We start from the raw sequence: 56,149 nt of genomic DNA on the forward strand, positions 1-56,149 counted from the left end.
CAACCGGTACGATTGAGCCGGCAACCGGTACGATTGAGCCGGCAACCGGTACGATTGAGCCGGCAACCTATACGACTGAGCCGGCAACCGGTACGATTGAGCCGGCAACCTATACGACTGAGCCGGCAATCTATACGACTGAGCCGGCAACCGGTACGATTGAGCCGGCAACCGGTACGACTGAGTAACCCACCCCACACCACATTATAGCAGTATGCACTTAGATTAAGACATTAGATCGAGAGGGCACGGAGGGAAGGGAGCATCCCGTTTTTGCAAAGACGGGCATTGGGGATTGGGGATTGGGCAGTGGGCGATGGGGCATTGGGCAAAAGCTGTCAGTCTTCCCCATGCGCCATGCGCCATGCCCCATGCGCCATGCGCCATGCGCCATGCGCCATGCGCCATGCGCCATGCGCCATGCCACTAAGCTCTACAACTGAGCCGGAGACGCTTCCAATTCACCAGTATATTGATTTGGTTTCACTGAGACTGCGCTCAAAATCACCGGTGCAGAAGTTCAGTGAAATCGATCTGTCAAACATCCGTGAAGGGAAAGTTAAACATGACGAGTTATATTCCCAGACCTGATTCAGAATTTAACAGCTGGCAAACTAATTTTGCCAGTTACCTGAGCGGCAATCTGGAAGATTTGGGATTGACTGAGGAGCAGATAGCTCCCATCCCGGAGGCGCAAAATAAATGGCTTTCCGCTTATAATAATCATATTGCCGCACAAGCGGCTGCGGAAAGTGCCTGCCAGAATAAAGAGGACACCCGCAAAGCGTATCAGGAAGCCCTGCGACGGCTGGTGAAGCAGTTGCAGGCTAGCCCTGAGGTGACGGATGCGCAGCGGATGGCGTTGGGGATTACGGTGCGGGAGGCGAGCAAGAGGGCGGTTGGGGTGCCGGTGGCTCGCCCTTTGGCGCGGGTGGATGCTAGCGATCGGCTGCAGCACACTATTCATTTTGTGGGTGAGGATACGCCAACGCGCAGAGCTAAGCCGGCGGGGGTGATGGGTTGCGAACTGTGGGTAAAAATCGGGGGAGCACCGCCGGCAGATCCCAGTGAACTGACCTTTTTGGGGCTAGATACGGCGACTCCTTATGTGGCGAAGTATGCGGGGGAACATTCCGGCAAGATAGCGCATTATATGCTGCGCTGGGTGAGCACCCGGGGAGATAGAGGACCTTGGAGCCAGACGGTGAGCGCCATGATTCCGGCATAAGGGAAGAAAAACTGCTAGGGTGCGTTCCTCGTTCCCAGCTCAAGCTGGGAACGCCTATTTGGAGGCTCTGCCTCCTTGCAACCACATGCAAATTAAAAGGCTAGCGCTGGAACCACGCCGTCAGCGCCACTGCCAGCCCATCTGCAGCGTCATCGGGTTTGGGAATGTGCTCCAAATTCAACTCCCGCGCCACGGCTTGCTGCACCTCGTACTTATCTGCATTGCCGTAGCCGGTGAGCGCTTGCTTGATTTGCGGGGGGCTGAATTCCACGAGGGGCAATTTGTGTTGCGCCAGCACCAGCACCATCACGCCGCGCGCCTGCGCCACCAAAATGGTATTCCCCATTTGGTGGAAAAACAGTTTCTCGGCTGCAACCAGGTCAGGCTGTATCTGGTCAATTAAGGTGTGTAAATCTTCGTAGATGGTGCAAAGTCGCTGCCCAATTTCCTGCTTTGCCGGTGTTTGAATGACGCCAAAATCTATGGCGGAAACGGAGTGAGCCCCTGCGCTATCAGTCTGGCAGGAAATCACCCCAAATCCTAGAGTGGCTAACCCCGGGTCTAATCCTAGAATTCGTTTCTCCATTGTTTTTCGGTGCCAGCCTTTTGGGACAGGCGAGACGCCTGTCCTGCGCCGGATTTGAGAGGGGGGTGGGCTAGCGCTTGCCGGCAGCTGCGGGCTTGGTATCTTCGGGTTCGGCGAGTCCAAACACCCGGCAGAAGACTTTCTCAACTTTGTAACCGGAATCGATGGATTCGAGGGGGTCTTTGCGCAGCCGGTGCCGCAGACACATGAGGATGACGCGGCGGATATCATCTACTGTCACTTCCGTGCGACCTTCCAGAGCCGTTAGGGCTTTGGCGGCGCGGTTTGTCACCAAATCGCCCCGCAACCCATCGACATCGAGTTCGGAACAGACTTGGGAAATTTGCACGCGCAGGTCGTAGTCAATTTGAACGGATTTCAGCAAATTTTGGGCGCTGACAAGCTTCTGTTGCAGTTCGTCTTGCTGGTGCTGGTGCTTGTTGAGATACTCCAGGGGATTTTGGTCAAAACCGGAGCGCTCTTCGACAATTTGCACGCGAAGCGCCGGCTCTTTCACCGTGCGGATTTCGCAGCACAAGCCGAAGCGGTCGAGCAACTGCGGTCGCAGCTCGCCTTCTTCGGGGTTTCCCGATCCGACTAGCACAAATCGAGCCGGGTGTCTGACAGAAATCCCCTCCCGCTCTACTGTATTCCAGCCCGATGCGGCGGAGTCGAGAAGCACGTCTACCAGGTGGTCGTCGAGCAGGTTCACTTCATCAATGTAGAGAATGCCCCGGTTGGCTTTGGCGAGGAGTCCCGGTTCAAACGCTTTGACGCCTTCAGAAAGGGCTTTTTCTATGTCAATGGTGCCGCAAACGCGGTCTTCGGTGGCACCCAAGGGCAGGTCTACCATTGGGACTTTTTTCTGGACAGCCGGCACCTCTTCGAGTCCCGCCAGCCTTTCGCGCACGTCATCGCTCATTAAGTCTGGGTCGCTCGGGTGGCTGTTGAAGGGGTCATCCGCCACGACCTCGATTTCGGGCAGCAGGTCTGCTAGCGCCCGGATAGTGGTAGATTTGCCGGTGCCGCGATCCCCCATGATCATCACCCCGCCTATTTTGGGGTCAATCACATTCAGCAGCAGCGCCAGTTTCATCTCTTCCTGCCCAACAATGGCAGTGAAGGGAAAAACGGCGCGACGGGCGGTTAAATTCAGGGCAGGGGGGGCTGTGGCGGTGAGAGTCACGAGAATTCCTAGGGCTTAAGCATCCTTGATTACCGCTTTTTATTGTGCCACACTAGGCGCTCACTTTTGTCCCTCCCTCGGGAAGATTCCCGGATGCGCTTATCTGCAAAAAAAAGTGGTAAAATCCACAGGGAGATATTTTATAGCCCGTGCCGGTCTGTCGCGCAGTTCTCGCAGACCGGCGATCTGAGAAATGCCGGCACTCGCGCCAGCGGTCTGAACAGCGAAGCGGCCTGAAGGCCAGAATTAAGAAACTGGAGAAAATCCCATCCGGTTAATTTATAGCATAAATATTAGTCCGCGCAGGCGGACTTCGCCTGTATAGCGGCAGAATTTATTCTGCCGTATAACAAGCATACAGCCGGATAGAATCCAACTGACGCCGCAATGGCCACGGGGTTTGACTGCCGGGGGTCCGGGGGAGCGGACAGCACTGTCCCGATTTTCGCTGTCCCCGTCACCGGCAGGGGCGATGGCATCTGGATGGCCAGCCGGCAAGGGACGGGTGCGGTTTCGGTGGCCAGACCTAAGACTAGCCCGACAGGGAATTGTACCGATTGTAGCCGGCAATACAGCAAAGTTGGCGATTGTTTGGTTTAATCGCCACAAAGTGCTTGTGAAAGTGCAGGTGGCGCAAGCAGTATGGCCAGGAGAATCGGTGGCCTTGCTGGCGATACCTGACTCGCCGCAGGCGATGAAGCGCTGCGATCTGGAAAAGTTTAGTGCTGGGATTTTGTGGGAGAAGTGCCGGCTACTATATATATGGCTGCGCAAGGCTGAGATAGCCTCCACCTCCGGCGCGCCGCCCGTGGAGACGGTGCGGTTGCGGGAGCGCGTGCCTGAACATCAAAGTCCGAGCTGCGAGAGGAATGTTTTGCATGCGCCAGCATAGAATTTTTTCTATGCTGAACTTGGAATAGCACTGGTGCCACAATAAACTAGCTCAGTCAAGGCCAGAAAAACAGCTCCAGCTGAAGTCAATTCCCCACAGCGTCAAAAACAGCGGTCATGTCGAGCCGGCGGTTTCTTCAGTCCCCCTCTATCCAAGACCGGCATCGGAGGACAGCCAGAATCGGAGACAAGGAATGGCGCTCACTCAGGAAATCTTCTCTCGCGCGCAAGACTTGCGCCCCAATAGATAGGGCTGAATATGTTCCTGATTGGGGAAAGAATTTGTTTCGGGGCTTTTGGGTTTTTGTAGCTTGCGATCCCCCTCCCTCTTGATTTATCCTAATAAATGGAGTTACAATTTACTTCAGCCAGCCTTTCCTAGGCAAGGCAAAATTGGCAAATTGCCAAGACAGTCAGCTTACAAAAATTTTATGATAGAATTTATGTGACGAGAGCGTGGCACCGGCATGCAGTCGGATTTGGACTCCCACAAGACCGAATCATTAGGGGTGCAGTGTGTTGGCACCTGAACCGAGCTGCAGGAAGGCACTCTTGAGCTTTACCGCAGCAAGGGAACGCTGTTCAACCGGAAATTATATCAGCTCAAATCCAGAAAGAGGTAAAAAAATGGCTGCCCGTAAAATCCTCGTAGTAGAAGACGAATTTCTGGTAGCAAAATACTTGCAATTTAGATTGCCAAAGTTGGGCTATCATGTGGCCGGTGTGGTTTCCTCCGGTGAGGCAGCGCTTGAAAAAGCCGCAGAAGCCCTGCCGGATTTAGTTTTGATGGATATTAACCTAAAAGGAAGAATGGACGGAGTGGAAGCGGCGGGGCAAATCCGCACTTGTTTTGATATTCCCGTTGTTTATCTAACGGCTTGCGCCGATGAGCAGACCTTGAACCGAGCTGGGGGTTCAGAACCTTTCGGCTATCTCCTCAAACCTTTTCAGGACAAACAATTACAAACAACCATCGAAATTGCCCTGCGCCGGCATCAGGCAGAAGCCAGACTCAGGAGCGGGTTGGAAACGGCAGAAAAACTCAGAAAAGAAGCCGAAGAAATCAGCGAAAAAAAAACGCGCCATCTCTCCATCGCCTCCCACGAGTTGCGCAACCCCCTGACGACGATTTTACTTTCTGCCGAAACGCTGGCATTTAACCTGGACCGGTGGGACGATCAGAAAAAACGGCGATATCTTCATTTCATTCAAGGCGCTGCCGAAAATATGAGCCAGGTTATCGAGGATGTTCTCGTGATAGGGCGTGCGGAAGCAGGTAAACTGGAGTTAAAACCGGCACTGCTGGAGCTAGAAAATTTCTGCCGCAATTTGGTGGAAGAGTTGCTGCTGGGGAGCAGCAAACAGCACCGGATCATTTTTACCCGCACCGGCACCCATGGCGCTGCGGTGATGGACAAACAGCTGCTGCGGCAAATCCTAATGAATTTGCTGTGCAACGCCATCAAATATTCCCCCACCGGCAGCACCATTAATTTTACCCTAAATTATCAGCCTAGCCGTGCTGTGTTTCGGATTCAAGATGCCGGGATCGGCATCCCCCCGGAAGAAATGCACCGGCTGTTTGAACCGTTCTACCGCTGCAGCAATGTGAACAGCATTTGTGGGAACGGGCTCGGTTTAGCCATCGTCAAAAAAGCCGTGGAGTTACACCGGGGTGAAATCGCTGTAGAGTCGGAAATAGGAGCCGGCACCACCTTTACTGTGACGATCCCCCTGAATGGGGGGTAGGGGAATAAGCCGTTATTTTTACCGCAGATGCGCGCAGATATAGAGGTTCTCAGTTGGATGAACTGCTGAAACCCGGTTTCTTAAAGAAACCGGGTTTCTCAGTACCATAAGAGAAACGCTATAAACGCAGACAGCACCAGCATTCATCTGCGGGCATTCTTGAACTTCTGCGGGATAAATTCCTTGGGGAGACTTGGGGGAAAATTACTTAATAAGAGTTCCGCTCCCACCGGCAGATGCTCTGAACCCGCTGCCGGCAGAACCTTCGCCGAGAGCGATCCCCAGTGCGGAGAATGCCAAATATAGTCAATCCTAACCAGGGGAACGCTTAATTTCCAGCTAAACTTTTTCAGGATGAAATTCAGATCCCAGCCGTCAGGCCAAGTAAAGCCAAAGCCCAATCCTGCTGTGCGGAAAGCATCTCGCATGACAGCACTCAACTCATGGTAATCTTGAGACTGATCTGTCATATTAAAGTCGCCGGCGGCAATCACCGGCAGCGTTTCTTTCTGGACTCTCGCCACTAAATCTTTAATCTCTGCCGAACGATCTGCGTACTCGTAAGCGGGAACTGTAAGAAAAGGTAAAATTTTATGGGGGCGAATCCAAGGCGAGATGGTTGAAATATTGTAAACAGCAACGCCTTGCCGGTTAATTTGGATGACAGCTCGTTGCTGAACTTCTTGATGACCGGCCAGGTGTATAATTTCGGAATACAGGATAGGGGATTTGCTGAGAATGGCGGCTGGCGGCTGGCCAAATTGGTACGGGTAGGATGCTTTGAGCCAGACAAAAGCTCTTTGGGTGTGTTTGAGAACAATTTCTTGCAAAAAAATGAGATCGGGTTGCTCCTGCTGAATCAGGTTCGCCAAAGTTTCCGAGCTGGTTTTATACCAGCCGCAGTTTAGAGACAAAACCTTGATGCTGGGGGCACCACTTGCAGCAGCCGGCTGGGGGGAAAAATAGGTGAGGTGCAGCCAACCCAGGAGCCAGAGGCAAGCCACAGATGAAACTATGGCAAACCAGCGTTTCCTGATGATAAATAATGCTAGAATGGGCAGGAGTAAAATCGGAAATAAAATCCAAGGAACAAACGTGCCGGCAAAGGCAACCGGCCACAGCCTGTCCCAAAATAGCAGTCTCAGAATCAGATAGCTGGCAATCAGTCCTGAGTAGGTGCAGGCGAGCAGTTGCGCAGTTAGCTGCAAAAGCCGGTAAAGCTTAATTCGAGCTATTAGTCTGTCCAGGATTGAGCTCATCTTCATTTCTCTAAAATTCCTCGCGCTTTAATAACGATCCCACTTGCGGGAGCATCTGCAGTTCTGCCCCCACCGGCAGATGCTCTGAACCGATTGCCGGTAAAACCTTGGCTGATTTAGCCCCCCAGTGCGGAGAGTACCAAACATAGTCAAGCCTCACCAGGGGAAAGTTTAATTCACCGTTTAACTTTTGATTAAATAAATTCAGATTCCATCCGGAAGGCCAAGTAAAGCCAAAACCCCATCCTGCTGTTCGGAAAGCATCTCGCACAACGGTTTTCAAATGATGGTAGTCTTGAGACTGTTCTGTAAAATTAAAGTCGCCGGCGGCAATAACCGGAAGCGTTTCTTTTTGGAGTCGCCGCACTAAATCTTTAATTTGTGTCGGGCGTTCGGGAAAATCGTAAACTGGGATGGTGAGGGAAGGCAAAATTTGCTGCTTGCGAATCCACGGGGGTGTCGTTGAAATGTGATAAAGAACGACATCTTGCTGGTTGATTTCGATAAGAGCTCGTTCCTGTGGTTCCTCCCAAGCGCCCAGATGTAAACCTTGGAAAGAGCGAATGGGATATTTGCTCAGTATGACGTGGTACTCGCGACCCCCGTGGTATGGGTATAATTCTGCCAACTTAGAGAAGACAGCTTGGGTGTCATTTCCCCCAATTTCTTGCAAACAAATGAGGTCTGGGTTTTCCGACTGAATTAGATTAATCAAAGCTTCTGGTGATTTGGTATGCCAGCCGAAGTTTGCAGAAAAAACCTTAACGCTGAGCGGGGAGTTACTGATATTAGCCGGCTGGGGAGAAAAGTAGGTGACGTGCAGCCAACCCAGCAGCCAAATGCAAGCCACCGATGAAACAATTGCGAACCAGCGTTTCTTTATGAACAAGAATGCTAGAATGGGCAGGAGGAAAATTGGCAAGAAAATCCAAGGGACAAAATCACCGGCAAAAGCAACCGGCCACAGCCTGTCCCAAAATATCAGTCTGAGAATCAGATAGCCGGCAATCAGTGCTGAGTAGGCGTAGGCGAGCAGTTGAGCAATTAGCTGCAAAAATCGGGAAAGCTTAATCATAGCGCGGTTTGCAATAGCTTCCTATTAGTGGTGTGGGGACAAAAGACGGGATAGCGCTCAAATAAGATTAACGTGAAATAGTGGCTTCCCTGAAGAGTCCAGGCATGAGACTTATCCCTTACCCACTGCCCTGCTCTTTTAATTTATACATATTTCAGGCTGTAAACAGTGATTTCAATCTGAATGATAAATGAATATACTCACCGAGGTGGTGTGATACATATCACAAGTAGGGTGCGTGATAGATGCTAAGCTGTTTTGCTTTTAATTTGCTTTCCCTTGAAAGGGGGCGGAGCCTCCATAAGCGCGTTCCCAGGCAGAGCCTGGGAACGAGATCGTAGGGGTGGAAGGGATAAATTAAATGCGCCATAGCTGATCGGGCACCCGACTCCTTCAAACTTCAAAAGGTTTGGACGCCAGCAAAGCCTCTGCAGCCTCAGCCGGCACCGGCTTGGCGAAGAAATAGCCCTGAGCGCACTCGCAGCCGAGCTCTCGCAGCACAGCCACCTGCTGGGAAGTTTCCACGCCTTCTGCAATCACATCCATCCCCAAATTGTGAGCCAGCGTCACAATTGCCCGCACAATCTCCACATATTCGCTCCCCTTGCCCAGCCGGCTGACAAAGGAGCGGTCAACCTTCAACGTATTGGTGGGAAAGCGGTGCAAATAGCTCAAAGAAGAATAGCCGGTGCCGAAATCATCAATCCCCAGCTGAACATTCAGCGCTTTAAGTTGCGACAGCATAGCCAGCGCCGAGTCAATATTATCCATCACCACACTTTCCGTAATTTCCAACTTCAAACAGCGGGCATCCAAACCCGTCTGTTGCAGGGTGTGTTCAACTTCTGCAATCAAACCCGCGTGGGAAAACTGTTTCCCAGAAAGATTGACGCTGATGATTAAAGCCGCAGGAGAATCACCCCCCACACTGTCCCCTGCTGCCGAGTTAGAAACGCGATTTATCGCGCCGGTAGAAGACGGTTCAGAGCTGGATATCTCCTGCGCTCCCTCGATTCCCTCAGAGCGAGCTGTCCCAGAAAATTGCTCCTGCCACTGGCGCAGCTGCCGGCAGGCTTCGCGCATCACGAAGGCTCCTAGCGGCACAATCAATGCCGTTTCTTCCGCCACCGGGATAAACTCCCCCGGGAAAACCATACCCCGCTGGGGGTGCTTCCAGCGCACCAAAGCCTCAAAACCGGCAATTTTCCCACTTGACAGACAGACGAAAGGCTGGTAGAAAACCACAAACTCTTCGCGCTCAATTGCCCGCCGCAGCTCAGTCTCCAGCTGCAAGCGCTTCGCCCGATCGTCCTGCATCCCCGCCTCAAACAGCTGATAGCGCCCGCGCCCCCCAGCCCGAGATCGATACATGGCCGTCTGGGCGTTGCGCAGCAGGTCTGGGGCGTCAGCGCTCTTCCCCAGAGCAATGCCGGTGCTGGCGGTGATAAACACTTCCAGTCCGCTGTGGTGGAACGGTCGCTCCAGCTCCGCGTGCAGGCGCTCGACAGTGCCGGTCGCCGCGCTAGCATCATTAATATCCTTGAGGAAGATAGCGAAGGCATCCCCCTCAACCCGCGCCACTGTACCGGCACCCTGCAGGGCGTCGTGCAGGCGCTTTGCTATCGCCACCAGCAGCTCGTCGCCGCCTCTGTCTCCCAGAGAGCCGCTCACCGCGCCGAAACTGTCCAAATCCAGAAACAGCACCGCACAGGAACCATCCTTGCCCCTGCTGGCGCGAACCTGTTGCGCGGCGAGGAGCTGGGCGAACTTGGCGCGGTTGGGCAAGCCGGTCAGGGAGTCGTGAAAAGTGTGATAGCGGAATTTTGCCCAGCGCACACCGGCACCCCCCGCCAGAAATGCCAAAACCGGCGGCACCACCGGCACCCACCCGCCAAGAAAAAACAAACTCATGCTGGTGCCCAACAGCACCGCCACACCGGCACCCGCGCCGATCCCCAGCTGCAGGGGGTGGCGCAGCAGCAGGGCCAGCGCGCCGCCGGTGAGGGCCCAGCCCCCAATCCAGAGGGCTTCCAGCCATTCGGGCCAGAACCAAAACAGGGGGCGCGCGCCGGTGACGGCATCGAGAATTTGGCTCACCATCTCCGCGTGAATCAAAACCCCGGGCATTTTGGGCATTTCGCGAACGCCGGCGCTGTAGGGAGTCAGGTAGAGGTCTTTGAGACTGGGGGCGGTGGTGCCCACCAGTACAATCTTGTCTCTCACCCAGTCCGGGTTGAGATCGCCGCTCAAAACCTGCCTGAGGGTGACAGTTCGCGCCACATTGCAGCCACAGCGGTAATTCAGCAGGATCTGGTATCCCCGGGCGTCAGCGCCGGCATACCCGCCAGAATTGGCCTCTAAGGGCCAAAACCGGGCTTTCCCCCACAAAATCAGCTCCGGATTGCTGTCGCTGTTCTTCGGCAATATCCCCCGGCTGTTGAGATAGGTTTCGGCGAGCCGCATAGAAAATGAGTGCAGGACGTTTGTCTGACCGTCTTCTGTTTCAAAGGAAGCAAACATCAAATTGCGGCGAATCACCTCATCTGGGTCAAGCAGCACGTCGTTAAACCCGACTCGCTGTGCCGGCACAGCGGCGGGGGGGGGCACGCTGCCTTTGGCTCCCTCGCCGATATGGGTAATGGCAATGATATTGGAGTTTTTCAGCCTTTGAGCCAGTTCCGCACTCCCGGGCTCTTGGGGGAGGTCGCGATACAGGTCCAGACCGAGAGCGCGGGGGTTGAGCCCGGCTAATTTTGCCAGGAGATCGGCGAGAACCTTATCTGTGAGGGGCCATTTTTTTTGGGCCCGCATGTCTTCTTCCGTGATTTCCACCACGAGCAGGCGGGGGTCGGGGCCATCTGGCGGGCGCACTAGCACCATCGAGTCATAAGCGGCGAGTTCCAGAGGCTGCAGGAAGCCCAGCTGCCGCACCAGAAGCAGCAAGGCGGTGACGGTGAGGGTGGCGAGGGTGAGGTGGCGGCCAAACACGCGCAGGCCGGTGGCAGTTGACAGGGCAGAACGAATGCTCACAAGATCTGACACAGAAGCTGGATCGGCAGGCAGCATAACAGTATATTTGCGCCGGCTTTTCCCCGCGACCGGCACCCGCGCTCTGCTGTGATTTCTCAAAGCCAGTCTAAAATTTGCTTGTTGGGTACTACATTTTTACCAGATTCATGACCAGCCCTAACCCTATCCCTGTTGTTGTTAACGGTGCCGCCGGCAAAATGGGCCGCGAGGTGGTCAAGGCGGTGGCGCAAGCCCCGGACATGACCCTGATTGGAGCTATCGACCGCGACCCCCAGTACCAAGGCCAAGATGCGGGCGAGCTGGCCGGTTGCGGGGTGCTGGAAATTCCGATTGCCAGTGAGCTGGAGTCGGTGCTGGCATTTGCCGGCCAGCAAAAAGAGCTGGGGGTGATGGTGGATTTCACCCACCCCAAATCGGTTTACGATAATGTCCGCTCTGCCATTGCCTATGGCATCCGCCCCGTCGTCGGCACCACCGGCATGAGCCCGAAACAGATCCAAGATTTGGCTGAGTTCGCCGACAGAGCCAGCACCGGCTGCCTTATTGTTCCCAATTTTTCCATCGGAATGGTCCTCCTGCAGCAGGCTGCTGTTGCGGCGTCCAAATATTTTGACTGTGTGGAGATTATTGAGCTGCACCACAACCAAAAAGCCGACGCTCCCAGCGGCACTGCCATTCAAACCGCCCAGATGCTTGCCGAAATGGGCAAAACCTACAATCCCCCACAGGTTGAGGAAACCGAAAAACTTGCCGGTGCCCGAGGCGCTTGTGCCGACGAGGGCATTCGCATTCACAGCATCCGCCTCCCCGGTTTGATTGCCCACCAAGAGGTGATCTTCGGCGCATTAGGTCAAGTCTACACCCTGCGCCACGACACCACCGACCGGTCTTGCTACATGCCCGGCGTCTTGCTGGCCATTCGCCAAGTCCGGCCCCTGAAATCTCTGGTTTACGGTTTGGAAAAGATCCTTTAAGCCCGAGCAGCAGTCCGGTTGAATACTTTTCTCTAGGGCGTTGCCGTCCCCCAGCCGGCCCCCATTTGCAAGCTTTTTCGCGAGCGCTTCTGTTGCCGCCAGCCCTTAACACCCACACCATACTATGAAAAGTAATTAACCGGACATTTAGGCGCTCTAGCCTCGGTTCTTAATCACCATAACGTCCATTATGTTTTGAGCGGTCTGCTTTGGAATCTCCAGTTTTTGAGCGAGATCGCTCAAATAATTCTTTTCTGGTGGGGTGAGGACGCCATCTGCCAAAATAATATCAGTGGCTACAGCAAACGCTGTTTCCCGCATTTCAGGTGAGAGAACTTCTGTGACAGAGTTAAATAGCTCCTCGGCACTTTGCTCTTCGAGCAATTCTGAGACATCCTCAAAAATTGCTGCCATGTCATCATCGGAATAATCCTGAAAGAGGTTCATGCCATTGAGGGTGATAAAAGCCTCCAGCGCCTCCTCCTCGGATATTTCCTCATCCGCGTTCATGGCAAATACGATGACGCTGCTAAATGCTGTGCACTCGTCCATCTCCCACTCTAATTCCAAAAGTTCGTCTTCGTCGTGGTAACTCATAAAACCTCCAATACAATTGGATATCCAGCCCGTTATTGTAGCTTTAATCGCGCCCGCGAGAGTGGGTAAAGATTAAAAAAACTTATATTATTGGGCGGTAAGCGCCTTGTACCCATGCTGATCCCCTTAACTCGCAAAACATTTGAAAGACTGATTCCCGCCGTTGCCACCGGCGCTCAATACGCCTACTGCTGGGGCAAGTTCTCAGATTTTTTAAAGCGGTTGCTGATTTCTGTCGTCAGCGTGCTGCTTATTTTTCTGCTGGGACTGGCGTTAGGCGACCGGGGCGGGGGGCAGTTGGAGCTGATCGCCGGCATCGCCACCGGCCTGTACTGGCTTTGGGGGCCGGTGGCTGCGGCCAGTTTCCGCAACGCTGAGTGCCGGCGCTATCTCTATTGCGGACTGTGGCAAGGGCGGGTCTTGGATGTGTATATCACAGATGAAGTGGTCGGTCAAGAGGAAACCGTCAACGCCAAAGGACAGCTGGTGATCGTCGAGAACCGAGAGCGGCGGCTGAATCTGGCCGTCGGCGACCGCACCGGCTTTTCTACCGAGCTGCAAGTCCCCCTGCGCAAAGAACACTCCAGCATCGCTCCCGGTCAGCTGGCTCAAATGCTGGTGATGTCCAATCAGCCCAACTTGAGCCGGATTGCCAAAGTCTCAGATATTTATATTCCCAGTCAAAAGGTCTGGGTGAGTGACTATCCCTACCTGCGGCGGGATGAATTTTCTGAGGTCAGCCAAGAGTTGCGCTCCCGCAAAAAATCTGCTTCCAAGGGCTAACAGTGGGGCATGGGGCATGGGGCATGGGGCATTGGACAATCAATCCAAAATCCTTGCATCCAAAATCCTTGCATCCAAAATTTCCCCTGCCCAGTACCCAATTACAAATTGCTCCTCCCCTCTTGGCCGTAGGCTTGCCACGCCAGGTCCACCAGTCCATTGACAATGGCCACGGCCACCACCGCACTGCCCTTGCGCCCGTCAATGCGAATGTGAGGGACGAGGGAGTCATTCAACCGAGCTTTGGCGACATCCACATCCACAAAGCCGGCGGGCGTGCCAATTACCAGAGCCGGCCTGATCTCCTCCGCTTCTATCAGCTCCACGATGGCGGTGAGCGCCGTCGGGGCTTGACCCACCACAAAGATTGCCTCCGGATAGCGTCTGGCTAGGGTTTCAATCCCCCAAGCGGCGCGAGTTTTTTCTTTTTGGGGGCGCGTCAGGGCTTCCATGCTGCAGTACACCGGATTGGCAAAAGTGTTTTGGATCTGGGGGGCAATGCCAACCTGCACCATCGGCACATCTACGACAATGGTGGTGCGCGCCGCCAGCGCCGCCGCCCCAGCTTGCAGGGCTTGCTCGGAAAAGTGAATCAGGGATTTGTACTCAAAGTCAGCTGTTGCGCAAATCACCCGCCGCAATATCTCGTATTCTGCCGGTGAGAAAGAGTGGTCGCCGATTTCTCGGTCAACAACTGCCAGACTTTGGGCGTCGGTTACATGCCATTCCATCATAAATCTTCTCGGCGCTCTTCCCCTTCTTTCCCGCTGGACAGAAGGAGCGCCGCCCTCCATACGTTTAACGTTAAAAACTTTAAATCTTTGTAAGAAGCTTTAATAAACATTGTTAGGGGTTAGAGGTTGGGGAGGGAATAGTAATTAGGGGATGGGGGATAGGGGTAATGTCTAATATCTAAAACCCTAAAACCTAAAACCTAAACCCTAGCACCTATAGCGTTTCTCAGTTGAATGAACGTGTTTGCCCAGAAACCCGGTTTCTTAAAGAAACCGGGTTTCTCAGTACCTCACTAATATGAGAAACGCTATAACACCTAACACCTAACACCTGGAAAAACCGGCTTCAGGTTTCAGAAGCTGAGGATTGGTTGAGCACCGGCGTCAGGTAAGCCACTAAAGCCCCGAGAACAAACCCGATGATATTGCGGAATAGGGGCAGCCACTCGGCGGTGCGGCTGATCACCGGCCCAATGCCGAAGGCGACAAACAGGATGCCCCACAGGGGGGAGAAAATCAGCGCCCACTGCCACGCAAAGATTTTGCCATCGCGGGGTTGAGCGGCAAATCCAAACACGAGCCCGCCAATCACAGAAGTAATCAGCGTCAAAATCCATTGCTCTCTGGGCAACCCGGGCACAACCCGGCAGCCGCCCTGGCGCAAACAAGTCTTGATCGACTCTAGGGACTGCACGATCGCTTGGTCTTCGCCCTCTTCCCGCACAAAGAACTGATTGCCGAAGCGAGTTTGCAACTCCACCCAGAAGGTGCGGGGCAGCAGCGGGTACAGGTCATCCCCGACATTGAAGTTTAGCAGATTGCCGCCGCGCGGATCGGCCACCAGCAGCACGCTCCTGTTATCCAGACCCCAAAATTTCTTCACCGCCCGTCCGGGGGTGCGGTCATACTGGGTCAGCACTCGCAGTTTGAAGCCGGTTTCCGCTTCAAATTGCTGCAGGTCCCTGTCCAGCGCCGCTTCCTGCACGGCGGTCAGGGACTTGGCCAAGTCAATCACTGCGGTCTGGGTCTCGGGAAGCAAGTCCGGATTCTCGTAGGCTCGGGCCACCGGCGCTATCGCCCAAGCGGACACAGCCAGGAACACTGCGGCTAAGGATACCAGAAGTCTTTGAGCAAATAGCTGTTTCATGGCAAGTTCTATAGTCTCTCGTGCGGGCCCTAACGGTTTGTCTTATAGGTTAATGAAAAATATAACATTTCTTTACAAAATTTTAAGTTGCGCGACAGCAGTTACTTCTGAGTGGGGCCGGCATGGCCAGGGCCCAGGACCCTCCGGCCCGATTCCTTCGTTCCAAGGGCCGGCCCCCAAGCCACCGCAATACCATAGAATTGGCACAGCTGCGCTAAATTAATCATTTTTTAATGTAGTGCCGGCACAGGGCCCGCAAAAGAGCGGGACTTGGGCACTGAAAGAAACTGGGTTTCTGGTGTGATTAGATTAAGAGGGCAGGCGAGACGCCTGCCCTACGCCTTTTATCCCTAGGCCACTGATGTCCGTGCCCAATATGATGGGATCTGGTTGAGAAACCCGGTTTCTGCGTAAGCTCTAAAGACATTCAAAACCTATTTAAGCGGACATGATGACTGTTCCCAGTTTCCGCTCCCTGCGGTTTCGCGCCTACCGAACCGTCCTGGCGATCGTCCTGCTGGTGCTCGTACCCGTGGGCTTGTACACTAAGGCTTACCGGGGTCAGCTGGACTGGTGGGTCAACGATTATGCCGGTGCGATCCTCTACGAAGCCTTCTGGATAGTGCTGGTGGCCTTTATCTGGCCACAGGTGCCGCCGGCCAAAGTGGCCACCGGCGTGTTCGCCGTCACCGCACTGCTGGAATGCCTCCAGCTGTGGCAGCCCCCATTCTTGCAAGCGATTCGGGCCACCTTTGTAGGGCGCACCCTCCTGGGCACGACTTTTGCGTGGTGGGACTTTCCCCACTATGTTTTGGGATGCGCCCTGACTTGGCTAGCGCTGCGCTACCTCAAATCCAAGCTGGTGAGAGTCAGGGAAGAAATCGTGTAGAGTGCCGGTGCATAGAGGCTTTGCGTAAGTCCTGACTTGAAAAGGTTTGTAGTAGGGCTTTAGCCCAACCGGCTCCTTTGCAGTGGAGCAAGTTTTCACTGGTGCCGGTGTGCCCAGCAAGAGAAGCGAAAGGTTTGTAGTAGGGCTTTAGCCCAACCGGCTCCTTTGCAGTGGGGCCAGTTTTCATTCGTGCCGGTGTGCCCAGCAAGAGAAGCGAAAGGTTTGTAGTAGGGCTTTAGCCCAACCGGCTCCTTTGCAGTGGAGCCAGTTTTCACTGGTGCCGGTGTGCCCAGCTCCCAAGCGACTGCCTCCTTTCTACAATAAACATATTAAAAAGGTAACAGCCTAGCATCTGAGAACGGAAAAACATGAATTTTGCCACATTTGCCGCCGGCTGCTTTTGGGGAGTAGAAGACAGGTTTCGCCAAGTCAAAGGGGTGATTGCAACAGCAGCCGGCTACACCGGCGGGCACTTTCCCAATCCCTGCTATCTCGATGTTTGCGCCAGAATTACCGGGCACGCCGAGGCGGTGCGGGTGGAGTACGACCCCAATCTAGTAACCTATGAACAGCTGCTGGAAGTGTTTTGGGATTGCCACGATCCCACCCAACTCAACCGGCAGGGACCCGACCGGGGAGAGCAGTACCGCTCTGCTATATTCTACCACAGTCCTGAGCAGGAAAAAGCCGCCCGGGCATCCAAATTAAAGCTCCAAATGTCAGGGAAATATGATAGGGATATTGTTACCGAGATAAAGCCGGCGGGCGAGTTCTGGGTTGCGGCTGAGGAGCACCAGCAGTATTTCGAGAAGAAACGGCGCAGAGAGGAGGGTAAATCTGATATAATATGCCGGTGACTGACTGGAATTTTGTTCTGTATGGGGATTATAGCATGGGCTAGATTAACCCAAGGAAAGCACCTTAGGAGACAGAGCCTCCAAAGCGGCGTTCCCAGGCGGTAGGGGCGGGTTCCCGTGCTATTAGTGTCAACTTAAGCTGTGTCCCGTAGTCTCTGGGCGGTTGAAACCGCAGCTATACAGACAAAACCCGCAAGGCAAGGGTTTTAAGATTCTAGCTCTTCTCTTAAGTCCGCGTAGGCGGACTTTGTTTGTGTAGCCGCGATTTCCAATCGCCAGTAATCTCCCGGCGGTTGAAACCGCAGCTATACAGACAAAACCCGCCTGCGCGGGTTTTAAGATTCTAGCTCTTCTCTTAAGTCCGCGTAGGCGGACTTCGTTTGTGTAGCCGCGATTTCCAATCGCCAGGAGCTTAAATTGACGCCAATGCCCCCCGTGGCCGCCCCCGGTTTCTGCCTCCTTCACGAAGGGGAATAAACCGGGTGTGAGAAACCGGGTTTCTTTTAGAAACCCGGTTTCTGCCTCCTCACGAAAGATACCGATTTCTCACATACTGTTGTAACACGGGATTCAGGCTAAAAAAGGTTGCACCTTCCCGCTCTTGTGTGCCGGCTAAGAACCGCCTGACGAGGGATTGCATGGCATTCATTACCTCGGCAGGGGAAAAGGGGCTCGTCTGGCAAAGTTGCGGTAAGGCAACCGGGTGGGGTTCATTCGCCAGCTGAATCATTAACTTTTGCTCTTGTTCGGTGAGGCGCTGAAAGTGCCGGTCTAACTGTTCTTGCAAAGATTCATCTAATATGATAGTATCGTATTGCAAGAACTCAGCAACTCTGCCCCCACACAACTCTTGAATCATCGTTGCAGTGAGTTTTAACCACAGGGGATTGCCTTGATAGGTATCAATAAGCGTTTGCCAACTTGCTTCATTGGAGAGGTTTTGCTGGCTCAAGATTTCTTTGCCGGCAACACCTAAACCCTCCAATACGAATGAGCGGACAAGGTTATTTTCCTTTTCCTGTTTGGCAATGTCTCTGGGTTTCTCCCAGCTGAGCAACATGACACAGCTGTTGTGGGAGACTTCTCCGATAAGTTGGAAAAAGTGGTAATAGTCTTCGCAGCCGGATTTATACTGTCCTGCGAGTTGCCGGCTGCTGAAAAGCATCTGCACGTCATCGAGGAGAATCAGGCAGCGATACTTGCGCAGGTGGTTGAGGAGTTGGGAGAGTGGGGTTTCGCTGGTGCGGGGGGTGTCTTTGTCGGAGAAGATTTTCCGCAGGTTGGTGAGGGTTGCGTCTGGGGGTGGGGAGAAGCGGAGGCTGCGATAGATGATATAGTCGAAGTGGGTTTTGATTTGCTCGGTGAGGCGGATGGCGAGGGCGGTTTTGCCAATGCCGCTGATTCCCAGAAGTGCGATGAGGCGACAGCGATCTTCTGTTATCCACTGTTGGAGGGTGGTGAGTTCGGAGGTTCGTCCGTAAAAGGTGAAGGGTTCGGGTGCGTCGCCTAAGTCGAGATGGAGTTGGGTTGGGGTTTCCTGGGGTTGCTGTGTGCCGGTGGGTTTGGCGGGAGGTTCTTGGCAGATGTGAAGGTTGTTAATTGTTAGATTATCGCTGCCGATAGTTTGGGGTGAAAAATTGTAAACTTTACCTTTCTCGAATATATATCTAAAATTGGCTTTAGTAATGTTTTTACCCAGTCCCTGAGAGAGAATTTTCCAAAGTTCATGTCCAACATTTCTTACATGACTGGTACTGGAGTAAACTTCGTCAGCGATTTGCGAGTAGGTGCGCTCTTGTAAGGTTCCCCGGAGGATAGCTTCTTGCAGATAGTCCAGATGCTTTCCCGTCTTAGCGAAAACGAGGTCGTCGGCGAGTTGTAAGACTTCGGCGATGTCCACAGGCAAGGGAGGCGATGGAGTTGACGCCATCCAGTATAGCCGGTTTTTCGTACATTTGTGACATTTCGGATCTGGCCATCCGGGCAAAAGTCAGGATTTTTCGTACACAGGCTATGTCTTATAGTAGTTGATCGACGTGCCGGTAGGATATTTCTATGAAGCGATTCCGGTTGCTCAGCCGGTTGCTCTCGGCTGGGATGCTCTCTGCGATGTTAGGGACACTGGCCGCACAAGTGGCACAGGCCCAGCGCCCTATTCCCTTGTCCGAGCTGAAGTGTTTGCAAGCAAAAATCACACCAGGTTACAACTGGTCTTATAGGGCTGAAAGTGAGGATATTTCCGTAGGCAGAGAGTTTTACACCAGCATCGCATGGATTAGACAGGGTAGCACTCTGACTTGCCGGCTGCCAGGAGGGCGTGCTTCTTTCCGATTAGAGTTGGGCATTCCTGACGCCTCAAAGAGCTCACCATTACGAATAGATGTTTATCTAGACGGAAATAAAGTCGCTTCTCGCACTGTCGATCAGGGTAAGGCGCATACGATTCTACTAGATATTACCAATGGGAAAAGTCTGGCAGTAGAAGTATCTTGTGCCAGCGACACAAGTTGCTATGGAGACAGCACATGTTACTTTATAAAAGCCCAAGTTGAGCCGGCAGCAACTTCGCCAAGTTCGCCAGGGAGTAGATAAAATGAGTCTCAGTCGCCGTCAATTCAATCGCCTCATCATCTGGGGTGGGGCTTCTTTTACGGCTTCGGCCACATCCGGCATCTTTTTCCCCAAACCGGCTGAAGCCTATTCCCTAGAATTTCCCCTCAGCGCCTTGTCAGCCGATCGGGTTTTCACCGGCATTCAGCGATACTGCGGAGCCGAGCCGATTCCCGGCGTTTTATCGTCCATCTTGCAAGGGAGTAAAAATCTTAACAGTAAAATCCCGCCAGATGTCGCTAACAGCATTCGCACTGCCGACCAAGTATTTGTCAGCCGGGATTTTACCAGAAACAGAACCGAATTAGCCGTAACTGGCAGCGAGTCTGATTCTGCTGCCGCTACCAGCCGGCTGTGGGGGAGGCAGAGACAAGATAACTTCGGCCCCAATGTGGGTTTTGGCTTCGTGCAGAAGTTTGAAGACCAATACAGCGATGCCAAAATTTCTGGCCCAACCATGTGCGGTATTTATAATTCCCAGAAAGTGTTAGCCGATCAAAAACTAACGCCCCCAGAAATTGCCGCTTCTTTATTACCAACCCGCTCAACGTTTGATGATTGGGGTTCTTGGTCGGGAGATCCCGATGGCTCTGTAGGGAAAAACCCCGGTGTGGGTTTTACTCAGTATAGCACAGCAGGGGGAACTGTGACATCCCGCTACGATTTAGTCGAACCAGGGCCAAAAGGCTTTGGGCAAGTGCAGTTGATTGTAGAAGCGGACAACCAACCCCGGCGGACAATATTAGTAACGGTGAGGTTTTAGGGATACGGCAGGTTGAAACCTTTAGGAATACGGCAGGTTGAAACCTTTAGGAATACGGCAGGTTGAAACCTTTAGGAATACGGCAGGTTGAAACCTGCCGCTATACAGACAAAGCCCGCCTGCGCGGGCTAAAGAATGTCCGCGCCTTTTGTAGGGGCGGTGCGGCACGACCGCCCCGGCGAGGGGGGGAAGGACGCTATCGCGTCCCGCTTCGCTATCGTTCCTGACTCACTTGTAAGTAGCAACTTGAGTTATATAGCAAGTCTAAATGATTTGTGTCCCGTAGTCTCTGGGCGGTTGAAACCGCAGCTATACAGACAAAACCCGCCTGCGCGGGTTTTAAGATTGTAGTTCTTCTCTTAAGTCCGCGTAGGCGGACTTCGTTTGTCGCAGTGAGTTTCAAGAGACTGTTGGCGTGCTTGATGTGGGGTAAGACCCCACCCCTAAGTTTCCTCGTTCCCAGCTCAAGCCCGGAGGAGGAAAAACCGGGCACATTGTGAGAGTCTCGCTCCACTCTTAGCCCGCGTAGGCGGGCTTCGTCTGTATAGCCGCGATTTCAATCGCCAGGAACCTGGCCAACTAGTCTGAGGTCTAACCCCTCACGAATTCGCCAACAGTCCCGTAGTCTCTGGGCGGTTGAAACCGCAGCTATACAGACAAAACCCGCCTGCGCGGGTTTTAAGATTGTAGTTCTTCTCTTAAGTCCGCGTAGGCGGACTTCGTTTGTCGCAGTGAGTTTCAATCGCCGGGAGCTTAAGTTGACACTTAAGTCCGCGTAGGCGGACTTCGTTTGTCGCAGTGAGTTTCAATCGCCGGGAGCTTAAGTTGACACTAATGGCACGGGGGTCCGCCCCTACGAAACCGGGGTTCTGAAATTTACACGAATGATTTAGACGCGCTATATACACCCTACCGTTGCAGTTGGCGAATCATATCTAAGGCTTTTTGAGCGTCGGAGGTCATCCCTTGGGCGTTAAATAAACGAGCCGCTTGCTCCAAATCTGCAATTGCCCCTTGCCGGTCGCCCATTCTGGTTAAAGTAATGCCTCGGTTAGCATAGGCTTTCGCATAATTGGGACTGAGTTGAATGGCTTGAGTGTAATCCGCTAAGGCAGCCCGGTCATTGCCGGTGCGGAAAAGCGCCAATCCTCTGTTAAAATAAGTGTTAGCCCGACCCGGATTAATCTGGAGGGCTTGATTGAAATCATCAATCGCTTGTTTCTGATCGCCCAACTCGGAAAGCGCTACCCCTCGGTTATTGTAAGCGGCGGCAAAGCTGCGATCCAGACGGATAACTTGAGTGTAATCAGAGACTGCGCCCGGTTTATCGCCCATTGCCGAGAGAACGAGCCCTCGATTGTAATAAGCATCGACATAAGCTGCATTCAGCTCGATCACTTTGCTGTAATCAGCCATACTTTTTGGCAAAACTTTCTGCTCGAAATAGGCAAGACCGCGATAGAAGTAAGCTTCGGCGTAATCTGGCTGAGTTTGCAGCGCCTGAGTCAAATCCGCAATCGCCCCAGACAAATCTCCTGTATCAAACCGGCTCAACCCCCGAACATAATAAGTTTTAGCATCCCTGGGGCTATTCACCCCTGCCGGCGCATTACTCGGGGGCGAAGTATTGACCAAAATCGCAGAGCGGTTTAACCCCGCTTCGGACAGCTTTGCCAGAAAAGTATTCACAGGAATAGCAGCATTAAATCCCGTTTTCGTAAGCGCTATTCCTGTGGGGTTTTCCTGAGGATCTTCTCCCTGTTCATAATCGAGATCGCCCTGTCCGTGAATGCCAACCACGCGCCCTTCGCCATCAAATACTGGCCCCCCACTCATTCCACCTTTTGTTATAGCATAATAGCGTAAAGTATAGCCTCTGGGATGGTTCGGGAGACGACTGGTAACAGCGCCCCGTGAAAACTCATGGTTACGGTTAGTTCCGGACTTTCCAAGAAAGCTATTCGCTGGATAGCCTGAAACAAAGATGTCCGCACCGATTACAGCTTGCTCTGAATCCCCAAAAGTTACAACGGGATAAGATTCGGGGCTGTCAAATGTTACCACGGCTAAATCCGGCTGATTTGTTTCTTTTTGCAATAGCACAGCACGAGTTACGGGATAGTCTTTGCCGGTGTGAGTGCGGATCGTATAGGTGGCTTGAGAATTGTCAACAACATGATTGCAAGTGAGGGCTGTATAAGTGTTGCCCTGTTTAGCAATGATAAACCCAGATCCGCTGCTGACGCGATTTGAATTTGAATATTTTCCATTGATTTGAACCGTGACTGTAATGGCTATTTGGCCAATCTCTTGGGGAGATTTTGCTAAAAGCGGTGCCGGCGCAAAGGTGACTATGCCTGCTACCGTTACTGTTCCAGCCAGGAGGCTAGTGAGGGAACAAAACTGCGAATAAACCCGACTCATAAATGATGGCTTGCGAAGGATAATAGCTGTCTGCATTCAATAGTATAAGCCGGGGTGGAATGCCGGGATAGTAGATAGTGTCAGGTTGGGGAAACTTCGGATTTTTCGTACATTTCTGACATTTCGTACAGTTCGGGATAAGTCGCCTCACCTCCCTTGGCAAAGCAATTCCAGCCGCTCTGGCATTTGCGGAGTAACGCTCGGCGAGCCGGTGTGATTTATCCTATTGTGGGGACAACCGAGAAGGCGCTGTGCTGCTGGCATAAAAGGAGAGGCGACGCTTTCCCGGCTTCCCGTGCTATAATGGTTAAGCAACTAAAAAAAGCTTCATTCAATTACAAGAGGTTTGAGAATCTGTGCCCCAACGTATCGAAGTACGAATCGAAATCTTCCGAGAGGGAAACTTATATGTAGGAGTTTGCCCGGATTTAGACGTTTCCAGCTTTGGGGAAACCGTCGAGGAAGCCAAGCAGTCTGTGCGAGAAGCCTTGCAAGCTTTCTTTGAAGAATGTGAGGCAATGGGCACGCTGCAAGAAGTTCTGGAAGAAGCCGGCTTTATTCAACAAGATGGGAACTGGCTACCCCGCCAACCTGTGTCCTCGGATTTGCTAGCCATTCGGTGAGGAAAAATGGCACCTGCTCGTAAGATTACACCGATTCCCTATCAAATCCTGGTGAGGGTTTTTGAGTTGGAGGGCTTCACAGTTAAGCGTCAAAGAGGCGATCACCTAATCCTGACTAAGCCAGGGATCAATCGACCGGCTGTAATTAAAACCAGTCCGGGTGAAGTGCCGGTGGCTCACATTATGACAAATTTAAGGACGGCTGGAATCAGCCGCGAACGCTATTTTGAACTTCTAGATTTGGTTTAATCCCCTCTATCTTTAGGTGAAGGCGAGCGCCTTTCTTTTCCGCAAAGAGCCATCCCCAGGACTCCTTCATCTTTCCCACGGGGCGCTCACCCCACCTATGCAAGTGTCTCATGCCTTATGCCCCATGCCCTTACTGTCTCCCCCACAGCGCCAGCCCACCTCCGCGCCCTCTAGCAGCAATTATATCATCCCCGATGATAAAATAGGAGAAAAAGGCTTGTTTGCTGACACTTTCCTCATAAAACTCCCGCTCTTTTGCTTCCCCACCCCGCATCGAGCCTTGGTACACGACTCTCCCAAACAATTGCACCGAGATTCGCGTAAAGTCGAAGGCTAGGATGTTTTTCCCTGCCAGGAATTTAGCTGGCCCTGACAGCGCCAATCTTACAGCCCCAAACCGCACAATATTTTCAACATTACCCGCCTGAATTGAGCTATCGGGCGAAGGTGCCGGCGCAGCTGAGTATGAAAGTTGAATGCTCACCAATCCGGGAATGTAGCGCCCCGCACCCATCACTACACCGGCTCGCTGGCGCGTTTTTTTGGTGCCGGTGATAAAGCACAGCCGCCAGTCCCCAATTAACGGATCAAAGGAATAGTGGGTTTTGCTCTTTTTGGCGGTTTTCTCCGCCAGGAGAAGCGCATCAACCACCGCAGGAGGCGATGGCTTAGAACCGGACTGAGTTGTGATGGACTGAGCCGCTTGTTGCAGGACAGACAAGTTTTCCATGATTGGGATATGTTATGGCGTGTTTGTATAATTGTACTGCAGTGCCGGCGGTTAGGATCTATCCTTACAAACCCGCGAAGGCGGGTTTCGTCTGTATAGCCGCGATTTCTAATCGCCAGGATCTCTTGGCAAAAGCGGGATGCTACCGTGCCGGCGGTTAGTAAAGTAGTGTTTTCTGAACCGCCAAGACGCGCCTGTTCGCCAAGGAAGAATAAGAAGAGAATCCTGGTAATTTGGGATTTGGGATTGTGGATTGATGATTTTTCCCAATGCCCCATGCTCCATGCGCAATGCCCCATGCTCAATGCCCCAAGCCCAATGCCCAATGCCCCATTCCCAAGGAGCCGGTTATAATGAGGGTAAATTAGCGGAGGACCCTCCATGAGCGCCAATCTTGTAAATGCTGTTAAAAAGAATGACCTGGAACAAGCTAAGAAGTTAATTGCCAGCGGTGCGGATGTCAACCAAACAGACAGGAGTGGAAATAGCCTCTTGATTGCGAGTGCGGCGGAAGGTCACGCGGAAATGGTAAAGCTGCTGCTTGATTCGGGTGCCGATATTCGCGCTGTGGATGAGGACATGAAAGCCACCGCACTGCACGCCGCTGCCTATCTGCGCCATCCGCAAGCGATGAAAGTCCTGATAGAATATGGAATTGATATTAACGCCCAGGGGCCTTACAATGGATATACTGCCTTACACGATGCGGTGTGGCAAAATAATATTGAAGGAGTCAGGCTTTTGGTCAAAGCCGGCGCTCAGACAGACCTCAAAGGCAAAAACGGAGAAACGCCGCTAGACATCGCCAGAAAAAATGGCTTGAAGGAGATTGTTGCCATTCTCTCTGGGGTTGAAAGTTAAGAGACTGGCTATAAAGTAATTGTTAAGGCTGCCTTTGGGCCAGAAACCGGGTTTCTTCCAGAAACCCGGTTTCTAAAAAGCCCAATGCCCCACACCGAGTTTCTACTCCTCAACTTGATGGAGGCGTCGCAAATTGAGAATATCGCTCATATTTCTAATTTGACAGAACGTGCGCTCTAGCTGTTCGCGATCTCGGATATCAATGCACAGGTCAATTAGCGCCGGCTGTCCCGGATAAGTTCGGACTTGGGCGCTGCGAACATTAATATTGTCGTCTTTCAAGCGAGACAGGATGTCGTTGAGCACGCCCACGCGGTCAATCGCTTCAATTTGAACGTCAATCGGGTAAGTTTGCGGGCGTCTGCTATCATCAGTCGGATTCCAGCTCACCGGCACCAAGCGATCTCCGGGAACATGCTCCAGATTGGCGCACCCCTGCCGGTGAATGGAAATGCCGCGACTCCCGCGCGTGACTGCGCCGATAATCGGTTCGCCGGGGAGAGGTTTGCAGCAACCGGCAGTGTGATAGAGCATCCCTTCCACACCGGCGATCGGAGATTTGCCGGCAGGCACTTCCCGCACAGTTCGCGACGGCGGTGCCGGTGGGGGGGGAGTTTCCACTACCGGCAAGGGCGGCTGTTTTTCCTTAATCGTGTCGCGCAGCCGGTTTACCACCTGATTGAGAGTCACTTCCCCGTAACCCAAAGCTGCCAGCAACTCTTCCACGCTGTGATAGTTAGACCGCAATGCAACCGCCTGCATCGGTTCCGATTTCAGCAGCGCTTCAAACCCATTTTTGCCCAGTTCCTTTTCCAGCATATCCCGACCGCGCGCGATATTTTCGTCGCGGTGCGATCTCCTGTACCACTGGCGAATCCGGTTGCGAGCGCCGGTGGTTTCCACAAAATTCAGCCAGTCCAAACTGGGGTGGCTGTTTTTCTGAGTGAGAATTTCCACCATATCCCCATTTTTCAGGGTTGTGTCCAGCGGCACCATGCGCCCGTTCAGCTTTGCGCCGGCGCAGTGGTTGCCCACCTCTGTGTGAATCCGGTAGGCAAAATCAACGGGAGTCGCTCCCCTCGCCAGAGAGATCACATCTCCCCCGGGCGTGAACACGTAAACATCATCTTCAAATAAATTATCTTTAACACTCTCCAGATATTCCTGAGCGTCCTTAAGGTCACTTTGCCATTCCAGCAGCTGGCGCAGCCAAGTGAATTTCTCCTCCTCCCCTTTCATCTGGCTGGATGAGCCGCTTTCCTTGTACTTCCAGTGAGCCGCAATCCCGTACTCAGCGACATGGTGCATTTCCAGCGTCCGGATCTGCACTTCCACAGGACGCCCGCTGATGCCCACCACAACAGTGTGCAGTGACTGATAGCGGTTGGGTTTTGGCAAGCCAATATAGTCCTTAAACCGGCCCGGAATCGGGCGGAAGGCGTCGTGAACTACAGCCAGAGCCCGGTAGCACTCATCCTTCGTCCGCACAATAATGCGAATAGCGGCAAGATCGTAGATTTCGTGAAACTCCTTCGCCTGCCGCTGCATTTTTTGGTATATACTCCACAGGTGCTTGGGCCGGCCACTGATGTCCTGGCACTGGATGCCCGATTCCGCCAGCCCCTCCCGCAGCATTTCTGCGACTTTAGCCAGTCGGGCTTCCCTGTCCGCTCGCTTTTCTGCCACCAGCGCCTGCGTTTCTCGGTAGGCTTCTGGTTCCAGGTACTTGAACGACAGATCCTCGAGCTCCCACTTAAAGCGACCGATGCCCAGGCGATTGGCCAGTGGGGCGAAGATGTCGCGCGTTTCCTGAGCGATCCGCCGGCGCTTTTCATCCGCCAGGGAGTCCAGGGTGCGCATATTGTGCAGCCGGTCGGCTAGCTTGACGACTATCACCCGGATATCTTTGGCCATTGCCAGGAACATGCGGCGGAAGTTCTCCGCTTGGCGCTCTGTCTTGCTGGAGAACTTAAACTTGGAAAGCTTTGTGACTCCTTCCACCAGGTGCCGCACCTCGGTGCCAAACCGCTGCTCTATTTCCTCTGGGGTGACGTCTGTGTCTTCCACCACATCGTGCAGGAAGCCGGCGGCGATCATGGCGCTCCCGCCTCCGAGGTCCCGCAACATGCCGGCAACGGCGATCGGGTGGCAGATGTAGGGCTCTCCGGATTTCCGGCACTGCCCCTCATGCAGCCGGTAGGCAAACTCAAACGCCCGACAGATTAAAGCCCTGTCTGCCGGCGCTACTTCTGGCCCAGCCGTGCCCGGGGGCTGTCGCTCAGCGAGCAAACACGCCTGCAGCCAGTCGGGCAGTTCTACGTCATATACGGGGATCGCAGCAGCTACGTTCATATCTGTCTCTCTTAAAAATTAAGAATAGGTTGACGAGTGAGCGGTTGAGTTAGCCAATTTTAAAGCTTTTTTGTAGCCAGGTATACAGTTCACCGCTCACAAGCGTGTGTGGCAACCTGCCTCGGGTGAGTGAAGACCTTGCTGGAAATAGATTGGCCCGGTCAGCTCCCGACAATGTTCTCAAACTCCCGGCGGCTGACCCCAAAATTCACATGTTCCTTTAAGCTTTAGCAAGACTTAGGCGAATGCTTTGGGAGCATCCCGGTTGGCGGAAGCCCATATCAATGCCACAATGATTTCAGGAGGGGGTAGCAGGAGAAGATTTTTGGCCAGCTGAATCCCGGAAACGGGATTGAAACTTTCCTACAATATAGACAAACTTCTTCACAATATGCTCCCCTCCCCCGACCGCCAGCCCTATGAGGAATTCCAGCAGAGCCTCGAACAGCTGCTCTCGACTGCCCAACAGCCTTCTCTGGATGGGGCAGCCCTGAAAGGGGCGCTCCAGGAGGTGCAACAATTTTTTAACGGGCGAATTTTGGGGGTGCCGGCTGAGGAGTTAGACCCAGCACTGGCGTCACGGGTGCAGTCAATCCAAACCGAAATCCACAAGCAACTGCGGCTGCTAATGACAGACGCCATGTTTCTGGCTGCGAGCAGGCAGCCGGCAACGGCGCAGCAGCGACAGTCTCAGGTGCTAGAGCGCATCCAAACGCTGATGGCTTATGCGGGAGCGCTGCTGAAAGATGGAGAGGAAGGGTGAACACAGAGGGAGAGCCGGGGGGCTAGCAGCAGCCGGTGGGATGAACCCCACCCCCCAACCCCAGCCCCTTATCCCCAGAGGGGGCCCCACCTTCCCCGTTTACGGGGAGGGGGAGTAAGAGGCGGTTTTCGTACAGTTGACCAATTACCAGTAACTATGGGTGAACCTTTACTTTCCGTGGAAAATCTCAGAGTCGCCTATCCTTACCAGCGCGGGGGTGGCGAGCCTACTTGGGCGATTGACGGCGTGTCGTTTACGCTGCAGCCGGGCGAGCGCTTGGGGCTGGTGGGGGAGTCGGGCTGCGGCAAGTCCACCCTGGGGCGAGCGGCGATGCGCTTGCTGCCGGCATCTTCGCAGATTGAGGGGCGGGTGAGTTTTGCCGGCCAGTCTGTGTTTGACCTGACACCGGCACAGCTGAGACGCTTCCGGGGTGAGGCGGTGGCGCTGGTGTTCCAAGATCCGATGACGCGCCTCGATCCCCTGATGACGATTGGGGATCACTGCATGGAAACGCTGTTGAGCCACCAGCCCCAGTTGAGCCGGCGTCAGGCGAAGGAGAAAGCGATTGAAACTCTGGCGGCGGTGAGGATACCGGCGAGCCGGTGGTCGCAGTACCCGCACGAGTTCAGCGGGGGGATGCGCCAGCGGGTGGCGATTGCTCTGGCGCTGATGCTGGAACCTCGGATGATTGTGGCGGATGAGCCCACGACTAGCTTGGATGTCACGGTGTCAGCAGAGATTATGCAGGAGCTGACGCGGCTGTGCCGGGAGCGGGAGCTAGCGCTGCTGCTGATTTCCCACGATTTGGCGATGGTGGGGGAGTATTGCGACCGGATTGCGGTGATGTACTTTGGCAAGATGGTGGAAACCGGCACCACTGAGTCGGTGTTCAAAAACCCCCAGCACGAATATACGAAGTCGCTGCTGCAGGCGGCGCTGCACATTCAGGCGGAAGGGAACACTGCCGGTGGGGGAAAATCTGGCTCGCAGGCTGCGCCGGAGGGCCAAACGCCGCTGCTGCGGGTGCGGGATTTGAAGCAGCACTACACGCTGGAGCCGAATTTTCTGGAGCGGCTGTTTAGCAAGCAAGACCAGACGATTAAGGCGGTCGATGGGGTGAGCTTGGAGCTGTATCAGGGAGAAATTCTCGGTTTGGTGGGGGAGTCGGGCTGCGGCAAGAGCACTCTGTCTCGCACGATTTTGCAGCTGATCCGCCCCACCGGCGGGCAGGTGGAGTTTCTGGGGGAGGATTTAACTCAGCTGCCTTTGGGATCTGTGCGCCAGCGCCGCCGGCAAATGCAGATGGTGTTTCAAGATCCGCACGCCTGTCTGAATCCGATGATGACGGTGGGGCAGAGTGTGGCCGATCCGCTGTTTATTCACAAGCTGGCTGCGCCCGCTGAGGCTAAGGTGCGGGTGACGGAAATGCTGGAGCGGGTGGGGCTGACACCGGCTGAGTTTTATGATAGGTATCCCTCGGAGCTGTCTGGGGGGCAGCAGCAGCGCGTGGCGATTGCGCGGGCGCTGATCACTCGTCCGAGGCTGGTGATTTGCGATGAGCCGGTGAGCATGCTGGATGCCAGCGTGCAAACTCAGGTGCTGAAGCTGATGCTGGAGTTGAAGCGGGAGTTTGATTTGACGTATTTGTTTATCACTCACGACTTGTGGCTGGCGCGATTTCTGTGCGATCGCATCGCGGTGATGAATGCGGGCCAGATTGTGGAAATGGGGCCGGCGCGAGAGATTTTTGCCAGCCCCCAGCACCCTTACACTCAAAAATTGCTTCAGGCGGCTCCTCTACTGGCTCGCACCGGCTGAGGGGGCTCCCCCCTGTCCGACCTGTCGTGCTCGATGACAAAGACATTGGCGTAAAGGTTGGCCAGGATTTGTTTCCCCTCTTGGGTTAGGGACAGGTAGACGAGCGCATCTTTGATCAGGGGGTAGACGCTGCTCCACAAATATTTGGGGTAGTGCTCCCGCAAGTCTCCGGGGTTGCGATAGCCCAGTTCCCGGTTGAAGCCGATTTCTTCAAACTCGTAGTAGACGGCACCGATTTTTTTGAAGAATCGGGGATCGCTGAGCTGCCCAATCAGTGTGGCGGCGCGAACTAAGCCCGGATAGTTAACTGTATCGCCAAGGTCTGTGCCGGCGGGAATGGGGAAGCGGGTGAGTTCGATGTTGCGCTTAATTTGCTCAACCTCAATGAGTTTGTGTCCGCCAAACCGCTCGTCTACAAAGAGTTTTGCCCGGTCGGCGCGGTAAGGGGTGAGGCTGGCGTCTGTGGCTCCTTCGCAGAGGGTTACGGTTTTTCCGTCCCTGCCGGTGGCGTAAACACCCTTTCTGTCCTGCCGGCAGACTCCTTTAACGTAGCCGATGTTGTGGCAGAGCAGGGAGATGATGAAGTGCAGCCAGTCTTCGCAGGAAACGCCCCCTTCCCGGATGTGCTTGCCTCTGAGGATTTCTTGCCCCACTAAGGTGATTGAGATTGTGTGTTCGACGTTGTGGTAGAGGGCGTCGCTGTTGGCGATGTTTTCCAGGGCCATGTTGCCGGCCCATCCTATAATATCTTCATAGTCCGGTTTGTAGCCGCCGTAGGTGCGGTGGTAGCCGGCTCTTAGCTGTTTCACGAAGGCATCAATCAGTAGTTCCGTAGCATCAAACATGTCGAGTTCTCCCGTCAGTCACTGCAGCTCTGGCACTGTGCGGATGTTTTTCCCGATCGGACCCGTGCCGGCGAGCCCCCTCCCCACTGCGCCGGCGTAAGGGACTTCTCCCTGGGACCTGACACCCCACACTGCGCCCTCTCACACCTCACCCTTGACTGTAATATTTTATAGAGGGTTCTCTTCCCAATCTAGCCGCATCGGGGGGGATTGTCTAGATGGACGGGATCTGCCGGTGCGCCGACACTCGCCGGCTGGGTTTTTACCGTGTTCACCGGCTCTGTCATCCACATGCCGGCACCGCTCACTAGAGTGTCGGCTGGACTTTAATATTATAGCGCTTTTCGCACGCTTGCTGCCAGCACGGCTTGAGCGGTTACTTCCCCGGTTTCTGGCTGTCGCGCCCACCTGACAGGATCGGAAATTTTTCAGAAAGAATTAGGTTTTTAATAATCCGAAAAAGGCCATAATTGCCCAAAAAACAGAAAAGATCAACTGCAATTTTAGTGAGATAAAATTCCTTAATTAGATGTTTGTGATTGGGAGTGTTTATGAAGGTTCGGGATGCGGTTGAAGGGGATTTGCCGGCGATTGTGGGAATTTACAATGCTTCGATTCCGCAGCGGATAGCGACAGCGGATTTGGAGCCGGTGCCGGTGGAAAGTCGCCGGATGTGGTTTCGCGCTCACACACCGGCACGCTTCCCGATTTGGGTGGTGGAAGTTGAGGGGGAGATTGTGGCGTGGTTGAGTTTCCAGCTGTTTTACGGGCGATCGGCATACGTCAAAACAGCCGAGGTTAGTATTTATGTCGCTCCGAAGTATCAGCGGCGCGGTCTAGGCCGGCTGCTTCTGTCGCTCGCGATTTCTCGCAGTCATGACTTGGGGTTTACAACTTTGCTAGCTTTTATTTTTGCGCACAATTTGCCGAGTTTGCAGCTGTTTGAGGGGTTGGGTTTTGAGCGCTGGGGGTATTTGCCGGCGGTGGCGGAACTGGATGGTGTTGAGAGGGATGTGGTGATTGCCGGTCGGCGAATTGAGGGAGCGGATGTGGGGGAATGATAGCATAGAGTGTTAGGGCGTTGAAGATTTCAGGTTTTTTGTGTATAGTGGAGTCAGGGCGATAAAAGTTACGGAGAAAGGTGATGTCGGATTATAACGAGATAAGGAATCAAGTGCTAAGCCTCACCCCTGAGGAGCAACTGCGTCTGATATACGAAGTGCTGTCAATGGTTCGCCACCGAGTTGTGGCTAAGCCCAAGCGCAGCATTCTGGAGCTGGAAGGGTTGGGTAAGGAAATCTGGGAAGGTATTGATGCTCAAGAATACGTCAATCAGGAGCGCGGACAATGGAATGGATAGCTCAGCTACGGGGAGAAGTCGTGGGATTGGATACTGCGCCGCTGATTTACTTTATCGAGCAAAATCCCGCTTATATAGAGATGATGCGGCTTTTCTTTAGAGCGATGGAACGAGGCGAGTTTAAGGTGGTGACATCTGTGATGACGCTGGTGGAGGTGCTAGTTTATCCCTTGCGGCGGGGAGACACAGCACTGGCTCAGCAATATCGGGAGATCCTCTTTGATAATGAAAGATTGATGACTTTGGATATTTCCCAAGATATTGCTGAAGCGGCGGCGCAACTGAGGGCAGAACACAATTTGAGAGCGCCAGATGCGATTCAAATGGCGGCTGCTATCCGTGGGGGCGCTTCGTTTTTCTTGACAAATGATGCGCGGCTGCCTTCTTTGCCGGGGTTGCAAGTGTTGGTGCTGGAGACGCTGAGAAATTCTGGCTGATGCGAGTCAAGGGGGCTAGACATTGGGGTGAAGTTTGATAGGTGAGACGAATCGCAATCTCGACATTCTGAGCGAGCGCCGGCACAAGGGAGCGGATAATCCTAATGCCTAGCTTTCTGTTCGAGAGAAACTTGACTGATTGTGCCGGTGAGTGGTAAACTAAAAACAAAAGTAAGGGAGAAAAGTCGATGAGCACACAACGCTGGACTGATGAGATGTTAGACCGGCTGGCCGGCACAGTAGAAAATATGGCCAGCACGGTAGAGAGTCACTCTCGTTTAATAGAGAGTCAGTCGCGCCTGATAGAGGGGAACGCCCGCATTATCCAAGCTCTAGCTAACGCGGCGGCTGAGGCGAGGGAAGAACGGCAGCAGTTATTGCAACTGATTGCCCAACATCAGGAAAGGATGAATCAACAGCAGGCAGAGATTGTGGGTTTGAGAACTGAGACGAATCGCATGCTCCACATTCTTCTCAACCAGCGCAATCAAGGGGATAATCCTAATCCCTAGCTGGCAAGCGTGAAAGTTGACTGGCGGGGGAATGGTAAACTAAGAATAAAAGTCAAGGAGAAAAATCGATGAGCGCACAAGAGTGGAATGATGAGAGGTTACACCGGCATGCCGGCACGGTAGAGACTTACGATTGTCTAATAGAGAATAACGAGCGCATCTTACAAGCGCTAGCTGCTGGAGAAGCTGAGTTGAGGGAAGAGCGGCAGCGGTTGTTCCAGTTTATTGCCCAACAGCAGGCAAGTTTTGCCGACTGGCAAACAAGTTTTGACCAAATGCAGGTTGAGATTGACGCTTTGAGAGCTGAGGCGAATCGCAAGCTTGACATCTTGAGTGAGCGCCGGTGCGAGGGAGAAGATAAGCCTGATGCCTAGCTTTCAGTCAGAGTGAAAGTTGCCTGATTGTGGGGAGACATGCTAAACTAAAAACAAGAGTAAAGGAGAAAAATTCATGAGTGCAGAACGCTGGAATGATGAGATGCTAGACCGTTTGGCGAACTTCGTAGACAGTAACGCCCGCGTCATTCAAGCTCTAGCTAACGCGGCGGCTGAGGCGAGGGAAGAGCGGCAGCAGTTATTGCAACTGATTGCCCAACATCAGGAAAGGATGGATCAACAGCAGGCAGAGATTGTAGGTTTGAGAACTGAGACGAATCGCATGCTCGACATCCTGCTCAACCGGCGCGAGGGAGGGGATAACCCAACTCCTTGACTAAACAGCAAGTGTGCTGCGAGATATATCCGCAGGGCAGGCGAGACGCCCGCCCTGAATGTTTAAGCTCAACTAGGCAAACATCAAGCGCCCTTTGGGTTGAGGAATCGGACGCCCTAAGTCTCTGGCAGTCTCCATCCACTCTTGCATGACAATTTCTACATTGTGCAGGGCTTCCTGATAGGTGGCACCATCAGCGGCACAGCCCGGTAATTCCGGGACTTCGGCAATAAATGCCTGGTCTTCTTCACTCCAGTATATAATAATTTCATAGCGCAGCATCGTCTTGACCTCCTAGCCGGTACTTGAGAATTACTTCACGGACTTGCTTAACTTGATAGGGTTTCCGTGAATGCCAGAGCTGCTTGAATTGCCTCGGGGGTGAGGCGCGGATGAGCCGAGATAATCTGTTCTGGGGTTTCACCGGCTGCCAGTTTTTCGAGAATTAGCTCGGCGGTGATGCGGGTGCCGGCGATAGTCGGTTTGCCCATCATTATTTTTGGATCGGATACAACCAGCTAGTTCCTGCTGCATTGCTTTGCCTCCTACAGTTTATTTAATTATTGCATGCCGGTGGTGAAAGGGTGTATGATTGGGTTGAGCCGGTGTGTCAAGGTGCACCTACGTAAGAAGGCATGAGTCGTAGTCTCCCGGCGGTTGAAACCGCAGCTATACAGACAAAACCCGCCTGCGCGGGTTTTAAGATTCTAGCTATTCTCTTAAGTCCGCGTAGGCGGACTTGGTTTGTGTAGCCGCGATTTCAAGAGACTGTTGGCGAATTGATAGGGGGTTTTACCCCACCCCCAACCCCTCCCCGTGAACGGGGAGGGGAGCTTTCTGGGAACCCTTGTTCTCCCCTTTCTCGTCTTTCCTCGAAAAAAAAACCGCACATTTTGAGAGTCTCGCTATACTCTTAGCCCGCGAAGGCGGGCTTTGTTTGTATAGCCGCGATTTCCAATCGCCAGGAACCTGGCTAATCGCGGAGGAACTAGCTGTAGGTCTAACCCCTCACGCATTCGCCAACAGCTTCTTTCAATCGCCAGGAGCTTAAATTGACACCAATGTGCCCCCGTGCCCGCCCCTACCAGCCCCTACGGCGCTTGTCCGAATAATTTAGACTCCCTATATATTATTTCAACTAGAAGGAGCAACCCCATGAAGATCCATTATGATGCCGAAGTTGACGCTCTTTATATAGAGTTGCTGCCTTTAGCTCCTGGAACAGCAGAAAATCGAGAGCTGACTGAGGAGATTATTGCTAATTACAGTCCTGATGGCAAACTGGCTGGATTAGAAATCCTGGATGCGTCGCAAGTTCTTGGCGAACAGCTCCAAGAAATAATAGTCGAGGAGTCTTCCGCCGGTGTGATTCATCGACTGGCGCTTTTGTGAGAGGAGGGAGATGGGGATAATGTCCACTTATGACGAGGTGCTGGCTCAAGTTCAGCGCCTCACCCCAGCTGAATAGAGCCGGCTGTTAGAGGCTTTGAAAGCACTTGTTTTTCGCCCTGCAGAAGTTGAGGGCGACTCAGAGGAAATCATCCCGCCGGTGGAAATAGCGGAAAGCGAAGCCGCTTGGCTGGATTATCAAGCCGGTGGCTATCGGGGGATCTCCTCAAAAGAGCTAAAATTGAAGCTGTTTTGCTAGTTTCCAGGCGATTGGAAATCGCGGCTATACAAACGAAGCCCGCCTGCGCGGGCTAAGAGAAGAGCGAGACTCTCAAAATCTGCGCGGTTGTCCTCGTTGCGCCGCTATGCAATAATAGAGAGATGCCGGCATTCTGGGAGGTAACGCCCTCAGCAAGGCAAGGCTGTAGGAGGGGAAACGCAAGGAAATCGAGCAAATTTTGGAGCCGTTTCCCTTGTTAGAGGAGGCTCCAAAAGAGTAAAGCCCCACGATGGGGCTTTACATGGTGTTAATCCTCGCCGCACTACTTCTTAAGAATTGAGGGCGGGATGAGCTGGTTATAGACCGAACACTTTGGTTATCAACGGCCAAAGCTTATTGAAAGCTTCTAAAAAGGTTGCGGCTGGGGATAACACATCTATTACATCTTTCAAAGAGAAAGCGACATTTTTTGCCTGTTCTTGCTTTTGTTTTTCCTTGGGATTTTCAACCGCATCCTCCAGAATATTTAATTTGGTTGAAATTTTCTGTTTTTGCTCTTGACTCAATTTTGGATCAGCCTCAAGATCCTTTTGAAGTTGAGTTAGCGAATCTTTGAGTTTAATTTGCTCTGGTTCTGGGAGTGCGGCTGCTTGGTTCTCTTGATAGGTCATCGTATTCCCGTTCCCATCCCCAAATATGGGATTACCTTTAACGCCCCCGCTGATATTGTTTGTGATTTCGCTCATAAATTCCTCCTAATGGAATGGATTTACATCTCATTGAAAATTTACGTCATTTAAAATTTAGGTTGTTATTGACAGCATTCCCCCCTATATAATTGCCATTAATGTTGCCCCTTACAACAGTTACTACATAAGTGCCTTGATTTTCATCGCTATTCATGTATTTATACAAAGATTCTACCACTTTTCTTAAACCGGTTATGTCAGATGTAACAAATATTTTTTGTTGTCCTGAATTTAAATACAAACCCAGGCCATATTGTTGAGGAATGCCCAAATTGACAAAAATACAAACAATTGCTACGATAACAAACCCGAATGCTGCTTGACTATTTATGTTTAGCGAAAATAGTCCCAAGATAAATAGACCGGCAATTACTAATATTGGAACCTTTCCGGTTTTGACTTTAGACACACCAAAACCAGTGATATTATGGAACTGATAAACCTCTTGTCCAAACTGAACGGTTTTTTTGTTGATATATATGGCAGCCTTATCTACAATGTCCGTGTCGTTATTGTTGGGGCCTATAGGGCTTTTTTGGGTCATGATTTTAGGTATCCTCCATACATTGAATTGACGGCAAACAGATGAAAACGCTTGGCTAACACTTTAACAGACAACTCCCGAAGACCTAGTTCTCAGCGCCTGGGTCAGTTTGATATGATACCTTCCAGGGGTAAGTCACTTGGCCTTTCCTCCTGATTGATACTGCTCAGCTCGGTTGACTGTTAGCTTGATAATAAACATGATCTGCCAAGCTCTCCCCTCCGTCAAGTCGGAAAGGTCGGGCAATTTCCCCCGACAACCGGCACCAACAACGTCGGAAAGGTCGGAAACGTCGGAAAGTCGGATATAATACGGGAAACCATAGCATCTACCCTACCCGATGGAGATTAAAGAAATCTTAAAACTCGCGGACGATCTACTTGTGGCCAAAACGGGGAAACACCTGGACTATCTGCAAAAGGCCATACTACGCGGGACACTGGAAGGCCAGACCTACGCGCAAATAGCCGAGGAAAACTACATCACTGAAGGCCATGTCAAGGATGTCGGGTCAGAACTGTGGAAACTCTTCTCAGAGAGGCTGGGTAAACACGTTAGTAAAGTAAATTTTAGAGCGCTTTGGGAAAGCGGACAATTTTACAGTATTTTGTCATCTGTTGGCAGAGATGTGGGGAGAGATTTTGTAGCAATTAACAACATCAACATCTGCCAAGAACCTCCCGCCAAACCCACCGGCACACAGCAACCCCAGGAAACCCCAACCCAACTCCATCTCGACTTAGACGACGCACCCGAACTCTTCACCTTTTACGGACGATCCTCCGAACTCACCACCCTCCAACAGTGGATAACAGAAGATCGCTGTCGCCTCATCGCACTTCTGGGAATCAGCGGAATTGGCAAAACCGCCCTCGGAATCCGCCTCACCGAGCAAATCAAAACCCACTTCGACTATATCATCTATCGCAGCCTCCGCTTCTCCCCACCCCCAGATGAAACCCTCGCCAACCTGCTGCAAATCTTCTCGCGCCAACCCGACACCCCCCGCAGCAGCTCTACCCAACTCTCCCAACTCCTCAACCACCTGCGCAAGTATCGCTGTCTGATTCTCCTCGATGACGTGCAGATGCTATTCAGCCACCGGCAACTTGCAGGACAGTATAAATCCGGATGCGAAGACTACCACCACTTTTTCCAACTCATCGGAGAAGTGTCCCACAAAAGCTGTGTCATGTTGCTCAGCTGGGAGAAACCCAGAGACATTGCCAAGCAGGAAAAGGAAAATAACCTTGTCCGCTCATTCGTCTTGCAGGGTTTAGGTGTTGCCGGCAAAGAAATATTGAGCCAGCAAAACCTCTCCAATGAAGCGAGTTGGCCAACGCTCATTGATACCTATCAAGGCAATCCCCTGTGGTTAAAACTGACTGCAACGATGATTCAAGAGTTGTGTGGGGGCAGAGTTTCTGAGTTCTTGCAATACGACAGCCTGATATTAGATGAATCTTTGCAAGAACAGTTACACCGGCACTTTCAGCGCCTCACCGAGGGAGAGCAAAAGCTAATGGCTCAGCTGGCTAATGAAGGTGAGCCGGTTGCCTTACCGGAACTTTGCCAGACGAGCCACCTATCCGCAGCCGAAGTAATGAATGCCATGCAATCCCTTGTTAGGCGGTTCTTAGCCGGCACACAAGAGCGGGAAGGTGCAACCTTTTTTACCCTGAATCCCGTGTTAAAACAGTATGTGAAAAATAGGTATATTTAGAGAGGCAGAAACAACTTAAGCTCCCGGCGATTGGAAATCGCGGCTATACAAACGAAGTCCGCCTTCGCGGACTAAGAGAAGAACAAGAATCTTAAAACCCGCGCAGGCGGGTTTTGTCTGTATAGCTGCGGTTTCAACCGCCGAGAGACTGGACTCAAACCTTACCATATTAACTCCAGATTCAGCACAAAACCGGCAAGCACCGGCTCACCCGACAAAGTTGCCGGTGATTCCAGCACCTCAACCTCTTCACCAGGGCGATAAATCTCCACTTGGCGGGACTTCCGATTAATCAGCCACCCCAAACGAGCGCCATTGCTGATATACTCCTGCATCTTCTTCTGAGCCACCTTCAAGCTATCACTCGGAGAGAGCAACTCAACAACAAAATCAGGACAAATCGGCGGAAATTTCTCTTTTTGCTCAGCAGTAAGCGCATTCCAGCGTTCCAGCGCCACCCAAGCAGCATCAGGAGAGCGATCTGCGCCATTGGGAAGTTTGAACCCAGTTGAGGAATCGAAAACCTTACCCAGTTTACTTGACTGATTCCAGATCCATAGCTGAGCCGTTAGTCCAGCGTTGCTGTTTCCCGTTTCTCCGCCAGCCGGTGCCATAATGATTAATTCTCCTGTCGCAGTGCGCTCAAACCTCAAATCGCCGTTGTCCTGACAGAGCTGATAAAATTGCTCATCTGTCAGCTTGATAGAGTTGAAGTTAACAGTTAGGGCAGTCATATTGGGATTAAAAATTTGCAATTGGGGATATTCTCGTTTCCAGGCGCTCCTCACAAAAGATTATAGCCGGCACCGGCAGGCGCAGCCAAAGCCGTCAGACTGTGGGTATAAGCTGTTGCGCCCAGACGCTGTGCGCGGGGAAAAGCCCGCGCAGGCGGGCTTTGTCTGTATAGCGGCAGGTTTCAACCTGCCGTATTGGGATTGAAAATTTGGAATTGGGGATATTCTCGTTTCCTGGCGCTCCTCACAAAAGATTATAGCTCGCACCGGCAGGCGCAGCCACTGGAGTCTCGCCTGTCCCCTCGTTCCCAGAACGAGGGTAAAGCCCGCGAAGGCGGGCTTTGTCTGTATAGCGGCAGGTTTCAACCTGCCGTTCTCGGCTTTGTCTGCACACCGGCATCTTTCAACCTGCCGTTCTCGGCTTTGTCCGCACACCGGCATCTTTCAACCTGCCGGATTGCCGTATTGCGATTTAAAAACTTTCCCAACGCGGATAAAATGCCGGTTCGAGGCATTGCCCTGGAGGCAGGGCTTCGGTAGGGCTAAAGCCCTACTACAAACCTTTACATTTTCGCTCCCAGGCGGAGCCTGGGAACGAGGGGAAAAAACGAGGGGAACGAGGGGAATTTCTCCCCCCTCTCCCCCCTTGGGAGAGGGGGGTAGGGGGGGTGAGGGCAATTACTCAATCCCCTCAATCCGGTCCTCAACCTCCTGGTACAGCTGGCGCAGCCGGTCGAGATTTTCCTCACTGGTTTCCCAGTAACCGCGCCCATTCGCCTCCAGCAAAGTCGCAACCATCTTGCGGAACGAATTCGGATTCAGATTCATCAGGCGCTGCTGCATCGCCTCATCCTTCATGAACGTCTCATTCGTATCCTCATACACCCAATTATCCACCGCACCTGCAGTCGCAGACCAGCCCATTGTGTTAACCAGGCGCTTCGAGAGCTCCCGCACGCCCTCATAGCCGTGCGAAAGCATCCCCTCATACCACTTGGGATTCAGCATCTTCGTCCGCGCATCCAGACGCACCGTCTCCGAAAGCGTCCGAATCTGGGCATTCGCCGTCGTCGTATCCGCCATATAAGAAGCCGGCTGCTTCCCATCCCCGCGCAGAGTCGAGATCACTTTCGTCGGATCGGAATCGTAATAGTGCGACACATCCGTCAAACTGATCTCCGACGAATCCAAATTTTGGAACGTCACCTCAGCAGACTTCAACGACGACTCAAAAATCCGCCGCGACTCCTCAAACGTACCCGGATTATCCGACGAGAACGCAAACGACTTCCGCGTCAAATACATCTCCTGCAGCTGCGCTTCATCCTCCCAAGTGCCATTCTCCACCGCCAAGTTCACATTAGAAGAATACGAACCCGACGCATTCGAGAACACCCGAGTCGCCGCTTGGCGCAGGTTAATCCCCATCTCCTCAGCTTGCTTCAGCGCGTGCTTGCGGACAAAGTTCATCTCCACCGGCTCATCCGCCTCAGCCGCCATCTTCACCGCCTTGTCCAGCAGACTCATCTGGTTGATGAACAAATCCCGGAACACCCCAGAACAGTTAATCACCACATCAATCCGGGGACGGCCCAACTCTTCAAGCGGAAGCAGCTCCAGCTTATTCACCCGCCCCAGAGCGTCAGGCACCGGCTTCACCCCCACCATCCACATAATTTGGGCGAGAGATTCCCCGTAAGTCTTGATATTGTCCGTCCCCCACAGCACGCACGCAATCGTTTCCGGATATTTACCTCCGTTTTCCGCCCGCTGGCGAGCCAGGAGCCGGTCTACCACAACCTTGGCAGACTTCACCGCCGCCGCCGTGGGAATCGATTGCGGATCGAGGGCGTGGATATTCTTGCCGGTGGGGAGAACATCCGGATTGCGAATCGGATCGCCCCCCGGTCCGGGAAGGATATACTCCCCTTCCAGCGCCCGCAGCATCGCGCCGAGCTCGTTATCCGCGCAAACCTGCTGCAAGCAGAACTCCAGATACTCAAACAGCGGCTTAATCGCGTCGGCGTCAACCTTCTTGTAACCGGCTTGGTGCAGCGCCTCAATCCAAGGCTCCTTCTTGCCCATATTGAAGAAATTGAGCTTGGAAACCAGCGAAACCCGCCCGTCAGCGTCCGTTTGCTCCTTCACCAGCGCCGCCACTGCAGCGCGAGTCGCCAGAGTGATGTTTTGCAGCAGCTCCACATCGGCGAGAATGCCCTTGTCGCTGTTCTGGAACACCTGCTCCAGGTTGCGCCCGATGCTGTTGGCGATAATCCGGGGGAGAGAGACGATTCCCTCCTCTTCCCGATCCAGGCTGGCAATATTCACCAGCGTTGCGATCGCCTCCTCCGCGCTCGGCGGCTTGCCAATCACATGCAGCCCGCAAGGCAGCAGCCGCGACTCAATCTCCATCAGCCGGCGGTACACCATCCCCACAATATTATCCCGCTCCTCAGCCGTCATTGCGGAGGCGTCCTTCTCAGGAAGCGTGATATCCTTGTCCAGATTCACCATCCGGCTCTTGTCCATGATAGTATTGACAATCGCGGCACCGCGCCCGCTGTCCTTCAGCGTCTGGTACGAGCCAATCAGCTCGCTCAACTCCTTCAAACCCTTGTACAGCCCAGCATTCTCCGCCGGCGGCGTCAGGTAAGAAATCGTCTCCGCATAGCTGCGGCGCTTGGCAATCGTCGCCTCGCTGGGATTGTTCGCCGCGTAGTAATAGAGATTGGGAATATTGCCAATCAGGTTATCCGGGTAGCACTCCCCAGACATCCCCATCTGCTTGCCGGGCATAAATTCCAGAGATCCGTGAGTCCCGAAGTGCAGCACCGCATCCGCGCCCCAAATTTGCTCCAGATAGGTGTAATATGCCGCAAAACCGTGGTGCGGGCTAGCAGAGCGAGAGAACAGCAGCCGCATCGGATCGCCTTCGTAGCCGAAAGTGGGCTGCACGCCGATGAACACATTGCCGAAGTGCTTGCCGTAGACTAGCAGATTTTGCCCGTCGCTGTTGAGATTTCCCGGCGGCGGACCCCAGTTTTCTTCCAGTCGCGTCGAGTAGGGCGTCAGTTTCTCGTACTCATCTACCGGCATGCGGTAGGCGATGTTCAGTTCCGGGCTGGCATACTGCGCTTGGGCGTCGTGAATCACTTCCAGCATCAGCTTCTCGGCGGATTCTGGCAAGTCTTGCACGTCATAGCCGTTGCCCTTCAGCGCTTCCATCACTTTGTAGATAGAGCCGAACACGTCCAGATAGGCGGCGGTTCCCACATTTCCCTTGTCGGGCGGGAAGCTGAAAACGGTGATTGCAACCTTTTTATCTAATTTCGGCTTGCGGCGCAAGGAAGCCCACTTGAGGGCGCGCGCCGCCACGGCTTCGATGCGGTCTTGCAGTGCGATCGCCTTGCCGGTTGCCCCATCCCGCCCGGACATGATAATCGGCTCGATCGCGCCGTCAAGTTCGGGAATGGCAATTTGCAGCGCCACTTGAATCGGGTGCAGCCCCAGGTCGCTATCCTCCCACTCTTCCGTGGTTTGGAACACCAGCGGAAGGGCCACCATGTAAGGCCGGTTCAGCCGTTTCAGGGAGTCGATGGCCTTGGGGTGGTCTTGGCGTGCCGGTCCGCCAACCAGGGCGAAGCCGGTGAGGGACACTACGCCATCCACCAGGGGCAGGGGCGCAACGCCTTTTGGCGCGACATCCCAGAAATAGGCGTCCACCGGCTTGGAGAAGTCCAGCCCGCCGGCGAACACGGGGATAACCCGCGCCCCCATCGCCTCAAATTCCTGCACCACTGCCACATAGTGAGCGTCATCGCCGGTGACGAGGTGAGTGCGCTGCAGCACCAAACCGATGCAGGGTGCCAGGGGATCTTTCAAGTCCGCTGAAATATCGTCGCGGCTATTATACCACGCCAGGTACTCTTTGACATCCTCAAACATTTGCGGTGCCAGAGGGTGCCAGACGCCCATATCTGGGTAGACAACGGGTTCCTCGTACTGCAGGGACGATTCTTTTGAGCTCCCTTTCTCATCTTTGAAAACGTACTTGTCCGCCAGCATCAGCAGGAAGTTCTCCAAGTTTTCGGAGGAACCGCCCAGCCAGTATTGGAAACTGAGCATGAAGTTGCGGGCGTCTTGCGCTTTGTCGATGGGCAGGTACTTCAGCACCTTCGGCAGGGTTTGCAGCAGCTTCAGCATGCCGTCTTGGAAAGAACCGCCGGATTGCTCCTTGCGCTTGCGCATGAATTGTGCTATGGCGCTCTTCGACTGACCCAGCTGAGCCAGCGAGAAGCTGCCCATCTTGTTCAGGCGCATCACTTGGGGCATCGAGGGGAAGACCACGGCGACATCGAGGCGATCGCGGTGAGGTTCCACCGCAGCTACCACCCTGTCTGCCAAGTCTTCAATAAAAATCAGCGAAGCAATGAAGACATTGGCTTCGGCAACCTCCCGCTTGAAGTCCTCGTAGTTCTCCGGGTTGCGCAGTTCTTCGATTAAATAGCCGCTGATTTCAATGGCCAGATGTGGGTTGTTCTGGTTAATCGAGCGAACCGCCCCGGACAGGGCACTCTGATACTGGGCTTCTAGCACGACATAGACCACCTTGAGTAGCTTTCGCCCTTGGAGGTTGTCAGGCGCAATGTGTCGGACGGTGGGCTTGACGTGAGTGAACATGCAGGTAGGCTCCTTAATTGGCGCGTGTTCTCTTCTCTGGAATCAGCACTTAAAAAGTGGCTTATGAGTGTTTTTACCATAAAACCGCCACCAGAGAAAGGTTTTGGCCTTTATCTGACACAATTTGGCAAAAACTCGCCCTGCTGGTTGAGATTTTGTTAAGAAATAACTCAAACCCCTCAAAATGTGGTATAGTTGCAGCCTCACTGCGATTGCCGGTCGCGAGCCTGTTTGAGCAATTCAACAACATCTTTGTGCCCTTCATTGGACGCCCAAACCAGTGCTGTCCAAGTGTTGCTGTCCTTGGCCTTCAGGTCTGCCCCGCTGTCTAGCAAGGCTCGCACAACTGGAATGTGGCCACCGGCAGCGGCAGTCATCAGAGGGGTTAAGCCAAAATTGGTTTTTGCGCTGACATCCGCACCGGCATCGAGCAGGGCGCACACAATGTCCAGGTGGCCAGCACCGGCAGCCCCCATCAGGGCAGTCCAGCCATCGGCATCGGGGGCATTGACATCCGCACCGGCAGCCAGCAGCTGCTTGACGATGCCGAGGTTGCCGGCCTCAGCAGCCGCGATTAAGGCATTCGAGCCCTCAGCGTCTTTGGCGCTCACATCCGCCCCTTGGGCAATCATTGCTTCCACTGCAGGGGCGTCACCGCTTTTCACTGCGTGTATTAAATCTGTCATCGCCGCACACCTTTGTGATCTCACGTCAGGTTGAATACCCATCATATCTCTGAGGTCAGGTTCGTAGTTGGGCTTTAGCCCAAAAGTTCGCAGTTGGGCTTTAGCCCAAACCCACCTGTCGCCGGCCAAGGGCCGCAGTTGGGCCGCAATTGCCGGCCAGCATTTCAGTAGAAACCCGGTTCCTTAACCCCAAAAGGTAGCCGGTGCTGTGTTCGCACTGCTATTTTAACAGCTAGAGCGAGTCAGGCTGAACAGCCCTAGCTCGAATTTTTTTTATCATATCACATTTAGATGCTCGCCTTAAATCACCTTGTTTCATGTCTCATTTTTATCTGGCTAGGATTGGGGCTCCCTGCCTTTGCAGAAACAAAAATCCTAAGTCAGCACTTGAAAAAACATGGCGTACCGGCTAAAATTCAGGCTGCCGGCACAGCTGCTTGGCCAGAAACTTCGGCAAGGGCCGTGACCCCAGCGCCAAACAGGTTGCAGTGGGAAAAGAAACAGACGTTTAAAGAAACTTCACCGCCAATATCTGAGGCTCCCCCTGAAGAAACCCCCGCGCCGGTGCTGCGAGGAGATATGTTGAGGAACCGCCCCACAGTCCTAACCACAGCCCATCACCTGCAGGGAGGGGAGGTTGTGTCAGCGCTGCGCTACCGGCAGTCCTTTCCCTCCGGCACAGCAGCAGATGTCGGCCTTACCGGCCAGCCCACTGTGGGAATTAGCTGGGGGGTAACAGACAACCTGGAAATTACCCTAGATGCGCAGACGGCTGACAACTCCGGTCCCGGCGACCAAGGAGAATTCCGAGCTCGAAGAACAACCGCCGATGGCAGTGGCAACTTCTTTCAAGAATTAACCCTGCAGGCGAAGCAGCGAATTTGGGAGAACCGAGAGGGCACGCAGGCGCTGAGCGGTGTATTTGCCATCTCGCGAGGAGTGCGCTCTTACCGTTTTTACACCTCTAGGGGGCGCGCCCTCTCCGAGGGAGACAATAAGCAGGAGCTTGTCATTTCCCTGGAGTTGCCTTATACTGTTATAGTCGGTAACCGCTGGCAGTTTACCTTGTCTCCTAAGGTAGCGTTCTTGCCAGAAGATAACGCCCTGTACTTCCGCCGGCCTCCGGTAGATGACCCCGGTTCTTTTGGCACGACCTTGGGTTTTGCCGGCGGAGTCAGTTACACCATTAACCCCAGGCTATTACTCTGGGGTGATGCGTTTGTCCCCTTTACCGGCAACAACACCATCAACCGAGAGACAGGTCTGCCGGCTCGCACTATTGCCTTTAATGCCGGCTTGCGGTATCTTGTCAATCCCCGGCTGGCTGCAGATTTATTCCTTTCAAACGCCCTGGGAAACACCGGCGCTATGTCTGCTGTCGCCGATCGCGAGTTCATTTCCCTCGGTTTCGGGCTGGCATTTATACCCGCCTTCACCCGCGCCAACCAACCATACCCTCAAAGCTTTTACCCTCGCCAGCAGCCGCCTCCTTTTACCCCAGCTGGGTTTGCTTTTTTTGATGGCGGCACCCTGCCAAACCAACAAGTGCTGGCCACTTTGCAAGCCGGCAGCCAAGGACTGCTCGCAGCCATTCAGTACGGACTGCTGGATGACTTTGAAGTCGGTCTTTTTCTAGACGCGATTTCCGGCATTACAGACGAGTCAGAATTAGGATTGAGTGTCAAGATTCGGTTTTTAAATCAAGCCGATGGCGATCCATTGACCTTAAGCGCTTTGGGAACAGTCTCCCGCTCAAATAACGTCCTGCTCAATCTGCTCAGTGAGAATCCCGACGAGTTGAAAAATCGAGATTTGGACAAGCGCGGGTTTGCCTTGAAGAACGAAATTTGTTCGGAAGACGGCGGGATAACCGGCAATGACGGGGAGTGTTTGATTGTAACACTTTCTGTGCCGGTGCACTACCAGTATCCCAGTGGAAAAGCGATTTGGCTGACCCCTACGCTGGCATACGTGCAGCGGAATGGACTGGAAATTGCCGGCTTTAACGTCGGAGCCTCCTATCCCCTGTCGCCAAATCTGAATTTGATTGCGGAGGCGGGTTTGAACTTGAGCGGGAAGGGGAACGCCCTGATTGGCAGCGACCGCGAAACCGCTATTCCCTGGAGTTTGGGATTGCGCTGGAATGCCTCGGAATTCCTGGGTGCGGAGCCGGCACCAGGAACCCCCGGGCCACAAATTGAGCTGTACCTGACTAATCGTGCCGGCTCGACACCTTTTCACAACCTGAGAGTGCGCGCCGATAATGATATAGCATTAGGGTTTGGCCTGCTATTTCCCTTTCAATTCTAAAGCGGTGAAAACCCTCACCCCCAACGCCCCGTTGTAGGGTGGGTGCGCTCAACCGCGCGCCCACCGCAGTTCTCGTTCCGAGGATCTGTACAGAGATTTCTCGTTTTCTCGTTCGTTTTCTCATTCCCAGGAAGATGAACTGCGCACACCGCCACCGGTGAAAATTATGCGCTCTTACGAGGCCCGCTGATTGGGCTAAAGCCCAACTACAAACTCCGCCGATTGGGCTAAAGCCCAACTACAAACCCTGGGGATTGGGCTAAAGCCCAACTACAAACCCTGGGGATTGGGCTAAAGCCCAACTACAAACTCCGCTGATTGGGCTAAAGCCCAACTGCGAACCTTTTCAAGTCAGAGCCCCGGAACGAGTGAAGTGCTCTAAAATTGTAATTTCAACAGAGCAGCAGGAGAGTTGCCGGTGGGAGCAGTTGATATTTTAATCCTCTCGAATGGGCCAGGAGAAGTGGCCACTTGGGTGAGGCCGGTGGTGCGGGAGTTGCGCCGGCAGCTGGGTTTTGACCGCTCAGAGGTGCGCATTTCTGTGGTACTGTCGCCCTGCCCCCACGCTACCGGCAAAGAAGCAGCTATTGCCGGTTCATACCCAGAAGTAGACCGGGTTCAGGAACCGCAGCATTTCTGGCCATTTTTGCTGTCGGGCAAGACAGCGGAAAATTGGGACTGGCGCGACAGGGGGGCGGTGGTTTTTCTCGGCGGCGATCAAGTTTTCCCCGCTGTAATTGGGCACCGGCTCGGCTACCGCACCGTTGTCTATGCCGAGTGGGAAGCTCGCTGGCACCGCTGGATTGACCGCTTTGCCGTGATGAAACCGGAAATTGTCTGCAATTGCCGGCAAAAATATGCCGGCAAATTTACGGTTGTCGGGGATTTGATGGCAGATGTGGCTCTCGACGCCGGCAATTCACCGCCTCTCCAACTGGATGGGGAACTGATTGGGTTGCTCCCCGGCTCAAAGCCGGCAAAACTAGCCCAAGGTGTGCCGTTTTGCTTGGCGATAGCGGAAAAAGTCCGCGCCGCAAAACCCCAAACCCACTTTGTGATTCCTGTCGCGCCCACCTTGGATCTGGCGATATTAGCCCGCTTTGCCAACCCGCAGCACAATCCCCTGATTCAAAAGCTGGGATGGGGTTCTGCGGAACTGGTGATACCGCCCGCAACTGACTTTAACCCAAAATCGCCAGTCCAAAATGCAAAATTGGTAACACCGGCAGGATTGGAAGTGGTACTCTGGACTCAGACACCGGCATACGATTTGCTCTCCCAGTGCCGGCTTTGCCTGACAACTGTCGGTGCTAACACAGCTGAATTGGGCTCTCTCGCCGTGCCGATGATTGTCTTGATTCCCATGCAGCAGCGGGATGCCATGCGAGCTTGGGATGGCATCCCGGGGCTGCTGGCGAATTTGCCTGGGGTGGGATCTTTGTTTGCCGGTGCGATTAATTCCGTAGTTATCCGGCAGGGACGTCTGTTTGCTTGGCCAAATATCTGGGCGAAACAGGAGATTGTGCCGGAATTGGTGGGTGAATTGCAGCCGGCAGATGTGGCGCAGATGGTTCTCGATTTTCTGAACAATCCGGAAAAGCTGGAGGAAATGCGCTCGCGCCTTCGCGCTGTGCGCGGCGAACCCGGGGCGTCGCAAAAGCTAGCTAAAATAGTGTGCGAAGAGATTGTGCAATAAGTTGGGCATGGGGCATCATCGCCTTGGGCATTGGTAACTGAATTGCGGTAGTTTGTAGGGGGCTTTACCAAGGGAAAAGCACCCTACTTTTCATATTACTTAATTATCCCGGCATAGTTATCATTCCAGCAGGCAGCCTTAAGAACGTCCCCTACTTGAAATTTGAGGCGAACAGCAACCAGCAACCCCCATTCAGTAAAGCGGTGATAACCGCACCAATAATCACCCCTTTCATCAATCCCCATTGCTGCCGCCGCCGCAGCACAACAATTGCCGGCACAGCATAGATAGCTTGAGTTAATCCAATTCCCAAAAAAGCGAATAACAGGATAGCCATCAAATTCTGTAAAATTCCACTTAAAAGAGATCCGCTTGGCAGTCCAGCTGCTACAGAAGATAATATTCCCGATGCTGTTGCGCCTATTGCAATGGCTGCCACATGCAGTCCGAAAAGCAGCAGCATCCCCAATCCAATCTGAATCGCTTCATTTCTTTGTGACATAATTTTTCCTTTATTCGCAGTTTGTAGGGTGGGGATATCCCATTTTTGTACATCCCTCTCCTGTCGGACAGGCATCTTGCCTGTCCCAACCATATTTTTTGGGCACAGGCGAGACGCCTGCGCTACATGTTCGCCACCAAGTGATACCCAGCACTCCCCTCCCGGTAAAACATATTATAGGTATCAAACGGAATAATCCGCCCGTCCGGGTGTGCGATGTGAATGCAAGAGCGCTTCACAGAGCGGACATCAAAATTATAGGGGTCGAGAAACTGCACAATCATCACCCGAAACACATTTTCATAGGTAATTCCGTTCGGCACCGGCACCGCCGGCAAACAGCAGAGCAGCTGTTTCAGTGAAGTCGCCGAAGACTGCGGTGAATGGCTCGTTGAGAATAGCTCGAATAGTTTCCGCTTCAGCTCTTCATTTTGCTCGTAAAGCACGCTATTCGGCATCATCTCCACAAAAGCCTCTGGATTAATTAAACCAGTCAGGGGCATCACTTTTCCATTCAGCTTCAGTGCGTATGCCATCGCCAGACAGTCGGGATGGCAGGGAACTGGTATAATATCTTCTGGCTTAAAATAGGGACTCTGCTGCAAAATAGCTCGGCGGACTTCTGTCAGCGTGTACCTGTCGCGCTTGGGGTCAAAGTCCTCCAAACGCCCCGCCGCCTGCACCGGCTGAAACGTAACGCCCCGCACGCATTTCTGCTGCAGCGCCCACTCAATAATTTTGCCAATCTCCCCGTCATTCAGCCCTTTTTTGAGGGTGACAACCAGCGTTGTGGATATCTGGAAATCATTCAGGTGAGCTATCGCTCTCTCCCGCACCTCACGCAAATCCGCCCCCCGCAATTCCAAGAGCGCCCGCGCTTCAAAACTGTCAAATTGTAGGTAAACCTCAATCCCAGGCATGTACTGACTGAGGCGCTCGCAAAAAGACCTGTCCTTGGCAATTCTCACCCCATTGGTATTAATCATCAAGTGCTTCACCGGCTTGCTTTTCACCAGCTCCACAACCTGAAAAAATTCCGGATGAATCGTCGGCTCCCCACCGCTCAGCTGCACAATTTGTGGCTCTCCCTCATTCGCCACCACCGCATCCAGCATCCGTTCAATTTCCTGCAAACTGCGGTGACGCCGGCGCACTCCCCCACTGGCGGAAATTTCCTCCACCCCCGAATCCGCATAGCAAATCGGACAGGAGAGATTGCACCTGTCTGTCAATTCTATCAGAGTCAGACAGCTGTGCTGTTCGTGATCCGGACAAAGCCCGCAGTCGTAAGGACAGCTATATTTAATCGGCGTGTTGAATCGCAGCGGCATATCTCCGGGCTTGACAAATTCCAGAGATTTCTTATAATACTCAATATCATCCGCAATCAGCACCTCCTGATGCCCGTGGCTCGGACAGTGCTTGACCAGGTAGACGCACTCATCTCGAAAGATAATTTTCGCCTCTACTTTCGTCAAGCACTTCGAGCAGACACTGTTGGTTAACGAGTAAAACAGATAGTCGCGTACCGGCATATCAATTAACCCCTCTCAGAACGCTCTTCGCCCTCTTGGCGCTCTTGGCGTCTTGGCGGTTCAAACCTAAACATCTCCACAACGCTCCTGCTATAATACAAAACACCCAGCGCGCAAGCCACCTGAATCGCACTCAGCCCCAGAACCGGGCGCAAATCAGGTTTGATGAAATCAATTATAAACCGAAATCCCAAGTAAGCGAGCATGTAAAACTTAAATAAATCCCCCTCTTGCCGGCGGCTGCGGCTGCGGACGCGCAAAAAGAGCAGCAACCCCAGTAAAAAGGCAATTTCATACAGCTGGGTTGGGTGCCGGTGAGTGCCATCCCCGAAATCGACTCCCCAAGGTAAGGAGGTGGGAATCCCGAAAGTGCGGTCGCTCAAGCCGGTTAAGAAACAGCCAATCCGCCCCACAGCAGTACCGGCAATTAAAGGATACACAAAAGCGTCGCCGGTTGAACGGCGGACGCCGATAAATTTTTTTGTCAGTTCGACGCCAGCGAGTCCCCCCAGAAGGGCACCCACGACGGTTTTTCCCTGAACCAGGAGCCAAAATAATTGCTGCCAATTTTGCCCGAGTTCTGGCGCGTGCTGCAGCAAAACGAGCACCTTGGCACCGGCGAGCGCCCCCACCATCCCGCCAGCGATTACAGAACTGCGCTGACTGGGGGAAATGGTATCTTTGCGAACGTTTCGCAGGAGTAACCGAAGGGAAATGGCGTAAGCCAGAGCCTCAAAGAAAATGTGCGGGTGAATCCGCCAGTGTCCGACCCACAGATAAACGGGGAACATAGCGAGCAAATTGTCAAGTGGTAAGAGCGGGTTTCTCAAGCAATTGTCAATCTCAAATCAGAGAGCCTAAGACTGGCCATCCCGACGGCCCAACTCATAGACACCGCAGCCGATACAAGCAATGATACCAACACTGATCGCCCAACTGCGACCCAAACCGAGTTCGACGCCATAGTTGCACACAGCGCCTATAATGAAAAACGGGACGATGCTGAGCAGGGAAGCAAAGAAGGAGTTTTGGGCTTCGCGACCCCGGCGAGTGCGCTCAAACTCCTGCGCGGAGGTGTACAGGGAGCGCTCCGCGAAGTTAAACCAGCTTGTCAGACGCTCGGTCACCCACTCACCCACCGGGGAGAAGCCTAAATACAGCGACAGCGACCACAGACCAGTGCCGGCGATCGCCGTGGCGTCGGGAGCGAACTCAAAAGGAAACAGTTCAGTCAGCATGGGTTTTAGAGCCGTTGAGAGCTTAGGGGGAGTAACACTTCTTAGCTGGATTCTAGCCTTTGTGGAATTTTAACCCAAACTTAAGGCGGTTTGAGTCTAAAAGGTTTATAACTGATCGTGGGCAAGATGATTTTCCGGAACGGTTTGATTGAGCCAGTAATCCATTGCTAGCTTTCAAGACTGCATCAGAAGCTGGAAAATCGCTTCACCGCTTTCCCTCAGGCTTGACAGAGTGCAAAGATGGAGTATAATATTGACTTTCAAAGTCATCTGGCGGTTGAGGAGTGTCAAAAATGAAGCTAAATAGGTTTGGGCGTCTGGAACGTCTTCTATTGCTAGCGGGGGCAAGTCTAATCGCGCTTGTCGCCTTGGGATATCATCCCAGCGCAGTGAAAGCCCAAGGCAGCGAGAGCGCCCAGACGGCTACCGGAAGCTGGCTAGCGGCTTCCTTTCCCGTGGAAAACTTTCAAGAATACAGCTCTCCCTATGGCCCGCGAGGGTACGGGGAGTTTCACTACGGCCTGGACATTGCGGCTCCCCAGGGGAGTTACATCCGCAACTGGTGGTCAGGTGAGGTGGTGGAAGTGATTGACGATGACCGGTGCGGCACCGGCTTGGTGATACAGTCCGGGAAATGGGAGCACGTCTACTGCCACATGGAAGGGCAAGTCGGGCAGGCCAATGGCCGCAATTATCTGATTGACCGTGAGGGTGGGATTCTGGTTTGGCATGGCCAGCAGCTGAGCGCCGGCGTCCGGATTGGTCGCGTTGGCATGAGTGGCCGCACCAGTGGCCCTCACCTGCACTGGGGCCTGAGGTACGCCGAAAACTGGATCGACCCGGGCACCGTCCTGCGAGCGATGTACGGCGAACAAACTGCCGCCCTCTCCAGGCGGCTTGACACACAGCAAAACTGAGGGCCGCCGGCACTGACCGATTTGCGTTCCACTTGCCAAGCTATGCTATACTTTGCTATTAGCAGCCGGCACTAGCCCGAAAACCAAAGGCGGGCGGCTGCCTTAAAATTGGGAGCCACCTTCATCTGAAAACCATGATTGTGTGCCGACTGGTCTGCGTTTAGATGGCCGTTTCTTGACTTTATAGAGTGGTAACGGGATCTGGACTGAACTCAAAATTCTGCTCGCGGGATTTGACTGCGGGCAAAAAGTTGACACGCGCCCGGGTTGAGAGACTCTCTCAGCTCCTGTATTTGTTAGCGACCGTTATAGCAGCAGTCCTATTGGTTAGGACATTCATGGCATGGCGTATGGGGCTCATGCGCATGGGTCATCGCGCATGGGGCAAGTAGGGGCGGGTTCACCCAAGATGTCTCTGGGTTTTACCAGATGTTAGTAAACCCGCCCCTACCAGCTTTTGCCTGCATGCGTGATGCGATGATGCCCATGTACTAACCTAAGTGCATAATGCTATAAAGGTTGTTAGAAAAAAAGTGTCTGCTTCTGGCTTGTCTCCTGTAAAAAATCTGGGGAAAAAACCGGATTAGCGTCCCTGAAAAAAACCCATATTGGGAACACCAAGAAACCAGGTTTCGCGCTCAGAAACCTGGTTTCACTGGATCGCACCGGCAAGCCCGGGCCGGCAGCTCGTCAGTCCCGCGAGACGCTGGATGCGGTCTGGCGTTCGGGCAGGTGGCTGTACTCGGCGACAATTTGCCGGAACTGTTCGCCCTCAATGGTTTCCCGGTCGAGGAGCAGCTCCACAAGCCGGTCGATCAGGACGCGGTTTTCGCTGACGGTCCGGCGAGCTTGCTGGTAGCACTCAACCGCCAGCGCCCGAACTTGGTGGTCGATTTTGGCAGCCACCTGTTCGGAAACCTCAGAGCGAGGCGTCCAGTCCCGACTCAAATAGGTTTCATTGCTGCCGCTTTCGAGCGCCACCGGCCCCAACTCAGACATGCCGTAGCGCGTCACCATCTCCCGCGCCAAATTCGCCACCACTTGGATGTCGTTGCTGGCACCCACCGTCACCTCGTCGTGGCCAAACACCTCTTCCTCTGCAGCCCTGCCGCCCAAGGCAATGGTAATCCTGTCTCTCAGCCAAGCCCGGCTGTACAGGCCGCTATCCACCATCTCTTCATTAAACACCTGCTGGGCAAAGCCGCCGATCCCTCCGGAACGGGGAATAATGCTAACTTTATTCAGGGGGTCAGAATTTTTCAGCACCGTCATCAGCAGCGCGTGCCCCACCTCGTGGTAGGCAATCAGCCGCTTTTTCTTGCTGTCCAGCAGTGGCGTCAGCGTCAGCCCCACCGTCACCCGGTCGATGGCGTCGTCAATTTCCAGCGGGCCAATCGCTTCTTTGCGCCGGCGCGCCGTCAAAATCGCCGCTTCGTTGAGCAGGTTGGCCAAATCCGCCCCGGAAAATCCGGGAGTCCGCCGCGCTATCGCCTCCAGGGAGACTTCTGGCGACAGCTTCTTGTTGCGGGCGTGCACCTGCAAAATCCCCAGCCGCCCGTTGTAACCGGGCAGGTCCACCGTTACCTGCCGGTCGAACCGCCCCGGGCGCAGCAAGGCGGAGTCGAGCACGTCGGGGCGGTTGGTGGCGGCAATAATAATGATGCCGGTGTTGCCCTCAAAGCCGTCCATCTCCGTGAGCAGCTGGTTGAGCGTCTGCTCTCGCTCGTCGTTCCCGCCGCCAATCCCAACACCCCGCTGCCTCCCCACGGCGTCAATCTCGTCGATGAACACAATGCAGGGGGCGTTCTCTTTCGCCTTTTTGAACAGGTCCCGCACCCGCGAGGCTCCCACGCCCACGAACATCTCCACGAATTCCGACCCCGAGATGCTGAAAAAGGGCACGCCGGCCTCACCGGCAATCGCTTTGGCCAGCAGGGTCTTGCCGGTTCCCGGCGGGCCCACCAGCAGCACCCCCTTGGGAATCTTGGCTCCAACCGCTGTGAAGCGTTCCGGCTTTTTCAAGAAGGTGACGACTTCCTGCAGCTCTTCTTTGGCCTCTTCAATGCCGGCCACATCGCTGAACAGGACGCCGGTTTTGGCTTCCATCTGGAAGCGGGCGCGCGATTTGCCAAAGTTCATCGCTTGGCTGCCCGCCTGGCTGGACCGGCGCAAGATCATCGTCAGCCCCCCAATCAGCAGCACAATCAGCAGCAAATTCGCCACCAGCCCCACGGCAGCGCTGCGGTCAGCCGTCGGCTGGATGTCCAGTTTAACGTCCTCTTCCCCCCCTCGGTTTTTTTGACCGATGGCTCGGTACAGCTCTGGGTATTTGTCAAACAGAGACACCTCGTACTCGGTTTGAGCGGACTCTTTTAACTTGACTCTGGCCACCTGTTGCGCTGGGTCAATCTCAACCTTGTAGACTTCACCGGCATCTATTTTCTGGAGCAACTCACTGTAGCTCATGCTTTTGCGCTCTGGCGCTCCCAGTGCCGGCACCGGCAGCAGCAGCCCCTGCAGCACCAGCCAGCCCGCTGCGAGATAGCCCAGGCACAGTGCCTGTTTCGAGCGCCTTTTTGAGCGCCGCTCCAGAGTTTCCAGAGGAGCGCGCCTCCCCTGATTGGCCTCAGATTCCCTGTCCTGCCCCATCAGTGCTTTCATCCACAAACCTTTCATTTCCCCTTGCCTTCTGCCTGCTGTCTTGTCCAATTCCTGCGCCTCAGCTTGTGGGCCAATTCCCCACCGGCAGGAGTTGAGAACCTTTCCAAACCCAGTCTAGCTTTCCCGATTCTAGCCCAGCGCGGTCGTGGCCCGCCCGCCCGGCTGCCAAAAGCTGCCGGTTTTTCTTTCTCGCCAGCCCAGATCCCTGAGCGCGCAGAAACCGGGTTTCTTCTAGAAACCCGGTTTCTGGCCCTTCTTTCCTTGACAGGGCATCCTTTCTTAAGCTAGATTAAATACAGTCGGAATGACTTCGGTTTTTAACAAAAATTTAAGCATTGCCCTCGCACTCAACTCTTGCAGGAGAATCGATTTTATGGTAAAGATAGTCGGAATGGCGGGAAGTTTGCGGTCTGGCTCCTACAGCCAGCTGGCATTGCGCCAAGCGGCGCGGCGGGTGGAAGCGCTCGGTGCGGAGGTGGAAATACTGGATTTGCGAGAAATGAGATTGCCGTTTTGCACCGG

Annotated in this window: 55 protein-coding genes (1 of these 55 only partly in view); 30 read left to right on the forward strand and 25 right to left on the reverse strand. The window is 53.6% G+C overall.

All coding sequences use genetic code 11. The annotated features are described in order from the left end of the window. Together OSC10802_RS52470 and OSC10802_RS0100790 are read left to right on the forward strand one after the other, a co-directional pair. Positions 1-188 (forward strand): hypothetical protein (locus tag OSC10802_RS52470; protein WP_198525033.1); only part of this gene is annotated, 188 nt, incomplete at its 5' end. 377 nt (positions 189-565) lie between these two features. Then, a complete protein-coding gene (locus tag OSC10802_RS0100790) occupies positions 566-1,228 on the forward strand; it encodes a hypothetical protein (RefSeq protein WP_017714874.1) in 663 nt (220 codons plus the stop codon). A 100-nt stretch (positions 1,229-1,328) separates the two neighbouring features. On the opposite strand, the gene ruvC is transcribed toward OSC10802_RS0100790, so the two are convergent. Continuing rightward, entirely contained in the window at positions 1,329-1,814 is a 486-nt protein-coding gene (gene ruvC / locus OSC10802_RS0100795) for a crossover junction endodeoxyribonuclease RuvC (RefSeq protein WP_017714875.1), read from the reverse strand. A gap of 70 nt (positions 1,815-1,884) precedes the next feature. Then, on the reverse strand, positions 1,885-3,000 hold the full coding sequence (gene bchI, locus OSC10802_RS0100800) for a magnesium chelatase ATPase subunit I (RefSeq protein ID WP_017714876.1): 1,116 nt from the start codon (positions 2,998-3,000) through the stop codon (positions 1,885-1,887). Between the two features lie 93 nt (positions 3,001-3,093). Between bchI and OSC10802_RS48520 the strand changes: the two genes are divergently transcribed. From OSC10802_RS48520 to OSC10802_RS0100815, 3 genes are all read left to right on the forward strand, one after another. Next, positions 3,094-3,237, forward strand: coding sequence for a hypothetical protein (locus OSC10802_RS48520; protein WP_017714877.1), 144 nt, complete (start codon positions 3,094-3,096; stop codon positions 3,235-3,237). Between the two features lie 163 nt (positions 3,238-3,400). After that, complete coding sequence (locus OSC10802_RS0100810) at positions 3,401-3,892, forward strand: hypothetical protein (RefSeq protein WP_155967265.1); 492 nt, start codon at positions 3,401-3,403, stop codon at positions 3,890-3,892. Positions 3,893-4,518: 626 nt separating this feature from the next. Next, positions 4,519-5,640 (forward strand): hybrid sensor histidine kinase/response regulator, encoded by a 1,122-nt coding sequence (locus tag OSC10802_RS0100815; protein WP_017714879.1) that lies wholly within the window; start codon positions 4,519-4,521, stop codon positions 5,638-5,640. 143 nt (positions 5,641-5,783) lie between these two features. Here the strand turns inward: OSC10802_RS0100815 and OSC10802_RS0100820 are convergent, their stop codons facing one another. The 3 genes from OSC10802_RS0100820 to OSC10802_RS0100830 all read right to left on the reverse strand — a co-directional run bounded on the left by OSC10802_RS0100820 (position 5,784) and on the right by OSC10802_RS0100830 (position 11,103). Further along, positions 5,784-6,899, reverse strand: coding sequence for an endonuclease/exonuclease/phosphatase family protein (locus OSC10802_RS0100820; RefSeq protein WP_017714880.1), 1,116 nt, complete (start codon positions 6,897-6,899; stop codon positions 5,784-5,786). A 10-nt stretch (positions 6,900-6,909) separates the two neighbouring features. After that, on the reverse strand, positions 6,910-7,974 hold the full coding sequence (locus OSC10802_RS0100825) for an endonuclease/exonuclease/phosphatase family protein (RefSeq protein ID WP_017714881.1): 1,065 nt from the start codon (positions 7,972-7,974) through the stop codon (positions 6,910-6,912). Between the two features lie 393 nt (positions 7,975-8,367). Next, on the reverse strand, positions 8,368-11,103 hold the full coding sequence (locus OSC10802_RS0100830) for an EAL domain-containing protein (RefSeq protein ID WP_155967267.1): 2,736 nt from the start codon (positions 11,101-11,103) through the stop codon (positions 8,368-8,370). Between the two features lie 47 nt (positions 11,104-11,150). Between OSC10802_RS0100830 and dapB the strand changes: the two genes are divergently transcribed. Next, entirely contained in the window at positions 11,151-11,978 is an 828-nt protein-coding gene (gene dapB / locus OSC10802_RS0100835; RefSeq protein ID WP_017714883.1) for a 4-hydroxy-tetrahydrodipicolinate reductase, read from the forward strand. Positions 11,979-12,134: 156 nt separating this feature from the next. Here the strand turns inward: dapB and OSC10802_RS0100840 are convergent, their stop codons facing one another. Further along, the gene (locus tag OSC10802_RS0100840) at positions 12,135-12,575 is read right to left on the reverse strand and encodes a tellurite resistance TerB family protein (RefSeq protein ID WP_017714884.1); all 441 of its coding nucleotides are present in this window, start codon (positions 12,573-12,575) and stop codon (positions 12,135-12,137) included. A gap of 114 nt (positions 12,576-12,689) precedes the next feature. Here OSC10802_RS0100840 and OSC10802_RS0100845 point away from each other — a divergent pair, with 114 nt between their 5' ends. After that, positions 12,690-13,358, forward strand: a complete 669-nt coding sequence (locus OSC10802_RS0100845; protein WP_017714885.1) for a DUF8619 family protein — start codon at positions 12,690-12,692, stop codon at positions 13,356-13,358. A gap of 101 nt (positions 13,359-13,459) precedes the next feature. On the opposite strand, the gene OSC10802_RS0100850 is transcribed toward OSC10802_RS0100845, so the two are convergent. Further along, a complete protein-coding gene (locus OSC10802_RS0100850; protein ID WP_026098058.1) occupies positions 13,460-14,089 on the reverse strand; it encodes a precorrin-8X methylmutase in 630 nt (209 codons plus the stop codon). Between the two features lie 349 nt (positions 14,090-14,438). Further along, positions 14,439-15,239: a TPM domain-containing protein gene (locus OSC10802_RS0100855; protein WP_017714887.1), complete on the reverse strand. Its 801-nt coding sequence runs from the start codon at positions 15,237-15,239 to the stop codon at positions 14,439-14,441. Positions 15,240-15,687: 448 nt separating this feature from the next. On the opposite strand from OSC10802_RS0100855, the gene OSC10802_RS0100860 reads away from it, so the two are divergent. Both OSC10802_RS0100860 and msrA read left to right on the forward strand, forming a co-directional pair. Then, positions 15,688-16,128 carry a ribosomal maturation YjgA family protein gene (locus OSC10802_RS0100860; protein ID WP_232731589.1) on the forward strand — a complete coding sequence of 147 codons (441 nt, stop codon included), beginning with the start codon at positions 15,688-15,690 and terminating at the stop codon, positions 16,126-16,128. A 368-nt stretch (positions 16,129-16,496) separates the two neighbouring features. Continuing rightward, a complete protein-coding gene (gene msrA, locus OSC10802_RS0100865) occupies positions 16,497-16,985 on the forward strand; it encodes a peptide-methionine (S)-S-oxide reductase MsrA (protein WP_017714889.1) in 489 nt (162 codons plus the stop codon). A 526-nt stretch (positions 16,986-17,511) separates the two neighbouring features. Here the strand turns inward: msrA and OSC10802_RS0100870 are convergent. Continuing rightward, positions 17,512-18,915, reverse strand: a complete 1,404-nt coding sequence (locus tag OSC10802_RS0100870; protein ID WP_017714890.1) for a helix-turn-helix domain-containing protein — start codon at positions 18,913-18,915, stop codon at positions 17,512-17,514. Positions 18,916-19,040: 125 nt separating this feature from the next. Here OSC10802_RS0100870 and OSC10802_RS45615 point away from each other — a divergent pair, with 125 nt between their 5' ends. Together OSC10802_RS45615 and OSC10802_RS0100875 are read left to right on the forward strand one after the other, a co-directional pair. Next, positions 19,041-19,577 (forward strand): NPCBM/NEW2 domain-containing protein, encoded by a 537-nt coding sequence (locus OSC10802_RS45615; protein ID WP_071593250.1) that lies wholly within the window; start codon positions 19,041-19,043, stop codon positions 19,575-19,577. Position 19,578: 1 nt separating this feature from the next. Further along, positions 19,579-20,358, forward strand: a complete 780-nt coding sequence (locus OSC10802_RS0100875; protein WP_017714891.1) for a hypothetical protein — start codon at positions 19,579-19,581, stop codon at positions 20,356-20,358. Positions 20,359-21,267: 909 nt separating this feature from the next. Here the strand turns inward: OSC10802_RS0100875 and OSC10802_RS0100880 are convergent. Next, positions 21,268-22,782, reverse strand: a complete 1,515-nt coding sequence (locus tag OSC10802_RS0100880) for a tetratricopeptide repeat-containing S1 family peptidase (RefSeq protein WP_017714892.1) — start codon at positions 22,780-22,782, stop codon at positions 21,268-21,270. Between the two features lie 356 nt (positions 22,783-23,138). Between OSC10802_RS0100880 and OSC10802_RS0100885 the strand changes: the two genes are divergently transcribed. Continuing rightward, positions 23,139-23,405 (forward strand): type II toxin-antitoxin system HicB family antitoxin, encoded by a 267-nt coding sequence (locus OSC10802_RS0100885; protein WP_017714893.1) that lies wholly within the window; start codon positions 23,139-23,141, stop codon positions 23,403-23,405. A 6-nt stretch (positions 23,406-23,411) separates the two neighbouring features. Continuing rightward, entirely contained in the window at positions 23,412-23,654 is a 243-nt protein-coding gene (locus OSC10802_RS0100890) for a type II toxin-antitoxin system HicA family toxin (protein ID WP_017714894.1), read from the forward strand. Positions 23,655-23,784: 130 nt separating this feature from the next. Here OSC10802_RS0100890 and OSC10802_RS0100895 read toward each other — a convergent pair whose 3' ends face one another. After that, positions 23,785-24,384: a hypothetical protein gene (locus tag OSC10802_RS0100895; RefSeq protein WP_017714895.1), complete on the reverse strand. Its 600-nt coding sequence runs from the start codon at positions 24,382-24,384 to the stop codon at positions 23,785-23,787. Positions 24,385-24,765: 381 nt separating this feature from the next. Between OSC10802_RS0100895 and OSC10802_RS0100900 the strand changes: the two genes are divergently transcribed. Continuing rightward, entirely contained in the window at positions 24,766-25,245 is a 480-nt protein-coding gene (locus tag OSC10802_RS0100900) for an ankyrin repeat domain-containing protein (protein ID WP_017714896.1), read from the forward strand. A 102-nt stretch (positions 25,246-25,347) separates the two neighbouring features. Here OSC10802_RS0100900 and OSC10802_RS0100905 read toward each other — a convergent pair whose 3' ends face one another. Next, positions 25,348-27,597, reverse strand: coding sequence for a RelA/SpoT family protein (locus OSC10802_RS0100905; protein ID WP_017714897.1), 2,250 nt, complete (start codon positions 27,595-27,597; stop codon positions 25,348-25,350). A gap of 352 nt (positions 27,598-27,949) precedes the next feature. Between OSC10802_RS0100905 and patD the strand changes: the two genes are divergently transcribed. Together patD and OSC10802_RS0100915 are read left to right on the forward strand one after the other, a co-directional pair. Then, positions 27,950-28,360 (forward strand): heterocyst frequency control protein PatD, encoded by a 411-nt coding sequence (gene patD, locus OSC10802_RS0100910; protein ID WP_232731590.1) that lies wholly within the window; start codon positions 27,950-27,952, stop codon positions 28,358-28,360. Positions 28,361-28,516: 156 nt separating this feature from the next. Beyond that, positions 28,517-30,178 (forward strand): dipeptide ABC transporter ATP-binding protein, encoded by a 1,662-nt coding sequence (locus tag OSC10802_RS0100915; protein WP_017714899.1) that lies wholly within the window; start codon positions 28,517-28,519, stop codon positions 30,176-30,178. Here the strand turns inward: OSC10802_RS0100915 and OSC10802_RS0100920 are convergent. Continuing rightward, the gene (locus OSC10802_RS0100920) at positions 30,145-31,023 is read right to left on the reverse strand and encodes an Npun_R2479 family HD domain-containing metalloprotein (RefSeq protein WP_017714900.1); all 879 of its coding nucleotides are present in this window, start codon (positions 31,021-31,023) and stop codon (positions 30,145-30,147) included. The genes OSC10802_RS0100915 and OSC10802_RS0100920 overlap by 34 nt on opposite strands. 551 nt (positions 31,024-31,574) lie before the next feature. On the opposite strand from OSC10802_RS0100920, the gene OSC10802_RS0100925 reads away from it, so the two are divergent. From OSC10802_RS0100925 to OSC10802_RS0100950, 6 genes are all read left to right on the forward strand, one after another. Next, on the forward strand, positions 31,575-32,084 hold the full coding sequence (locus OSC10802_RS0100925) for a GNAT family N-acetyltransferase (RefSeq protein WP_017714903.1): 510 nt from the start codon (positions 31,575-31,577) through the stop codon (positions 32,082-32,084). 83 nt (positions 32,085-32,167) lie between these two features. Further along, positions 32,168-32,383, forward strand: coding sequence for a hypothetical protein (locus OSC10802_RS0100930; RefSeq protein WP_017714904.1), 216 nt, complete (start codon positions 32,168-32,170; stop codon positions 32,381-32,383). Then, positions 32,371-32,820, forward strand: coding sequence for a type II toxin-antitoxin system VapC family toxin (locus OSC10802_RS0100935; RefSeq protein WP_017714905.1), 450 nt, complete (start codon positions 32,371-32,373; stop codon positions 32,818-32,820). The genes OSC10802_RS0100930 and OSC10802_RS0100935 overlap by 13 nt, the downstream gene beginning before the upstream one ends. A 188-nt stretch (positions 32,821-33,008) precedes the next feature. Next, on the forward strand, positions 33,009-33,332 hold the full coding sequence (locus OSC10802_RS0100940) for a hypothetical protein (protein WP_017714906.1): 324 nt from the start codon (positions 33,009-33,011) through the stop codon (positions 33,330-33,332). A gap of 68 nt (positions 33,333-33,400) precedes the next feature. Next, positions 33,401-33,706: a hypothetical protein gene (locus OSC10802_RS0100945; protein WP_017714907.1), complete on the forward strand. Its 306-nt coding sequence runs from the start codon at positions 33,401-33,403 to the stop codon at positions 33,704-33,706. Between the two features lie 76 nt (positions 33,707-33,782). Further along, positions 33,783-34,043, forward strand: a complete 261-nt coding sequence (locus OSC10802_RS0100950; RefSeq protein ID WP_017714908.1) for a hypothetical protein — start codon at positions 33,783-33,785, stop codon at positions 34,041-34,043. 72 nt (positions 34,044-34,115) lie between these two features. Here OSC10802_RS0100950 and OSC10802_RS0100955 read toward each other — a convergent pair whose 3' ends face one another. Together OSC10802_RS0100955 and OSC10802_RS45625 are read right to left on the reverse strand one after the other, a co-directional pair. Continuing rightward, positions 34,116-34,325, reverse strand: a complete 210-nt coding sequence (locus OSC10802_RS0100955; protein WP_017714909.1) for a type II toxin-antitoxin system HicB family antitoxin — start codon at positions 34,323-34,325, stop codon at positions 34,116-34,118. A gap of 47 nt (positions 34,326-34,372) precedes the next feature. Beyond that, on the reverse strand, positions 34,373-34,561 hold the full coding sequence (locus OSC10802_RS45625; protein WP_026098060.1) for a DUF433 domain-containing protein: 189 nt from the start codon (positions 34,559-34,561) through the stop codon (positions 34,373-34,375). A 637-nt stretch (positions 34,562-35,198) separates the two neighbouring features. On the opposite strand from OSC10802_RS45625, the gene OSC10802_RS0100965 reads away from it, so the two are divergent. Both OSC10802_RS0100965 and OSC10802_RS48525 read left to right on the forward strand, forming a co-directional pair. Next, positions 35,199-35,435, forward strand: coding sequence for a DUF2283 domain-containing protein (locus OSC10802_RS0100965; protein ID WP_017714911.1), 237 nt, complete (start codon positions 35,199-35,201; stop codon positions 35,433-35,435). A 94-nt stretch (positions 35,436-35,529) separates the two neighbouring features. Continuing rightward, entirely contained in the window at positions 35,530-35,691 is a 162-nt protein-coding gene (locus OSC10802_RS48525; protein ID WP_017714912.1) for a hypothetical protein, read from the forward strand. Positions 35,692-36,008: 317 nt separating this feature from the next. Here OSC10802_RS48525 and OSC10802_RS0100975 read toward each other — a convergent pair whose 3' ends face one another. After that, positions 36,009-36,398, reverse strand: a complete 390-nt coding sequence (locus OSC10802_RS0100975; RefSeq protein WP_017714913.1) for a hypothetical protein — start codon at positions 36,396-36,398, stop codon at positions 36,009-36,011. A gap of 46 nt (positions 36,399-36,444) precedes the next feature. Further along, the gene (locus OSC10802_RS0100980; protein WP_017714914.1) at positions 36,445-36,945 is read right to left on the reverse strand and encodes a DUF6232 family protein; all 501 of its coding nucleotides are present in this window, start codon (positions 36,943-36,945) and stop codon (positions 36,445-36,447) included. A gap of 340 nt (positions 36,946-37,285) precedes the next feature. Here OSC10802_RS0100980 and OSC10802_RS0100985 point away from each other — a divergent pair, with 340 nt between their 5' ends. After that, entirely contained in the window at positions 37,286-38,668 is a 1,383-nt protein-coding gene (locus tag OSC10802_RS0100985; protein ID WP_017714915.1) for a helix-turn-helix domain-containing protein, read from the forward strand. Between the two features lie 161 nt (positions 38,669-38,829). On the opposite strand, the gene OSC10802_RS0100990 is transcribed toward OSC10802_RS0100985, so the two are convergent. Next, entirely contained in the window at positions 38,830-39,402 is a 573-nt protein-coding gene (locus tag OSC10802_RS0100990) for a Uma2 family endonuclease (RefSeq protein ID WP_017714916.1), read from the reverse strand. 201 nt (positions 39,403-39,603) lie between these two features. Between OSC10802_RS0100990 and OSC10802_RS48530 the strand changes: the two genes are divergently transcribed. Next, entirely contained in the window at positions 39,604-39,942 is a 339-nt protein-coding gene (locus OSC10802_RS48530; protein WP_155967269.1) for a hypothetical protein, read from the forward strand. Positions 39,943-40,080: 138 nt separating this feature from the next. Here OSC10802_RS48530 and OSC10802_RS0101000 read toward each other — a convergent pair whose 3' ends face one another. Then, positions 40,081-44,082, reverse strand: coding sequence for a magnesium chelatase subunit H (locus OSC10802_RS0101000; RefSeq protein WP_017714918.1), 4,002 nt, complete (start codon positions 44,080-44,082; stop codon positions 40,081-40,083). Positions 44,083-44,285: 203 nt separating this feature from the next. Beyond that, the gene (locus OSC10802_RS0101005; RefSeq protein WP_017714919.1) at positions 44,286-44,768 is read right to left on the reverse strand and encodes an ankyrin repeat domain-containing protein; all 483 of its coding nucleotides are present in this window, start codon (positions 44,766-44,768) and stop codon (positions 44,286-44,288) included. Positions 44,769-45,155: 387 nt separating this feature from the next. Here OSC10802_RS0101005 and OSC10802_RS0101010 point away from each other — a divergent pair, with 387 nt between their 5' ends. Both OSC10802_RS0101010 and OSC10802_RS0101015 read left to right on the forward strand, forming a co-directional pair. Continuing rightward, positions 45,156-47,078: a hypothetical protein gene (locus OSC10802_RS0101010; protein WP_155967271.1), complete on the forward strand. Its 1,923-nt coding sequence runs from the start codon at positions 45,156-45,158 to the stop codon at positions 47,076-47,078. Between the two features lie 418 nt (positions 47,079-47,496). Continuing rightward, complete coding sequence (locus tag OSC10802_RS0101015; RefSeq protein WP_017714921.1) at positions 47,497-48,774, forward strand: glycosyltransferase family protein; 1,278 nt, start codon at positions 47,497-47,499, stop codon at positions 48,772-48,774. Positions 48,775-48,925: 151 nt separating this feature from the next. Here OSC10802_RS0101015 and OSC10802_RS0101020 read toward each other — a convergent pair whose 3' ends face one another. The 4 genes from OSC10802_RS0101020 to OSC10802_RS0101035 form a co-directional block, all read right to left on the reverse strand. Further along, positions 48,926-49,276 carry a hypothetical protein gene (locus tag OSC10802_RS0101020; protein WP_017714922.1) on the reverse strand — a complete coding sequence of 117 codons (351 nt, stop codon included), beginning with the start codon at positions 49,274-49,276 and terminating at the stop codon, positions 48,926-48,928. A gap of 122 nt (positions 49,277-49,398) precedes the next feature. Next, positions 49,399-50,811, reverse strand: coding sequence for a radical SAM protein (locus OSC10802_RS0101025; protein WP_017714923.1), 1,413 nt, complete (start codon positions 50,809-50,811; stop codon positions 49,399-49,401). Positions 50,812-50,816: 5 nt separating this feature from the next. Next, positions 50,817-51,602 carry a prolipoprotein diacylglyceryl transferase gene (locus OSC10802_RS0101030; RefSeq protein ID WP_017714924.1) on the reverse strand — a complete coding sequence of 262 codons (786 nt, stop codon included), beginning with the start codon at positions 51,600-51,602 and terminating at the stop codon, positions 50,817-50,819. A 66-nt stretch (positions 51,603-51,668) separates the two neighbouring features. Next, entirely contained in the window at positions 51,669-52,049 is a 381-nt protein-coding gene (locus OSC10802_RS0101035) for a hypothetical protein (protein WP_017714925.1), read from the reverse strand. A gap of 293 nt (positions 52,050-52,342) precedes the next feature. Between OSC10802_RS0101035 and OSC10802_RS38160 the strand changes: the two genes are divergently transcribed. Next, complete coding sequence (locus tag OSC10802_RS38160) at positions 52,343-52,966, forward strand: M23 family metallopeptidase (protein WP_044169920.1); 624 nt, start codon at positions 52,343-52,345, stop codon at positions 52,964-52,966. Between the two features lie 690 nt (positions 52,967-53,656). Here OSC10802_RS38160 and ftsH read toward each other — a convergent pair. Then, positions 53,657-55,642 carry an ATP-dependent zinc metalloprotease FtsH gene (gene ftsH / locus OSC10802_RS0101045; protein WP_017714927.1) on the reverse strand — a complete coding sequence of 662 codons (1,986 nt, stop codon included), beginning with the start codon at positions 55,640-55,642 and terminating at the stop codon, positions 53,657-53,659. Between the two features lie 358 nt (positions 55,643-56,000). On the opposite strand from ftsH, the gene OSC10802_RS0101050 reads away from it, so the two are divergent. Then, positions 56,001-56,149 carry the 5' end (the start) of an NADPH-dependent FMN reductase gene (locus OSC10802_RS0101050; RefSeq protein ID WP_026098061.1) on the forward strand. Its footprint extends 394 nt past the window's final position, so the window shows 149 of its 543 coding nt (coding positions 1-149); it begins with the start codon at positions 56,001-56,003; the stop codon falls past the right edge of the window.

The sequence above is a fragment of the Kamptonema formosum PCC 10802 genome, from assembly GCF_000332335.1.
Lineage (GTDB): Bacteria > Cyanobacteriota > Cyanobacteriia > Cyanobacteriales > Oscillatoriaceae > Oscillatoria.

What these genes read in the sequence shown, in the direction of transcription:
- OSC10802_RS0100890 (WP_017714894.1), top strand. Translation starts at nt 23,412, where the DNA reads ATGGCACCTGCTCGTAAGATTACACCGATTCCCTATCAAATCCTGGTG.
- OSC10802_RS0100875 (WP_017714891.1), top strand. Translation starts at nt 19,579, where the DNA reads ATGAGTCTCAGTCGCCGTCAATTCAATCGCCTCATCATCTGGGGTGGG.
- OSC10802_RS0100920 (WP_017714900.1), bottom strand. Translation starts at nt 31,023, where the DNA reads ATGTTTGATGCTACGGAACTACTGATTGATGCCTTCGTGAAACAGCTA.
- OSC10802_RS0100955 (WP_017714909.1), bottom strand. Translation starts at nt 34,325, where the DNA reads ATGCTGCGCTATGAAATTATTATATACTGGAGTGAAGAAGACCAGGCA.
- OSC10802_RS0101005 (WP_017714919.1), bottom strand. Translation starts at nt 44,768, where the DNA reads ATGACAGATTTAATACACGCAGTGAAAAGCGGTGACGCCCCTGCAGTG.
- OSC10802_RS0100985 (WP_017714915.1), top strand. Translation starts at nt 37,286, where the DNA reads ATGGAGATTAAAGAAATCTTAAAACTCGCGGACGATCTACTTGTGGCC.
- OSC10802_RS0100870 (WP_017714890.1), bottom strand. Translation starts at nt 18,915, where the DNA reads ATGGCGTCAACTCCATCGCCTCCCTTGCCTGTGGACATCGCCGAAGTC.
- OSC10802_RS0100940 (WP_017714906.1), top strand. Translation starts at nt 33,009, where the DNA reads ATGAGCACACAACGCTGGACTGATGAGATGTTAGACCGGCTGGCCGGC.
- OSC10802_RS0100975 (WP_017714913.1), bottom strand. Translation starts at nt 36,398, where the DNA reads ATGAGCGAAATCACAAACAATATCAGCGGGGGCGTTAAAGGTAATCCC.
- OSC10802_RS0101035 (WP_017714925.1), bottom strand. Translation starts at nt 52,049, where the DNA reads ATGCTGACTGAACTGTTTCCTTTTGAGTTCGCTCCCGACGCCACGGCG.
- OSC10802_RS0100945 (WP_017714907.1), top strand. Translation starts at nt 33,401, where the DNA reads ATGAGCGCACAAGAGTGGAATGATGAGAGGTTACACCGGCATGCCGGC.
- OSC10802_RS0100855 (WP_017714887.1), bottom strand. Translation starts at nt 15,239, where the DNA reads ATGAAACAGCTATTTGCTCAAAGACTTCTGGTATCCTTAGCCGCAGTG.
- msrA (WP_017714889.1), top strand. Translation starts at nt 16,497, where the DNA reads ATGAATTTTGCCACATTTGCCGCCGGCTGCTTTTGGGGAGTAGAAGAC.
- dapB (WP_017714883.1), top strand. Translation starts at nt 11,151, where the DNA reads ATGACCAGCCCTAACCCTATCCCTGTTGTTGTTAACGGTGCCGCCGGC.
- OSC10802_RS0100900 (WP_017714896.1), top strand. Translation starts at nt 24,766, where the DNA reads ATGAGCGCCAATCTTGTAAATGCTGTTAAAAAGAATGACCTGGAACAA.
- OSC10802_RS0100790 (WP_017714874.1), top strand. Translation starts at nt 566, where the DNA reads ATGACGAGTTATATTCCCAGACCTGATTCAGAATTTAACAGCTGGCAA.
- OSC10802_RS0100950 (WP_017714908.1), top strand. Translation starts at nt 33,783, where the DNA reads ATGAGTGCAGAACGCTGGAATGATGAGATGCTAGACCGTTTGGCGAAC.
- OSC10802_RS45615 (WP_071593250.1), top strand. Translation starts at nt 19,041, where the DNA reads ATGAAGCGATTCCGGTTGCTCAGCCGGTTGCTCTCGGCTGGGATGCTC.
- OSC10802_RS0101030 (WP_017714924.1), bottom strand. Translation starts at nt 51,602, where the DNA reads ATGTTCCCCGTTTATCTGTGGGTCGGACACTGGCGGATTCACCCGCAC.
- ftsH (WP_017714927.1), bottom strand. Translation starts at nt 55,642, where the DNA reads ATGAAAGGTTTGTGGATGAAAGCACTGATGGGGCAGGACAGGGAATCT.
- OSC10802_RS0100880 (WP_017714892.1), bottom strand. Translation starts at nt 22,782, where the DNA reads ATGAGTCGGGTTTATTCGCAGTTTTGTTCCCTCACTAGCCTCCTGGCT.
- OSC10802_RS0100915 (WP_017714899.1), top strand. Translation starts at nt 28,517, where the DNA reads ATGGGTGAACCTTTACTTTCCGTGGAAAATCTCAGAGTCGCCTATCCT.
- OSC10802_RS0100935 (WP_017714905.1), top strand. Translation starts at nt 32,371, where the DNA reads ATGGAATGGATAGCTCAGCTACGGGGAGAAGTCGTGGGATTGGATACT.
- OSC10802_RS0101020 (WP_017714922.1), bottom strand. Translation starts at nt 49,276, where the DNA reads ATGTCACAAAGAAATGAAGCGATTCAGATTGGATTGGGGATGCTGCTG.
- OSC10802_RS48520 (WP_017714877.1), top strand. Translation starts at nt 3,094, where the DNA reads ATGCGCTTATCTGCAAAAAAAAGTGGTAAAATCCACAGGGAGATATTT.
- OSC10802_RS0100895 (WP_017714895.1), bottom strand. Translation starts at nt 24,384, where the DNA reads ATGGAAAACTTGTCTGTCCTGCAACAAGCGGCTCAGTCCATCACAACT.
- OSC10802_RS0101025 (WP_017714923.1), bottom strand. Translation starts at nt 50,811, where the DNA reads ATGCCGGTACGCGACTATCTGTTTTACTCGTTAACCAACAGTGTCTGC.
- OSC10802_RS0100850 (WP_026098058.1), bottom strand. Translation starts at nt 14,089, where the DNA reads ATGGAATGGCATGTAACCGACGCCCAAAGTCTGGCAGTTGTTGACCGA.
- OSC10802_RS0100845 (WP_017714885.1), top strand. Translation starts at nt 12,690, where the DNA reads ATGCTGATCCCCTTAACTCGCAAAACATTTGAAAGACTGATTCCCGCC.
- OSC10802_RS0100930 (WP_017714904.1), top strand. Translation starts at nt 32,168, where the DNA reads ATGTCGGATTATAACGAGATAAGGAATCAAGTGCTAAGCCTCACCCCT.
- OSC10802_RS0100980 (WP_017714914.1), bottom strand. Translation starts at nt 36,945, where the DNA reads ATGACCCAAAAAAGCCCTATAGGCCCCAACAATAACGACACGGACATT.
- OSC10802_RS0100990 (WP_017714916.1), bottom strand. Translation starts at nt 39,402, where the DNA reads ATGACTGCCCTAACTGTTAACTTCAACTCTATCAAGCTGACAGATGAG.
- OSC10802_RS0100905 (WP_017714897.1), bottom strand. Translation starts at nt 27,597, where the DNA reads ATGAACGTAGCTGCTGCGATCCCCGTATATGACGTAGAACTGCCCGAC.
- OSC10802_RS0100840 (WP_017714884.1), bottom strand. Translation starts at nt 12,575, where the DNA reads ATGAGTTACCACGACGAAGACGAACTTTTGGAATTAGAGTGGGAGATG.
- ruvC (WP_017714875.1), bottom strand. Translation starts at nt 1,814, where the DNA reads ATGGAGAAACGAATTCTAGGATTAGACCCGGGGTTAGCCACTCTAGGA.
- OSC10802_RS0100825 (WP_017714881.1), bottom strand. Translation starts at nt 7,974, where the DNA reads ATGATTAAGCTTTCCCGATTTTTGCAGCTAATTGCTCAACTGCTCGCC.
- OSC10802_RS0100860 (WP_232731589.1), top strand. Translation starts at nt 15,688, where the DNA reads ATGATGACTGTTCCCAGTTTCCGCTCCCTGCGGTTTCGCGCCTACCGA.
- OSC10802_RS0100965 (WP_017714911.1), top strand. Translation starts at nt 35,199, where the DNA reads ATGAAGATCCATTATGATGCCGAAGTTGACGCTCTTTATATAGAGTTG.
- OSC10802_RS0100820 (WP_017714880.1), bottom strand. Translation starts at nt 6,899, where the DNA reads ATGAGCTCAATCCTGGACAGACTAATAGCTCGAATTAAGCTTTACCGG.
- OSC10802_RS0100815 (WP_017714879.1), top strand. Translation starts at nt 4,519, where the DNA reads ATGGCTGCCCGTAAAATCCTCGTAGTAGAAGACGAATTTCTGGTAGCA.
- OSC10802_RS0101000 (WP_017714918.1), bottom strand. Translation starts at nt 44,082, where the DNA reads ATGTTCACTCACGTCAAGCCCACCGTCCGACACATTGCGCCTGACAAC.
- OSC10802_RS38160 (WP_044169920.1), top strand. Translation starts at nt 52,343, where the DNA reads ATGAAGCTAAATAGGTTTGGGCGTCTGGAACGTCTTCTATTGCTAGCG.
- OSC10802_RS0100925 (WP_017714903.1), top strand. Translation starts at nt 31,575, where the DNA reads ATGAAGGTTCGGGATGCGGTTGAAGGGGATTTGCCGGCGATTGTGGGA.